We start from the raw sequence: 44,158 nt of genomic DNA on the forward strand, positions 1-44,158 counted from the left end.
AACTCCGGAACCTCCTGTTTCTTCCCCTGCATTAATGGAAACATCACAATTTACTAAATAAAGTTTCAATAAACCTTAGTCCTGCTATAGAATTACCAGTTAAATCTAAAGCAGGACTATAAATAGCGATCGCACCGTGATCAGGTATTATTGCCAAAAGTGCCCCACTAATACCTGACTTCATAGGTAAACCAATTTTTTGAGCATAGTAGGGGGAGGACTCATAAAGTCCACAACCTAACATGACGTGATTGACCAATAGACGATGCTCAGGAGCGATTAAACCACTTTCCCGAGCCAATAATTTTCCCAACTTCCCCACATCTACTACCGTTCCGGAAATACAGCATATTTCCTCATAGATATCCAGAGCAGATTCAATATTGTCAATATATCCATTTTCATACAGAATCCGTGCGATCGCCAAATTGAGAGGAGAACGGGTAGATCGGACAGAAGTCAACATAGCCACGTCCAAGTATAGTTGGGTATCTGCCAATTTATTTAACCATTCAACAAAAGGTTGAGACAGAAAACTTCCTGTATAATTACTACTATTAATTACCTGACTTATATTATTTAATTTATGAGCCACAGTAATGGCACCACTATTAATCATAGGGTTGCGGGGGTATCCCTTATCTGAAATTAGCTGTTCTAAGGAATTAAAAGCCATTGATGAAGGGGATGTACCCACAGATTGAAGAACCTGGTCCTCACCCACATGTTCAAGGAGATATAAAAAACTAAAAGGTTTAATAACACTCATGAAAGGGAAAGGAGTAGTATAATCTCCCAGACTATAATGAATATTAGGTTTAGAATAAATATAAACAGCAAACAATAGAGGATTAATATTAGCCAACAGAGGTATACGCTGAAGAACTTGACCTTGGGATATAGAAGTTTGGGATTGTGCCATCCAGAGAGACAAGTCATCAACCGACAAATTATCAAAATTGATATGTTTATTGATATGTTTCAAGGGACTAAATAATAACAGAACACCAAAATTATACAAGGAGTGGAGATAAGAGTTAAAAGAAAAGTTCAAAATTAACAACACTTCCTGAAATAATTTGTTATTTATCATATTTATTCTGTAGATTTAAGTGGGGAGGCACAATGATTTGTAGGATGGGTTGACGATGGCGTAACCGGTGGGGGTGTTGGGTTTCATACTTCAACCCAACCTAGGTTCATCTTATATTTAATTCCAGTCACCAGGGGATATGAAAAAAATCTGGAGTTTTATCAACTTGGCAATAGAGTGAGGTAAAACTGTAGATAGGAACTGATAATTGACAACACAACCACACAAATAAAGAACCTATGCAAAAAGTTCCCGTATCATTATGGACACTATTGGTAGGAATGATAATTTCTCCTATTAGTATATGGATAGGACAACATCATCATTTGTTACCCATACAAGCTTCAGCCCAAGCGCCCTTGGTAGACAATTTTTTTAATGTCATGTTTACCATTGCAGTAGCTCTATTTTTAATAGTTGAAGGAACCATAGTAATTTTCTTATTTGTGTATCGTCGTCGTGCAGGAGATGCTAGTGATGGTATACCCATAGAAGGCAATTTAGCCCTAGAGATTTTTTGGACTGCCATACCCACAGTAATTGTAATTGCTTTAGGTATTTACAGCGTCAATATCTATAATCAAATGGGAGGTTTAGAACCAGGTAGTCATCCCCATCATATTGCCCATGTTTCAGGTACAGCAATAGCAGCTACCATGGATAATGAAAGTAAATCTTCCAGTAATTCCCTTCACACACCTGCTGCTAATATTGGGATTGGCGCAAGTCCTGAAACTCAAAACAAACCAGCAGATTTGGTAGTTAATGTTCAAGGAATGCAATTTGCATGGTTATTTAACTATCCCGAAACCGACATAAATGCAGGAGAATTACATATTCCTGTAGGTGCAGACGTACAGTTAAACCTGTCCGCGACAGATGTAATTCACTCATTTTGGGTTCCCCAATTTCGTCTCAAGCAAGATGCGATTCCTGGTGTACCAACAGAACTGAGATTTGTAGCAACAAAACCAGGAACCTATCCCATAGTTTGCACAGAATTATGTGGTGGTTATCATGGTTCCATGCGCAGCCAAGTAATTGTTCACAGTCAGGAGGAATTTAATCATTGGTTAACAGAAAATCAGGTAGCACAACAAAATTCTCCCCAAATATTAGCTGTTAACCCTGGTGATGTATCTCCCACGGAATTTCTAGCGCCCTATGTTCAGAATATGGGAATAAATTCCCAAATCATTCCCTCATTTAAGAGCATCACCAAATAACCAAAACTCACAACTTATAATTCTCATGACTTCCAGCGAATTTTTTCCTGAAATACCAACAAATCCACCAGATCAAAGTCAACAAAAAACTCTTCTGGTATCCCACACTTCACATCAAGAACCTTGGAAATTTAAAGACTATTTTACTTTTAATACCGATCATAAAGTCATCGGTATTCAATATTTAGTCACCGCCTTTTTCTTCTATTTAATAGGTGGGTTAATGGCCGTTGCCATCCGCACAGAATTAGCCACACCCGACGCTGATTTCATTGACCCCAATCTGTATAACGCCTTCATGACTAATCACGGAACAATCATGATATTTCTTTGGATTGTTCCCAGCGCTATTGGGGGATTTGGTAATTATTTAGTACCCTTAATGGTGGGTGCTAGAGATATGGCATTTCCTAAATTAAACGCCATTGCTTTTTGGTTAAATCCCCCCGCAGGTTTGCTATTATTAGCCAGTTTCTTTTTTGGTGGTTCTCAATCCGGTTGGACCGCCTATCCACCCCTAAGTTTAATTACCGCCCCCATCGCTCAAAGTCTCTGGATTTTAGCAATTGTTTTAGTAGGAACTTCCTCAATTTTGGGTTCAATTAACTTTGTCATCACAATTTTGATGATGAAAGTTCCTAGCATGAAATGGGATCAAGTTCCCCTATTTTGTTGGGCAATTTTAGCAACTTCTATTCTGGCACTTTTATCCACTCCCGTGTTAGCAGCAGGCTTAGTTTTGCTACTATTTGACATTAATTTCGGTACCTCCTTCTTCAAACCTGATGCTGGTGGTAACGTGATTATTTACCAACATCTATTTTGGTTTTATTCCCATCCAGCAGTTTATTTAATGATTCTGCCAATTTTTGGCATTATGTCAGAAGTGATTCCTACCCATGCGCGCAAACCAATTTTTGGATATAAGGCGATCGCCTATTCTAGTGTTGCCATTTGTGTGGTAGGTTTATTTGTGTGGGTTCACCACATGTTTACCAGTGGTACTCCTGGTTGGATGCGCATGTTTTTCACTATTTCCACACTAATAGTTGCTGTTCCTACAGGGGTAAAGATATTTGGTTGGGTGGCAACTCTTTGGGGTGGTAAAATCCGATTTACCAGTGCAATGTTGTTTGCAATTGGTTTATTATCAATGTTTGTTATGGGTGGTTTAAGTGGCGTAACTATGGGAACTGCTCCCTTTGACGTTCACGTTCATGATACCTATTATGTGGTTGCCCATTTTCACTATGTTTTATTTGGTGGTTCTGTTTTTGGCATTTACTCTGGTATCTATCATTGGTTTCCCAAAATCACCGGTAAAATCATGAATGAAACTTGGGGTAAAATCCACTTTATTCTGACTTTTATTGGTACTAACCTAACATTTTTACCAATGCACGAACTGGGATTACAAGGGATGCCAAGACGAGTGGCTATGTATGACCCACAATTTATTAGTTTGAACCAGATTTGTACGGTGGGAGCATTCATTTTAGCTATTTCTGTTATTCCCTTTGCTTATAATGCGATTAATAGTTGGTTCAATGGTGAGTCAGCAGGTGATAATCCCTGGAAGAGTTTAACCCTAGAATGGACTACTAGTTCTCCCCCGATTATTGAAAATTGGGAAGTTTTACCTGTGGTTACCCATGGACCTTATGACTATGGACATCAACAAGATGAGGTCTAGCAAAAATTAACCCCTCAAAAAGAAAAACACCATGACAGCAATTACGACTGACAAATATCTCTCAGGTGACCATCACGAACATCCGGATTTGCGGGTTTGGGGATTATTAACTTTCTTGGTTTCTGAATCCTTAATGTTTGGTGGATTTTTTGCTACCTATTTATTTTTTAAAGGTACTACCCCAGTTTGGCCTCCAGAGGGGACAGATGTGGAATTGCTTATCCCTACCATTAACACCATAATTCTAGTATCTAGCAGTTTTGTTATTCATCTAGGTGATGCAGCAATTAAAAGAAATCGTGTGGGGTGGATGCGATTTTGGTATTTTATTACGGCCATCATGGGTGCTGTATTTTTAGTGGGACAGATTTATGAATACATGAATCTGGGGTATGGGTTAACTAGCAATGTTTTCGCCAATTGTTTTTATTTAATGACTGGTTTTCACGGATTGCATGTTTTTGTGGGATTGCTATTAATTTTGGGTGTTTTATGGCGTTCTCTCAAACGTAATCATTATTCTGCTATTAAACATACGGGAATCGAAATGGCAGAAATTTATTGGCACTTTGTCGATATCATTTGGATTATTTTGTTTACCTTGGTTTATCTCATGAATGCTTTTTGAGCTGCTAATTGATAAAAGGGAATAGGTAATTAGGTAACTAAGTGAGTGGGTGGAATTAAATATAAGATGCACAAATAATTGTGCATCTCTACCTACCTATTTCCTTTGAGTTTCAAGTCCAGTAGATTAAGTAATTAGATATGAATATCAATTGTGACCAGTTTTCCTGGTTTGACGCTTCTGCTGAAGTTAAAGAACTATTAGTCTTAGCTACTAAAACATGGGAAAATCCAGAAGAGTCTCTTAAATATATGGAGCAAGCTCTAGCTGAAACTAAGGAGAATAACCATATGGACGTTTTGGTAGCAGCTTATCGTTATTTTTATTATCAAAATAATTATGCTCTAGCGGAAAAAACAGCGAACACCATAATTGCTAGAATCAGAAAAACTCACCAATTACCTGATAACTGGGAAAAACTTCGATCAGTTTTACTTGCAAGAAAGGATGAATCTCAAATTAGAATTTTTTTAAATGCTTATACTGCTCTGGGAATGATTTCAGCCAAGTTGGGAAAATTAGACCAGGCTAAAGCAATAATCAAAGAGATACAGAACATAAATGATAAAGAAGATTTTGGTGCTAATATTCTTTGGCAGATTTTAAACCCTTCATTGGAGGAGGATGGGTAAGTAGGTGGAATTAAATATAAGATGAACAAATAATTGTGCATCCCTACTTAATTTTTGATGGACGTATTATGGAAGTATTAGGTTATGCAAGGAAAAGATTGGTTCATCCCTGAGAGTGGAAAGCATGAACTATGTAAAGCTGCAAGAGAATGGGACTTATTAAGAGAAAATTATCGTTTTTATCGGTTTCTCACGGAAGTAGAAGATGTTCTCAATGATGTAGAAGAAGAGTCTGATTTTCTTCCTCACCTGAGAATGCTGGTCAGAAGACTAATAGTTAATTCCTATTGGGTAAAAAGTCGAGTTTTAAAACCACATTCTCCAACCGGAACATCAGTTTTGTTACTATATGATGAGTTGGGATTTCCTTTAACAGTACAGACTGTCACTTTTGCACCAGGAATCACCTCCAATATCCATAATCATGGAACCTGGGGAATAGTCGCTATTTTACAAGGTCAGGAAAAAAACACATTTTGGCAACCTGATCCAGCAAATCCTGATCGTATTCAACAGGTAGGATCTTTAGATTTATTTCCCGGTGATTTAATTAGTTTTACTTCCCAAACCATACATCAGGTCTATTCTGTGGGACCAGAACCAACTGTTACTTTTAACATTTATGGAGAAACCAATTCTCAAAACAGACGAGAATTTGACATAGTTAACCATACCAGCAAGAATTTTTAAAAATATAGTTCTGCACAAGGTTAATGGGTGATGAGCAGTGGATATCTGGCTACTATTATCTTTGGTAAATACTGTAGCAGAATTATGAATCAGAGATTATCATATTAAATAAGTAGTGGATAATGAGTAAGTAAAACCACAGGTAAAGTCAATAGTGGGAATATTCTCAACTATTAGAAAATATAGCTCGTGTGATTCTTTGTGATTTTTAGATAGGTGAATGCGTAGATCCGAGTAATAGTTATCAAGTAAACTCAGAATCAAGAGGAGAAAGTTGTTATGGCTAGAGTGATTTTCTATGAAAAACCTGGATGTAAAAATAATATCAGACAAAAGGTTTTACTAACAGCAGCAGGTCATCAGGTAATAGCATATAGCTTATTAACAGAACCATGGACGAAGGAAAGATTAAAATCCTTTTTCGGCGATCGCCCGGTAGTGGAATGGTTTAATAAAACAGCTCCCAGTGTAAGATCAGGAGAGGTAAATCCAGAAAACATTGATGGGGAAACTGCTTTATTAATGATGCTGAAAGATCCTCTATTAATTCGCCGTCCTTTATTAGAAGTAGGTAATCAAAGAGAGGTAGGTTTTGATGTGGAAAAAATCCACGCCTGGATTGGTTTAAACTCCACGGACGAGTCCTTACAGGTAATGACTGAAAGTCTCATGCAACAGGATTTGCAAGGGTGTGCTCACGATAAAAACCACGAACATCATCATTAGTCCTGTACTCGTAATTTAGCAGCTTGAATTAGTAAAGATTCAGCAAAAGCGATCGCCTGATTAGCAGATTTACCACCAGCTAATTGGGCCAATTCATCCCTGCGAGTATTTAAGTTATCCAAAGAGGTAACTCTGACTACGGTGCGCTCCTCCGTATTACCGTTTTTTTCAATCACCTCTTTATAAACCCGGAAATGTCGATCAGCCATAGCTGCGACTAAGGGTTGATGAGTTACACATAATACTTGTTGAGCTTCGCTTAATTGACGTAATTTTTCGGCAATAACTTGAGCAACTCTCCCGGAAACACCCACATCAATTTCATCAAAAATCATAGTTTCTACACTATCATGCTGATTAAAACAAGCTTTGAGAGCCAATAAAAATCGACTCATTTCCCCACCAGAAGCAATTTCTGTCAGTGGTTGAATGGGTTCCCCCGCATTGGGACTGAACATAAAGGTGATTTTATCTGCACCGGTGGAGGTGGGTGGAATGGGGGTAATTTCTACTTGAAATTTTACTTTTTCCATGGCCAGTGGTTTTAGTTGAGCCAACAGATGAGATTCTAAATTAATCGCACTCTGTAAGCGTAATTGGGTCAACTGTTGACAGACCTGATTAAGATGTTGTAGACAAACCTGCTCCTGTTGTTCCAAACTTTCTAAGGAATCTTCCGTACTATTCAATTCCTCTAATTCATTTTGAATACGTTGATAATATTCTATTGCTTCTGAGAGACTAGGTCCATATTTACGACAGATTTGTTTTAGCTCTCTTACTCTTTCTTCTACTTCTTCTAGTCTTTGAGGATCAGCTTCTAATCCATCTCCATACATACTAATTTGTCTTCCTACTTCCATAACTGTTGCCAACGCATCCCTAACTAACTCCAAAATGGGTTGCAGTTGAGGGTCAAACTCCACAATGTGGTTTAATATGGTCTCACTAGCTCCTAATAAATCCACAGCAGTGGGAGTTTCAGCATCATTTTGATATAAGGACTGATGAATTTTATAACTCATTTGTTGCAAATCAACCAGATGATTTAGTCTTTCTCTTTCCTGGTTCAATAGTTCCATTTCTTGTGGATCATGGAGATTTGCTGTGGTCAATTCTTGAATTTGATAAGTTAGGAGGTCTAACTGTTGCAAACGTTCCTTTTCTGACCTACGTCGTTTTTCTAAATTTTTATGTGCCTCTTGATATGCAGCGTAAGCACTACTCACCTTTTGTTTGTGTTGAATTATATCCTCACCACCATAGAGATCCAACCAATCTCTGACTTGAGCAGACTGTCCCACTTGTAAAGTTTGTCCTTGTGCAGTAATTTCCACCAGGCGATCGCGCAGACTAGTCATAATTTGGCGATTAACTAACACACCATTTACCCGTGAACGACTGCGGATATTAATTCCAGATGCAGTAATTTCCCGACTGATCACCAGAGAATTATCATCAATCAAATCAATTTCCTGTTCAGTTAACCAAGTAGCCAAAAACGTAGCAATACTGAAAGTTCCTTCTACCACAGCACGATTAGTTCCAGTGCGAATTACCCGACTAGAAACCCTTCCACCCAAAACTGCATCAATCGCATCCAGAATAATCGACTTTCCTGCACCAGTTTCCCCAGTTAAAACATTCAATCCTGGACCAAAATCTAACTCCAGTTGGTCGATTAGGGCAAAATTCTCAATTCTGAGGGACAGTAACATTAATCCATAATCTCCGTGAGAGTGTATGCCAAATATCTCTTAATTTTACCTTCATTTATGGCTTACTGAAAAGAGTTTGATAATAAACAATTAACCGTTAATTTTTTCCTTCTGGTTTGCTCTTGTATTTAAACTGTTCAAATTTTTTTCTGTACGTGAAAATATAATCAATAACTGTATATGTAAAGTTAATAATGTATTGAGCATCTGTTGCACCAAAAGTTATATTCTTATGCACAAAATCATTTTCTGTTACTCTTAACCTAGCAGCCCAATCATAAAGATTCTGATCAATAATTTCTTGTTCTTTCATTTTCTTGAGTTTATTCTCAAGCGATCCTGCCTCAATTTTATAATCTTTACATACATAGTCTAATGTCTTAACACACATAATCACGGATGCAATAAATGCTTTATTATTATAGCACCGTATAGCCTCTTCCAATACCGTCCTTATGTATGTAGGTACTTCAGAACTAATAGTTTTCTCAGATGTGGGATATAAGGTTTTGGGTTGACCATAGGTGGGATCATTGTAATGTTCGGGATTATCAGAATATTCCGTGCGAGTGATAAAAGGCTGAGAACACTTAGTGCATTGTAAAAATGTAAACTTATATTTAGTGCCAATTTTATCCGGAGAATTAGCCATGGAATCTTTGGTCTGAATTGGTGTAAAGTAGCTATCTATTTCTTTGGCATTTACTAAGCCTTTACAAGTCACACAATTTAATACATGCACAACGTCACGCATTTTGCTGAGCAGCATTTTTACTTTTTGTTTATGTAAAGCTTCCCCATCCGGGGAAGTGCTTTGTGATCTGGGTAAAAATTGCCTTTCTGTTTTCCGCTCATTTCTGAGTTGTACAAATATCCTATTATACTCCTTTCGCAGGGAAGGTTTATTCTCCAACCATTCATCTAGTAAAGCGGCAATTTCCTTTTCACTGGGATATCCAGATTTCTCAATTTGTTCAGCCAAGGATGAGAAATCCCCCGTATCTTTATTGAGAAAAATATCCAGTGCAGTTAAAATTATATCTTCTGGACTAAGACTTGTGATCATGGTTCTCCTCTAAATTCCAACACAGGTAAAGGCGGCCCAGTAGTATGGTTCTTGAAAAGGGCGTTGAGACTCTGGCATTGTATCAAAATCAGCGAGTAATGTCAGCCTTGTCCCGGAAAATGGTAACTTTGCCGCCCAGGTTAACAACTTTCCCGCTGGAGCATCTCGTAACCATTGCTGGGCATGGTACAGTGCTAAGCGAGGACGACCATAGGTCAGAAGATTTTCTGTGTCCGTATAGAATTGGTAGAAACGAATCATTAACAAAGCACTAGTATAATCACTCACAGCCCATAAACTACTAATTATGGTAGAAGCTCCTGCTAAGAGAAAACCCGTGGGCAAACTGATATAGTCATCATTTTTGGTATCAACCATATCACCGATCCCCATTTCATAAGCGGAAAGAGAAACAAGATGGCATCGACGCATATCCAATCCACAAATATCACCAAGGGTCAAACATTGGGAGAGATCCACTGCTGCACCATTTGGTAAGGGGAGGTATTCCCCACCCTTGGGGGGAGCTGGTAGAATACAATTGGCCAAAAGTATGGCAGAATGTAGAGGTTTTTGAAAATTAGAGTACCCAGTGCAGGAAAAATGCAGGTAATTTTTCTCTGGAATGGATCGACTAAAAATAGTTTCACGGGTGGCTTCTTTCTCAGTTATCACCTCCGTGCCAATCAACAGTCGGGTAATAATTGTTTCTACTTCAAAACTGGCATATTGCAGGTTTTGGGTAGGATTTTGAATGGCCAGGGATTGTACTACCTCTTCCCGCTCCGTAACTCCTACGGAACTGAGGAGCTGACAACTGGGGAAATAACTAAATCCCAGGGGAAATCGCTCCCAGGGAAATAGAGCGTGTAGAGGGAAGATATGTAAGCAACCATAAGGTATGAGTACCAGTTCTTCACATGGGGGGGATAACTTCCACAATTGAGTTAATAAAGTCTCAACTTGCAAAATCTCCTTCAGTTCGCCCAGTAGTTCCGGTAAGGCCTGTTTCCAGTTACCTAAATTGTGGCGATCGCGGTAGATATCTAAGTATTTTTGGCTGAATTGGCGGATCACACTGGGCGATATAACCACTTTGTGAGGAAAAATGGGTACATCTGGATTAGCAGTGATGATAAAGGTATAGAGAACATCATCTGTAAAGTACCACTCCAGGATCACCCGGCGCGGATCTGCTCCCACCAGCTTGAGTATTTTAGATATGGTTATTGGTTCCACCCTCTGGGTAAGGGAGAAATGGGGATCAAGGGGTTTGACCTGGCTAGTAATAAATTGATCTAATTCTTCTATGAGCGTATTGAGTTGACCATGGCTTCTTTTTTCTCCTTGGATTTCCAGTAGTCTTACTTCATTGCGAATTGCTTGACGAAGACGATCTAATTCCCCATAAATACGAGAGGGAATATTTCCTTTTGGATATAGATGTTTATTCTCTAGTAGCTCCACTAAATTTCGTGATTTACTGCGCTCTACTAATTCAACTGCTTTTCCATATTGATGCAACTCAATACAAGCACGCACTGCTGACTGGTAAATATGGGAGTGTTGGATCTCCCCAGGAGATTTATCCCGCCAAAATTGGATTGTCTCTAGTGCTTTGATTCCCTGTTCATAACCCTCTAGAGCGATATCCCACCAACCCTGCTCAAACCCCAGATCTCCTAAATGACTGGCAAATTTTAAATAGTCTGCTGGAGAAAGCTCCGGGGTAGCAATTGCCAGAGCTTCTCGATAATGGGCGATCGCCATTTCTAAGTTAGACTGGGACTCGGTTCCCAGTTCAGCTTGAGTTTGGTAAGCTTTTCCTAGATTGTGAAGGGTTTGAGCCAGATCTGGTTCTAATCCTGGTTGACGGAGAATAGTTAAAGCTTTAGTAAAGACAATAATTGCTCTTTGTAGATTAGCATCTGGATCCTTACCCCGTTCTACTTCGTTTAGGTAGGCAATTCCCAGTTGATTGAGAGTTTCGGCCAAGTCTCTTTCCAGTCCCAATTGGCGGAACATGGTAATAGCTTCTCTAAAAGGAGTAATTGCTCTTTCTAGTTTACCCTGGCTAATATAAACACTACCCACACTGGTTAAGGTTTTAGCCAAGTCCCTTTCTAAACCTAGTTCCCGTAGAATGGAGATCGCTTCTGTATAGGGTGGAATTGCCTTTTGTAGATTCGCTTGCGAGTCCTTACCTAATTGAGCTTGGGTTTGGTAGGCGCTCCCTAAATTGTAAAGAGTTTGAGCTAAATCCCTTTCTAAATCCAATTCCCGTAAAATTGAAATGGCTTCTGCATAAGCAGTCACTGCTCTTTCCAGATTAGCTTCCTTACTCATTTGAGCTTGGATTTGATAAGCCGCACCTAAATTATTCAGAACTTGAGCCAATTCCCTTTCTAACCCGGGTTGACGACGGATGGTAATAGCCTCATTATAAGCTGCGATCGCTTTTTCTAGGTTAGAGTGGGAGTCCGTACCCATTTGGGCCTGGGTTTGGTAAGCAGCACCTAGATGATTGAGAACTTGAGCCAATTCTTTTTCGAGTCCCAGTTGGCGTTCTATGGCGGCGCAAAATTCGTATCCACAGATGGCTATAGCGAGGTTAATTAGCGGATCCCCTCCGGGAAAATGATAAAAAATCCGAGCCAGGAGGTATAGTGATGCTCCCAGTTGAGCATTTTGCTCGGGAGTTGCTTGTTTATTTACCTGATGACCGCCCCAGGATTGTAGTTGGTCAATAAAGGTTGCATCTAAAAGATGGAGATTGTTTTCCAACAGGGGGTAAATTACTTGGCTATCCCCCTTGCTCTCAAAAATGGTTCCTATCAGCAACTCAATTAAGTCAATATAATCGTAAGTGCGCCCTTGATTCATAAAATTAACTCTACCCTACACCCTAGTTACTGAAGTTTAGACTAAAATGAAGAGCGATAGGTAAATAGTGTAACTGAAAAATGGAGAGATGGCGAAAAATCGAGAGATACCTGTAAAAACAGACACCCCCGTAGCGGAAAATGAAAAAAGCACAACTACAGTTATCAATTAGGAGGTAAAGTTGTTGGACTCCCTAACAGTTAAGAATCTCTCACCTAAAAGCCAAAGGGTGATGGATTCCCCTGGTTTGTGGACACTAGCATTTTTGGGTTCTATTTCTCTACATGTCTTACTCTTTTGGTGGTTAAGCTCTTCCAAACTATTCGGTTTTTGGGTTCCTCCCTCCCAGTCTGGTCAAGACAATGTGGTGGTGGAACTGGTGGATATTCCCGCTTCAGTAGAGCCGCAAAAACAAGTTCCTAAGTCTGAACCTGCTCTAGCCAAACCAAATTCTTCTCCATCTACCCCAAAGCAAGCTAATTATAACACTACTAAGAAAGTGGCTGAACAGGTTGTTGTTGCTAAACCTATTAACTCCAATTTAAATAGATCCCCAGTTATCCCCCCCAGGCAAAATCAGCCCAATACTCCATTAATACCTAAACCTACACCTGGAAAATTTCTACTTCCACCTAAATCAAGTCCTCCACCAAATGATCTTCCTTGGAACTCTCCTCGAGAGGAAGTTAAAGTGGAATCGGAGAAATCAAACCCCTTACCGGAAATTGCACCCGATAAGTTGCCCAAACCCATCTCTTCCCCATCACTGAGTGAAAATCCTACCCCGGAAACCACTCCAGTGGGGGAAAATTCCCAACCTCAATTATTTCCTCAATTATTTACTCTCACTATTGAACCCCTCAACAGAGATGAGATACAGGAGCTAAGAAAACAAAATTTGATAGCAGGGGATATTCCCCCCGATGTGTTACCCAAGTACCAAGGTAGTAGTACGAAGGAGCTAACAATTACTTTTTCTTCTGCTCAAACACAACCATCAAAACGGATAACGATACTGGTTAGCCTAATAGTTAATCAGCACGGCAAGTTAGAGCAAGTTTTTATTATTGACCCCAACATATCTGAAAAAGATCAAAGTGTTTATGAGCCACCACTCCGGGAGCTTTTTCAGCAGGAGAAATTTGTAGGTGGTTATGACAAGAATGGTTCCCAACCAGAAAAGAGTAACTTATATCTGAGAGTAACCATCGTTCCCAGGGATTCTCCAACAAGTTCTCCAAAAAATTCTCCCTAGGGACTTGCAATTTCCCACAGACTCTGTTACTATTGCCAAAGTTGGAGAAAACAAACTCCAAACCAACCTGCGGGCGTAGTTTAGTGGTAAAACTATAGCCTTCCAAGCTATTAATGCGGGTTCGATTCCCGCCGCCCGCTTTCTCCACCGTCTATTGGTGGTATTTCTTCTATCGGTATAAGTACGTCTAAGACAGACTTGACTATAGGGGCAGCAACAGTGCCACCATAGGCATTCCCTCCCTTTGGTTCATCAACAACCGCCAAGATGACATAACGGGGAGCCTCAACAGGGAAAATACCCACAAAGCTGGTAATTCGGGCACCGGGAATATATCCGCCATTGGGACTAGCTTTTTGGGCTGTACCAGTTTTACCAGCTACAGCATAGCCTTGAATGCGTGACGCCTTTCCACTACCCTGAGTAACCACGGTTTCCATCATGTTTACAACTGTTTGGGTAGTACTAGGGGAAAAAATCTGTCGAGGGACTGGTATTTCGGGAGAAAAATGTACTTTTCCCTCACTATCTATTAATCCCTGAACCACATGAGGTGTGACCAGTTTACCACCATTAGCCAAGGCACCGTGCATCTGTACTAATTGTAAGGGTGTGAGGGAGAAACCCTGTCCAAAAGAAGCGGTTGCCATTTCTAGGGGAGATGATAAGAATCGATCTTGATTTTTCAGACTACCACGGGTGCTAAATGGTAAATCTGTATGCATTTTTTGACCAATACCTAGTTTTTGTAACCAACTGTAGTAGATTTTTGGTTCGAGACGTTGGACAATTTGTACCATACCCACATTGCTGGATGTCTGTAAAATTTCAGCAATGTTAATTTGTCTAAAACTATTGATAACTGCATTCTTGATGACATGGTCGCTAACCCTGATAGTACCTGGATCATTAAATCTATCATCGGGAGTGATGACACCACTTTCTAAAGCAGCGGCTACAATTAAGGGTTTAAAAGTAGATCCGGGCTCGTAAAGATCAGTCACGGTCCAATTTTTAAAAGACGCAATATTAGCTTTAGAATACTCATTAGGATTATAACTGGGTTGGGACACTAAAGACAATAGGGAACCGTCTTTAGCATCCATAACAATTACAGCACCGCGTTTAGCCTGAAACTTTTCCACCTGTTGTTTCAGGGCGCTACGAACAGCTCTTTGCAAGCGACTATCTATGGTTAACTGCAATTTAAAATCATCGGAATATAAAAACTCATCTGGCGCATAATCTGGCATAATATCTCCTGCACCAGTTCGCGTCAGACGCACGGTTTCTCTGGAACGCTCCAACAGTTTGTCCTGACTATATTCTACCCCAGCTTGACCATGTCTTTCTAAATTTACATAACCCACCACATCTGCTACTAAATCCTCTTCGGGGTAGAAACGAGAGTATTTTTCAATAAATTCTAAACCATCTAGTCTAAATGATATTAATCGGTCAGCAATATTTTCAGATACCTTATCAGCTAAAAGAATACCACTTTTCCTAGTTTTAAATAGCTTCACTAGGTTTGTAACATCTTTATTCAAAAAAGGTGCTATTTTTTCCGCTATTGCCTGATTAGATTTACTGAATAATTTAGGGTGAACATAGAGTGTATAAACAGGACGGTCAATAGCCAACAAAGTTTTATTGCGATCCACTAATGGACGGCGGGGCATAAAAGGAAGTAATACTGTTGCTTGTTGGTTTCTAGCCCTTTTGGTGAGTTTTGGTCCATCCACAACTTGCAGACGATACAAATTTACAACTAGACCCATCCCAGATAGAAATAGAACTCCCCAAACCACCAACAGTCGGGAGTGAAAATTGACCAGTCTAGTTGGAGTACCGGGGGAATTTTTATCTGGGAATGGTGGGGAAAATCTGTTTCTCCCTGTTAATTGTAAATACCGTCGGAGATTTTCTCGTAGATTGGGTAAGTTTCTGAATCTGCTCCTAGTGGGTTTGCTTTTGCTGGGTAACTTCTGCATGGCAATGGTCAATAAGCTTAATATCCTAACGGTGGAATTGAGGTGCGTTTACCTGGAGATGGGGGGATCTTAGCTCTCGATGGTGGTTGAGAATTATTTGATACTGCGGGCAGAAAGACCATCTTACCTGGAGCAGATAGTCCCAGTCCCATTGCTTCTGCTTCCTGAGCCATTTTACTAATAATGATAGCATTAGCTGCAGTTAGCTGTCGTTCCTGGCGTTGTAAACTTTCCAGTTTGCGATAGGAATGACTCCAAATTTGTTGACAATACACCGTTCCACCATAGATTGCCAACATCACCACCACAAACAAAAATGCCGTCATGGAGGAATAGTGGTGAATGTTGTTAAGGCGGATAATCCACGAGTTTTCACTATTAGAAGAGATTGGTAACTGTTTACTAGTTTGACCAGTCAATATGGCTTTTTGCACTGGAGCATTAGGAAACATAGACTTAGAGTTAGGTTCGTCTTTCCTGAGTGCTGGTTTGGTGGAAGACACAGGAGAACGTTCCCCATACGGAATAGGAGAGGAATCCGGTCTAAACCATGAGCTTTTCGTGGAAACAGCTGATTTGGGTAATGCTGACATAATGGTGATGAATGCTAAATTTAGTCCTGAACAGGTAGCATGCTAAAAAAATTATGGTTCAATTATGCTTGCTGGATTACCTATTGGCAATGTCCTATCTCCCTTGAGCTACGACCATAACAAAAAAAACTGGAAAGAAATTTATTCTGTACAAATTGTTTCACAAAAAGCAACAAATGAGATATCTTATTCAACAGGAGCAATCCCTTGTATTGCACTTATTGGTGAAAGAGGAGTTATGAAAACAAAAATCTTTGGTTTGGCTATCGTTTTAAGTCTGGCTACTATGCTGGGCGCTTGTGAAGGTGGTACTGAACCCTCTGGTGATGCTACAACCACACCTGCTGCTACTACTACACCCGCTGAGCCCACTGATAGTGGTACTGCTACCCCTGCTACTACTACAGAACCCACAGCAACCCCAACTACTACTCCCTAGAACTTTTTAGGAACGCCTAATTTTGTTCAATAAAGCTGTGACTACCCCATGGGTGTCCCCCAGTAGCTAGTTCGATAAACAAACCCACGCTCTACCCCTTTGGGTAGGCGCTGGGACTTTACACAAACCAACAAGACGGAAAATGAAAGGTCTACCCGTAAAATTCCAGTTTGTAGTTTTGGGAGTGATTGTAGCTGTAATGGTGGGAATAATTAACCATGGAGTAACCATAGCAGTCCCACCACTAACAGAAGATATTCCGGAAGAAATACTACGTACAGAAATCATCACCATCGGGCGATCGCCTATTGATGGTAAGATATTAACCGCGTCAGAATATGCTGAACTAGAGGAGCAGCTGAGAACAATTCCGCCCAGAAAGCTAAGTCCCAGGTTGAGACACACAGTATTTTTGCTCAGGATGCGCAGAATTTTACTGCAAATTTTCCCGTTTTTAGATATTTAATCTCCTCTTTGCTGCCAGAATTCATGTTTATTTCGTACTTACAATATAAGATACATCCTGATCTACGGGAACCATGAGGACAAAAATGCAAATAAATGTAAAGAATATATATAGTTATAAAAAACTGAATTTAGTTAGTCACCTTATTGAATGTAGGTAGCTCCATGACCACCAGCACCATTGCTCCTGAGCAGGTTAACCGCATAGTTTCCAATCAACACCATGATCCGTTCGAGGTACTAGGTTCACATCTTGTAGAACAAGAGGGTAAAAACATTTGGGCTGTACGTGCTTACCTACCCAACGCCAGCGCAGTTTATGTAGTAGTTCCCCAAGAGCGTAAAGAATACGCCATGGAAAGGGTACATCATCCCCATTTTTTTGAATGCACCATTGAGATCGAAGAACTTAATAACTACCAGTTAAGAATTCAAGAAGGGGAACACGAGCGGGTAATTTATGATCCCTATGCTTTTCGTTCTCCCCGATTAACAAATTTTGATTTACATTTGTTTGGTGAGGGTAACCACCACCGAATTTATGAGAAATTGGGAGCGCACTTAACCGAAGTAGATGGGATTAAGGGGGTCTATTTTGCCGTGTGGGCACCCGGTGCTCGCAATGTTTCTCTCCTGGGGGATTTTAACCACTGGGATGGACGTAAACACCAAATGCGCAAGGGACACACGGGAGTATGGGAACTATTTATTCCTGAATTGGGTCCTGGGGAACATTATAAATATGAAATCAAGAATTTTGACGGTCATATTTACGAAAAATCTGACCCCTACGGTTTTCAACAGGAACCACGGCCGAAAACTGCATCTATTGTCACTAATTTGAATGCTTATCCCTGGGGTGATGAACAATGGATGGAGACAAGAAGAAACAGCGATCCCCTTGGGCAACCCATTTCCGTTTACGAAGTGCATTTAGGTTCTTGGTTACATGATGACAGTGCGAAACCAGCTAAGTTACCAGATGGAACAGAAGAACCAGTAGTTATTGCTTCCGAACTGAATCCAGGAGCGCGATTCCTTACCTACCGGGAGTTAGCAGCTAAACTGATTCCCTATGTGAAGGACTTGGGTTACACCCACATAGAGTTATTACCTATTGCTGAACATCCATTTGATGGTTCCTGGGGTTATCAGGTTACTGGTTACTATGCTCCCACTTCCCGATTTGGCACTCCCGGGGACTTTATGTATTTTGTTGACCAATGTCACTTAAATAGCATTGGTGTGCTTGTGGATTGGGTACCAGGTCATTTCCCCAAGGATGGTCATGGTTTAGCCTTCTTTGATGGTACTCATCTTTATGAACATGCTGATCCCCGTAAAGGTGAACATAAGGAATGGGGAACCTTGGTATTCAACTATTCCCGCAACGAGGTGAGAAATTTCCTGGTTGCTAATGCCTTGTTTTGGTTTGATAAGTACCACATTGATGGTATTAGGGTAGATGCTGTTGCTTCCATGCTTTATCTTGACTACTGTCGTAAAGATGGAGAATGGGTAGCTAACGAATATGGTGGTCGGGAAAACCTGGAAGCTGCTGATTTTCTCCGCCAAGTAAATCACAACATTTTTAGTTACTTCCCAGGGGTTCTATCCATTGCGGAGGAATCCACCTCTTGGCCCATGGTATCTTGGCCCACATACACTGGAGGGTTAGGTTTTAACCTGAAGTGGAATATGGGTTGGATGCACGACATGTTGGATTACTTTAGCATGGATCCCTGGTTCCGTCAATTCCACCAAAACAATGTCACTTTTAGCATGTGGTACAACCACAGTGAAAACTTCATGTTAGCACTGTCCCATGATGAAGTTGTCCATGGTAAGAGCAATATTATCGGTAAAATGCCCGGTGATAGATGGCAAAAGCTGGCCAATGTGCGGGCTTTATTTACTTATATGTTTGCACACCCTGGCAAGAAAACCATGTTTATGAGCATGGAGTTTGGTCAATGGAGTGAGTGGAATGTGTGGGCCGATTTGGAGTGGGGTTTATTACAGCATGAACCTCATGAGCAGTTAAGAAGGTTCTTTAGGGAAATTAACAGTGTTTACCGTTCTGAACCTGCTTTATATAGTCAGGACTTTGGACGAGAGGGCTTTGAGTGGATTGACTGTAGTGATAATCGTCACAGTGTAGTTTCTTTTGTCCGTCGAGCTAAGGACTCCGATGAATTTGTAGTAGTAGTTTGCAACTTTACCCCCCAACCCCATTCCCATTATCGTATTGGTGTGCCACAGAAGGGATTCTATACAGAGCTATTTAATAGTGACGCACGTGAGTATGGTGGTAGTAATATGGGCAATTTAGGGGGTAAATGGACTGATGACTGGTCTTTACATAATCGTCCTTATTCTTTGGATTTGTGTTTACCACCTTTAGGGGTTTTAATTCTCAAGTTAGATAGGATCAAGACTGGTCAGTCCCTGGGTTAGAAGCGGTGGATGCTATGGGGGAAGCTTTCCCCCACTTCCTCAAATTTTTAATTCAGCTAAACCCAAATAACGAACTCCTTGAGGAGAAACATCAAATCTACACGGCAAAACTTCTAAACCTACTTTTATTGCTTGTCTTAGTAACTGACCATAAAGTGGATCCGCACTATCTCCAGGAGCAAATTCCACACAGTCCCCTCGATTGATAAAGTACAACATCACCGCACGATTTTTGGGTAATACCTCCATTAATTCTCTTAGATGCTTTTGTCCCCTAGTGGTTTCTGTGTCAGGAAATAATGCTAAACTACCCTGACTCCAAGTAGTGTTTTTTATTTCTAAGTAAATTGGCATCTCATTTCCTGTTAGGTAAAAGTCCACTCGGCTTCTTTTCTCTTTTCCATAAACCACCTCCCCTTTAGCTTGCTTATACTCTCCTAGTTGTGGAAAGAGCTGTTTTTCTAAAGCTAGTTTAATTATGTTATTGGGTAAGTTGGTGTTTACACCAACCCATGTTGGTTCTGAAGTATCCACATTATCTACTTGAATCAATTCCAATGTATAGGCTAATTTGCGCTGGGGATTATCAGTTTTGGACAACTGCACAGCACTGCCAATTTGAGAAACTCCAGTCATGGGTCCGGTATTGGCACAGTGCGCTGTGACCATTTCTCCAGATTCTAGTTCCACATCAACAAAAAATCGCTTGTACCTTTTTAGTAGTTTTCCAGAATATAATTGGTTGTATTGGTAAAGATAATTTTTCATTGCAATATGTAGTTTATGATTTGTGAGGTTTTTGCCATATTAGGGAGAAATCTCCCAAATATTAATCTTATTATCTTCTGTTCCACCCACTAAAGTTTTACCATCAGCACTTAAAACTAAGGATGTAACAATTTTGGTGTTTCCTGGTAGAGCGTAAATTTCTTCCTTTGTGCTTACATCCCATAATTTAATCACAGAGGAAATTTTCTCAGAACAATCTGGGCAACTTTTGGCTTTGCTAATCAGGGTTTTACCATCGGGACTGAAAATGACAGATGTAACATTTTGTTTTTTACTGGCAAAAATTATCTCCTTATTCTTAATATCCCAAAACTTAATTTGGCGATCGCGACTGGTACTGACAAGTGTACTAGTGTCCGGACTAAAAGCTAAAGATGTGACTGTTTGGGAAGTAGTATCTAATAGTGTAGTTGGTTTTTGCCCACTGGTTTGATTAATATTCCATATTTTAATAGTTTTATCAAAACTTCCACTTGCTAGAGTGAACCCATCGGGACTAAGAGCTAAAGATCTAACCCAATAATTATGGCCTAGGAGAGTTTTTAAAAACTTTCCTGTTAATAGACTCCAAACTTTAATTGTTTTATCATCTCCCGCACTAACTAGGATTTTGCTATCTTGACTAATAGCTAGTGCTTGAATTGAGTCTTGATGACCAACTAGATTAAAAGTAAGTTTTTTTGTTTGTAAATTCCAAACTTTAATCGTTTTATCATCTCCCGCACTCACTAGGTTATTTCCATCTGGACTAATGGCAAGAGCGTTGATATTTTGTGTATGTCCTGGTAGGGATATAATTTGTTTGCCCGTTTTGCTATTCCATAATTTAATTTCTTTGTGACCCGCACTGACAATAGTATTACCATCTGGAGTAATAGCCACCACTGCTAGGGATTTATCTACTTGTGTTATGGTTTTGAGTAAACTAACTTTGTTAGTTCTAATAGAGGAAGTTCTCCCAGATATTTGCCCATACTCGGGACTGGTAGAAGATTTATTACTTGGTATTAATAAAGGATTAAATTGAGAGAAAATTGCCGTTTGTATTTGACCTAAGTTCCTATATCCCAATCCCCCCACAACCGAAATTGTTACCAAAATCAAAAATATATTTCGCAAAATAGTATGTTTATGTTTTTCATGTTTACCCTTTTTAAGGTATATGCCAGATTTTTTTGAACCATAAACATTCTTTTTACTAAGGTCTTTTATAACTTCATCAGCAGATTGATAGCGATTTTTCAGATCTAGTTGTAATAGCTTATCTAAAATAATAATTAGCTCAGCACTCCTAGAATTGTTAAGGCAATCCTGCCAATTCTTGACCCAACTATAACCATGTTCTATCCACAATTGAAAGGGAGATAGACCAGTTAAGAGATGAAAACAAGTAGCACCCAAGCTAAATAAATCACTAGCTGGATAGGCTTTGCCATCTCTAATTTGCTCTATAGCAGAATAACCATGGGATCCAATAGAAGTACCATATTTTTTTTGAACTGCAACTGTTAATTGTTTGGCAGAACCAAAGTCAATTAAGATTAATCTTCCATCCCTTTTACGTCGGATAATATTCTCTGGTTTGATATCTCGATGAATTATTCCCCGACTATGAAGAAATTTAAGAATAGGCAATAAATCCAGTAGTAAAGATTGAATATCACTGTCTTTATAGTGCTTTCTTAATTGTAACTCCTGTAATAGGTTATTGCCATCTATAAATTGCTGTACTAAATATAAACATTTATCTTGCTCAAAATAAGCCAATAAGGTGGGAATTTGTGGATGCTCTCCTAATTCTTGCAGTCTCTTTGCTTCTTGACTGAATAACTCCATTGCTTTTTTTTGTGCCCAAGTACCCTCAAACTTAGGTGCTAATTGTTTGACCACACAATTATCATTTAATTTATCTGTATCTTCTGCTAGATATGTTCTGCCAAATCCTCCTTCATCTGAAAGCACACGAATAATACGAAAACGATTTCTTAACAGTGGTACTAAAGGAGTGTCACAACTTTGACAAAACTTGCTACCATGGGGATTTTGAGGATTTTGACAATCGGGATTTAAACAACATATCATGACGTTGAAATTAAATTTCACAGCATAAAAATCAACAGAATCTATCTTACAAACAATTGTGCCCCCTACTTACTTCTTTCTAGTTATACAATATCATAAACCAAAAATCAGGTCTATCTGTTAACAAGTTGTTAAAGCTCTATAATGTTCCTGTAAATAGTTTTTAAATCTATCCTCCCTACTTAAACCACTTATTAATCACTGTACTGATCACCGTATTTACAGTTTGTTTGATTTGGTGCTGACGATTCCATTTTTGAAAAGCAGCTTCATATTCTTCACCTTGATTACGAAAGGTCTTCCAAACCTCAACTAGGATAACTAATCCCGAAAACATCAAAATATATAGAGACCAGGTTAGACCAGCACTGCCAATTAAATTTGTCAGCACGAAAAAAGTGTTAATAATTATATAGTTTCCTATACGTTTCTTCAATTTATTTTGACGATAAGTATTAAAAGCCTTTCGCTGCTGTGTTTCGCTTTGTAGAGCCAACCATTCAGTTTTGGCGTGTAAAACAGCTTCCGGTTCAATTTGTAGCTCCTTAGCAATCTCTAAAATCTGCTGATAGGAAAACTCTTGACTAAGATCTTTACTCTGACGTGCGATCGCCAGGTTTAAAATTTCCTGTACCTCTTCCTGGGTGTAAAAACGCAGTTTGTTGGATTCTGATGTCATGTTTTCTTTCCTGAGCATCATTATTTTAAAAGGTAGCAACGGTGGAATCCAATCTCCACTAATTCCACATTAGCATTTTCCTACAGAAATCTGGGACGGTTATGTTGATTGAAAAGGAGTTTCTCCCCCAAAACCTCCCAGTTTTCCTCTTCGATCAATTTGATAAATGAATCCAGGTGGTCACGATATTGATGTAATGAATTAACGAGTGCTTGACTATTATATTGTGCCATCATTACTCCCAGTTCGGGATTGCCACCACCTACCCGACTGGTATCCCGAAAACCAGAACTGGCAAGGTTTTGAGCTAGTTCTAAAATTTCTAAATCCGTTTCATTTAAACAAGCATCAATTAGAGCAGCACTAACCATCACCGGTAAATGAGATATCCAGCTCACAGCTCGATCATGTTGCTCCGGTGAACAGTAGTAAACATTAGATCCAAGCGATCGCACAATTTCTTCTAGAAGTGTTAAATTGTTTTTGATTGTTTTAGCAACTGGAGTAATTACGTAAGGACAATTTACAAACAAGTTAAACTGAGCAGCTTCTATTCCCGCACTAGTATTTCCGGCCATGGGGTGACCACCAATAAAATTCTCCCATAGGGGGGAAATAGAATGGACAATGGGTCCTTTCACAGAACCAACATCAGTAATAATAGTATTCTTATGTAGGTAGGGTATTAACTCTTTTATCTGAGGTACAATTAATCCTATAGGAGTACAGACAAAAATTAGTTCTGAACTTACCAATAAACTCAAATCAACACTAGCTTGGTCTACACTGCCAATTTCCATAGCTTTTTGACAGGTTAGTTCTCGACGACTAACCCCCAAAACATAATGTCCTTGGGAGCGTAAGTCAAAACCCAAAGAACCACCAATCAATCCTAAACCCAGAATACCAATTTTCATTTTCATCTTGAGAGATTAATTTGGGCCTAGTCATCAGTTTGAATGGCCACATTAATCGTAGAATTAAACCTTATATTTATCCTTAATAACATCAATTATGAAAAAGCTGATTAATCAACCAGAAAACTTTGTCAAAGAAAGTCTCATGGGCATGGCTAGGGCACACAGTGGTTTAATAAAAGTAAACTTTGACCCTACTTTTGTTTATCGTGCAGAAACTCCTGACAAAAGTAAAGTAGCAATTATTTCTGGTGGTGGTAGTGGACATGAACCAATGCACACGGGTTTTGTAGGCAAAGGAATGTTAGACGCTGCTTGTCCGGGAGAAATTTTTACCTCGCCAACCCCCGATCAAATGTTAGCAGCAGCAGAAAAGGTTGATAGCGGTTTAGGGACCCTGTATATTGTAAAAAATTATAGCGGCGATATAATGAATTTTGAAATGGCCACCGAACTAGCTAGAAGTCAAGGAATTCGTACCTTAAATATGATAATCGATGATGACGTGGCCGTGAAAAATAGTTCCTACACCCAAGGAAGAAGAGGAGTGGGAACAACCGTACTAGCAGAAAAAATTTGTGGAGCAGCAGCAGAGCAAGGTTACGATTTACCTCAGGTTGCCAATTTGTGCAAAAAGGTAAATCTTCTAGGAAGAAGCATAGGAGTGGCCTTAAGTTCTTGTACAGTACCAGCTAGGGGAACACCAACCTTTGACCTGGGAGATGACCAAATAGAGTTGGGTATTGGCATTCATGGAGAACCAGGAAGAGAGAGAGTTCCCCTAATGCGTGGTGATGAGGTTACCGAAATTCTAGCGCGATCGCTCTTTGATGATACGGATTATTGTCGAACAATGCGGGAATGGGATGAAAAGCAGGAGGAGTGGAAAGAAGTAGAACTGTTAAATAAACCCTGGGAAAAAGGCGATCGCCTACTAGCATTTGTTAATAGTATGGGTGGTACTCCTATTTCGGAACTTTATCTCGTCTACCGTAAACTAGTAGAACTTTGCGAGCAAGAGGGGTTAGAAATTGTGAGAAATCTGATTGGACCTTACATGACATCCCTAGAGATGCAAGGTTGTTCTATTACGTTACTCAAACTAGATGAGGAAATGTTAGACCTATGGGATGCACCAGTTAAAACTGCGAGTTTACGCTGGGGAGTTTAAAATGGTTACTCAGGTGCAAATTGTTGAATGGTTGCAAGTGTTTAGTTCCGTCATTGAACATCACAAGCAAGAATTAACTGAACTAGATGCTGCCATTGGTGATGCAGACCATGGAATTAACATGGACAGGGGTTTCAAAAGAGTCAGTAGCATTCTACCAAGCATTGAGGGAAAAGATATTGGCAGCATTTTGAAAACAGTGAGCATGACCCTCATATCCAGTGTGGGAGGTGCTAGTGGTCCGTTATACGGAACCTGGTTTTTAAGAGGTAGTGACATCACCATGGGGAAGACCCAGCTAAGTACAAAGGACATATTAGCTTTTTTGAAAGCTGGTTTAGATGGAGTAATAGAAAGAGGTAAGGCTCAGCTAGGGGATAAAACAATGGTAGACGTAATATATCCTGCTGTGTTAGCCTTTGAAAAAGCTGTAGCAGAGGACAAGGAGACAATCTTAGCCTTGAAAATAGCCGTGGATGCAGCAGAGCAGGGACTAAAAGATACCATACCCATGATAGCAAAAAAAGGCAGAGCCAGTTATTTAGGAGAGCGTAGTATTGGACATCAAGATCCTGGAGGTACTTCTGCTTATTTAATGCTCAGGAGTTTATTAGAAGTGGTAGAGGGAGCCAGGAGGCGGATTTATCCGCAGTCAAGTATTGACATCTACTGATCAAGGTGGTAAGGTACAAAAAGGTATGGACAATATCTAGACTTGTTCTAGATGGAGTCAGTAGGGCGTTTTTGACTGCGCCAATTGGATCGCTCTTGTAAAACGTTTGGCATAACAGACCTCTATGCAAAAACGGTCCTAATGAATCTACGTCTCTTTAGAGCTGGAAAAGTCAAATCAAACATGTATGATATGGTTAGATCGGAGTTAAGGACGTATAGCTCAGTTGGTTAGAGCGCTACGTTGACATCGTAGAGGTCACTGGTTCGAATCCAGTTACGTCCACTCCTAGCATCTCATACTTTGCGCATACCATGACTCAGTGGGTCAAACCCCCTAGGCAGTCTGGTGCTCATGTCATACATAGCACCATTCAGGTTAGCACCATAGAACTTGGTGTAGTGTAGTTTAGCTCCTCTAAGATTGGCATGAGAAAGATTCACCCCACACAAGTTAGCTCTGGTTAAATTCGCATTGGCCAAATTAGCTTGGCTCAAGTTTGCCCCCCAAAGTTTGGCCCTAGCCAAATTAGCTTGGCTCAAGTTTGCCCCCCACAAATTGATTCCCGGCAAATAGGCATCAATAAGTCTAGCCCCAATCAGATCAGCAGATACAAAGTACCTCTCGCCTGTACCATAAAGCCGTTTTAAGTCTTCTGCTTCCATTTATCCACGCTTACCCAAAAAAGAGATTAACAAATAGGTTAACTTTTGCAGTAGTATAAGTATATAGCTTTAGCCATAAGCAGTCAAAAAAAAGCACCTGAGTTTCTTTAAGGTACTCAGGCACTCCCCCGTATAAGTTTCACCAACTTACTCCAGACTTGGTATGGAGAACTTCAAACATTTCCATTACACGGAGCAGAGCGAAGTCAATAACAAACCTGAGTAAAGAGGTATCACTCCTTGCATGTAATTAGAATATTCCTTAGAAGGGGAGTAACCAACCTGGATGGTGACAGTTTATTAACTGACACGTAAAAAGTTTGGGAATTTTTTGTATGGACTGCATCTCACAATGAACTTACTCAAAAAACTGTATGGAAATGAATGAATATCAATGTATAAGAGACTTAAACATTTATGATTCTCCCGAATGTGTCCGATTAGCAACCCAAGCTGCTAGGGGAAGGAATTTAAGAATGCCGTGGGAGGGACAAATTCAAGATACTTGTGTTGAAGTTTGTTTGTGTGAAGATCAGTACCGAGGATGGATTGCTCCTAATAATTTGCACCTATTAAAACTTGCCACAAAACCCTACCAACCAGCTAATTTTACCGCTATAGAAATTGAAAAACTTGTACCAGACGTAATTGAATTTACTCAAAAAGCCATGAGAAAAACCAATTATTATCTATGGGGTGGAACCGTAGGGCCCAATTATGATTGTTCCGGTTTAATGCAGGCTGCCTTCCTATCCGTTGGTGTATGGATACCAAGGGATGCTTATCAACAAGAAGCGTTTACTCAAACTATAGATATTAATGAGATACAGATAGGAGATTTAGTATTTTTTGGTACTCCCCAAAAAGCCACCCATGTGGGTTTATATTTAGGAAATGGATATTATATTCACAGCTCAGGAAAAGACCAGGGACGGAACGGAATCGGAATTGATCAATTGTCACCAGATGGCGATCGCATTAGTCAGTTATACTATAAACAACTGCGTGGATCTGGTAGGGTTGTGAGAAGTTACATCCCCATTTCCCAAGAATGGTAAATATTAACTACATTAACCACTACTAATTCTAACCCTACTTATTTCTACATTTAGTAATACTTATGACTAATTATCCACTGCCAGCCACTAACGAAAAATTATCTAGTAGTCAATATAAAGCACTTGACATTTCAGTAGTTTTACCGATTAAAGATGAACTAGAAAGTTTGCCATTATTGCTAGAGGGAATTTGTCATGCTTTACAAGTAAATAGATTAAATTATGAAATTGTTTGCGTAGATGATGGATCTAAGGATGGTTCAGCAGAGTTTCTCAAGACCCAGGCTCAAATGCGCAATGATCTAAAAGTAATAATTTTGCGACGGAATTATGGACAAACAGCTGCTATGTCCGCTGGTTTTAATTATGCCACAGGTGAAACCATTGTTACCTTAGATGCGGATTTACAAAATGACCCCATGGATATTCCCGCACTATTAGCTAAACTAGATGAGGGTTATGACCTAGTGACTGGTTGGCGGCAAAATCGCCAGGATGGAGCAATAAATCGCCTCATACCCTCCAAAATTGCTAACTGGTTAATTCGTCGTGCTACTGGTGTTTATGTTCATGACTATGGTTGTTCTCTCAAGGCCTACCGTGCAGAATTAGTAGCAGATATGAATCTATATGGAGAGCTACATAGGTTTCTACCTGCATTAGCATATATTGAAGGAGCAAGAATTGCAGAAATTCCCGTACGTCATCACGCAAGACGTTTTGGTAAAAGTAAATATGGTATATATCGGACATTTCGTGTATTAATGGATTTAATAACTATTCTTTTTATGAAAAAGTTTCTTACTAGTCCAATGCACGTTTTTGGGTTATTAGGTTTAGGTTCAATCATTATTGGTGGGGGACTAAGTATTTATCTCACCATTCTCAAGTTGTTTTTTTATCTCAACATTGGTAGTCGTCCCCTACTAATTTTAGCGGTATTATTGCTGGTTACCGGAGTACAGTTATTTTGTTTTGGACTATTAGCGGAAATGCTAATGCGTACCTATCATGAGTCTCAGGGGAGGCCAATATATCGGGTTAGGGAAGTTGTAGGTAAAATTCCCAACTAGGTTATAATGGTTAGTCTCCATAAAAGTCCTCATCCAGAATTTCCTCTATTTGAAAAGGACAAATTATGGGATACTCACTCTCTTCTGGTAGACGGACTCCCAATTTAGCAAATTTGCTCTCCTTAATTGCCAATTTTCGTCCATCAGGATAGGCTTTTTCCACTGCTTCCACGAGAAAACCTTTTAGAGATGGAGTATCTGCTAAATTATCCAGTACCCGTTGACGATGTTCTACAACTGAACCGTACCAACTTGTTTTCATCATATCAGGTGCATCATGCTGAATTTTTAGTTTGAGTAAGTGAGCTAATAATATCTTAATATTACTTTTAAGTGTATTCTTCTGGGACTTACCCAAATCTACTAACTCCTGAATTAAATGCTCAACATCCAAAGATACAAACTCACGATTTTGCAATTGTTGAATTGTTTGTTCGATCCATAATTCTAAATCGCTATCATACAGTTTATTATACATATTATCCAAGTCCTAATCACTAGACATTAAGGCGATCGCTCTTTGGTCTAAACTATTAACACTAATACTAGTTGGGTTAAAGAGGGTAACTGTAAACTTTTCATATGATTCAACATTAGTATCTGCTGACACATTTAACGTGATAATTTTACTTAAATATTTATATTGGGTTATGATTGGGACTTACCACACCTTGGCTTGAAAATCCTCCTTCATGTCAATAGCTACCGAGTCTCCTGCTGGACGAATTAAAAATAAACCTTGTTCTAAGGCGTATTGATCTGCCTTCTCATCTACTTTAATACCCGCTACTGCTCCATAAAGCCTATAGTTTTTATATTTAGGAAATATATCCTTGAACCGATCCAGCACTTTTATAAATCGTTTAATATCTCGTACCTTCAAGTGAGACTTAACTTCAATAGCTACAATTTCACCATCATTTTCTGCCCAAATATCAATTTCTATGGAACCTTTATAATCATGAGCTTTTACCTGAAGAGAGGTATAGTGTACGTTAATACCCTGCTCCTTAAATAATCGCACAGCAGCAGGTCTAACTAGGTTTTCTACAAACTCACCCCATCTGCTAGTGATGGATCCCATATGTTTATTAGTTTCAGCCACCATCTTCCTAGTTTCTTCCATAGATATACGGAATTGGTTCATCTCTTCTTCATGTTTTCGCTGGCGTTCCTCGTATTCCCGTTGACGCTGTTCATTTTCCCGTTGACGTTGTTCATATTCCTGTTGACGTTCTTGAGATAGACGTTTTTGTTCAGCTTGTTCAGCTTCTCTTTGCCTTTCGCTTTCTTTGAATAAGGCAAAAATATCTGCGAGCGTAATTGTTTCGTTGCTCATAAGTCTATAACCTTCAGTAAAAATTTCTTCTATTCTAACCTATCCTACGTTACAAACTAGTAGTATAGATAGTAAATGCGATCGCATATCTATTTATAGACTTACCACACCTTGGCTTGAAAATCCTCCTTCATGTCAATAGCTACCGAGTCTCCTGCTGGACGAATTAAAAATAAACCTTATGTTTTCGCTGACGGGCCTCATTTTCCCGTTGACGTTCTTCACGTTCCCGTTCAATTTCTTGAGATAGACGCTTTTGTTCCGCTTCTCTTTGTCTTTCACTCTCTTTGAATAAAGCAAAAATATCTGCGATTGTAATAGTTTCATTGCTAATAATTCTATAATATTAGGTAAAAATTTCTTCTATTATAACTTATCCTGTTTACCAAATAGACATGCGATCGCCTGTCCATTTAGTGTCTAGTTTGGGATACCAGAGGTAAGTGAGACTTAACTTCAATGGCTACAATTTCACCATCATTTTCTGCCCAAATATCAATTTCTATGGAACCTTTATAATCATGAGCTTTTACCTGAAGAGAGGTATAGTGTACATTAATACCCTGCTCCTTAAATAATCGCGCCGCAGCAGATCTAACTAAGTTTTCTACAAACTCACCCCATCTGCTAGTGATGGATCCCATATTTTTATTAGTTTCAGCCACCATCTTCCTGGTTTCTTCCATAAATATACGGAATTGGTCCATCTCTTCTTCATGTTTTCTTTGGCGTTGTTCATATTCCTGTTGATGTTCTTGAGATAGACGTTTTTGTTCAGCTTGCAGGGAAAATTGCGATCGCCCTCACACCTAAATCTTCCAAACTGGGTCAGTAAATCTAACTACTCAATTTTTTGTCAGTTGTCAACTCCCGATTAGTTGATACTGGTGGAAAATTATCTCTCACTAACTTAGTGTAAATTTCTTGAGGTATATAGTGGAGGGGATCCCTTCCTGAAAAGTAAATAAATAAAATACAGGCCCAAGCATATTTGCCTGCAATAATGGCATGAATAATTTGCTGAATTTGTATATGCTGGAATGTTATATCTATCTTTTCTGACTCTTGCTTTTGTTCAAAATTCTCTGGAATCATTTATCACCTCTATCAGTCATTAAATAGTTATTTTGTCAGTTACTAAAGTTTCGTGTTAAACACCCCATAAAATTGGACATGAGACTGGTAGTGATGTTTTGGGATAGTGAGGAAATAATCCTCACAGTTGAAATTAAACCCTTTTTAAAAAAAGGGAGTATAAATATCCTGAGAATGGGGATTGAGATAAGGATGTTGTAACTGGATGTTTTGTAATGCAAACTGTTTAAAGATAGCACTTATGCGGTCCTCTGGAGTATGATCACCCGCTAGCCAGGCTTCAATTAATCCATTAGCAATAATTTGACAGCGGTGAGTACCGAAGCTCTCTTGGTCGCCAAATTTTTGCTCTGGTTCTTCCGCACAGCCTAACCCAGGTGCTAGTATTTTAGTGAACATGGGAACCTGTTGCTGAAAGTATAATTCATTTTCTGCATAGACTTTTTGCAAAACAGGCCAGACTATCTGATGTTGACTTTTATTAAAATAGAGAACAGCTGAATCGTAACGTTGATAATCACCGGGATTATATAATGCTTTAAAAGAGAATGAAATGTCAAGATCATTAAGATATTCCGTTACACTTTCCATCACTGTTGCTGCTCCTTCAGCTGCTATATTAAAGTAGATGCGGGTAATCTCCTGATTGTTTTGAGTTCCCGCATTAGCTACGGCCATATAAAAGCCGTTTTGTACCAAATTCTTCGGCATTTTAACGGATATAGTCTTTCCAGCACTGAGACCTTGAGTTGTTGGTGATAAATGTAAATTGGGGTCAATGTGCAGTGTTAAGCCGTTCTTATAGACTGCTAAGGTACCATCTGTCTCTTCCTTGACAATCTCCCAATTATGACTCCAGTAACCTTTACCTTTGTTCCCATTGTGTAGACGATCATAAAATTCTAGATCTACCCCAAACAAACTATTGTTTTCAAGCTGTTTATTCAATTTACTGCTGTCTATGTTCTCATCTGTACTTGATTTATTCTTTATGTTAACGTTATAATAGTTGTTATATATAAAGTTACGCAATTGTAATTTTAAATGTTGCTGCTGTATCTCTAAAGGTAGCCTTTCAAACTGAGAAGTTACAGAATCTGGTAGAATTGAATGCTTGTAGCGTGTATGCTTAATAGAGTAATAAGACTCAATTTGAATGTGACTAACCATATCCTGCAGAGAATCTTGCAACTGCTCAGGGAGTTGTGTCAGCTGAAATTTGCGAGAATTTAATAATTGCATAGTTTTGTCACCTATAGATAAAAACAACAAAATCCCCTTGACTGACCTTTTGACGCCTTAATTAGATCTCAAATCTAATATCCTCCCCAAAGATTGTGCTGAAAGATGTTTGGGGACGACACAAGAGAGTTTTGGCTAACTGAAGAATAGCAATACCAGAATTACCAAAGGTCTTTTCGTGTTGCAGTTTAGCTTGAATGGAGGTAATTAATGAAAAGCCAGTAAACTGTACAACTAATTGCAAAAAATTAGGTCGACGCTCTAAAATCTCTGGAAAGGTAGTTAAATAACCACCTACTAGTTCTGCTATAGAAGGTTGTATCAAGTGCAAAGGAATAGCTGCTAATCGTAGTGATTCTTCAATTGGTATAGTTCGACTGGTTACCATACTATATAGCCAAATTTGTAAATAACTGGCAATTATGGAACCTAAATCACTTGCTGGATCTCCCCAATTACCACGCTCCCAGTCAATGAGGCGAATTATTTTTTCCCCCCGGATATTACCGGATGATTGACTTATTGTAGATTCCCAATTTAAAGACAGGAGAATATTATTGAGTTTTAGGTCATTATGGGTCAAACAACAAGCATGATAGGATTGACCCAATTGGGAAATTGCTTTCCCCAAATTGTCATAACGTTGATACAGGGAAAAGAATTTTAAACCATCTGCAGTCAGTTGACCAAATAGTTCCGGTGTAATTCTAGGGATTCCCTCATGTACGTGAGAATTTTTATGTTTTCTGGTGATCTGAGAATTTTGAAAGAAATTTTCATATTCTGGACGATCTAAAGTCAACTGATGAATTGATGCTAATATTTCCCCTAGGGAGCGAGCAATTGTCATGGGAAATAAATTTTCTCGGGCATAAAACTCACCTATATCCCGATATTCTCTGAGATAGTTGAAGACAAGGATGGAATTTGCCTGATCAAAATGTATTGCTTCTGATAGGGATGAACGAAGATGATTTACTGCTGAAAATGTCTGAAAAAAATTATGAACTTGCCATTCATCTATAAACTCACCGCTGGTTTTACCCTCTCGATTAATACGTTCTTGTTTCACCAATAATTGACGGTTATCGGGTAAAGTAAGTAATAGATTAAAATTTTTAGCAGATTTGAGATCAATCTTGCTTGCTGATTGCTCTTCTTGAGTGCAAATTCTTTGAGAAATCAGGTAATAAAAAACGTTTTCAGAACTTAAAACAAATGGCATAATTTTTAGGAGATATGTTATTCTTGAAAGGAATATACTAGAAAAGAAATGGCATTAATAGCTGTGATAACAACCATAAACTCAAGAGTTTTGATGCCAAAATTTATCAGTCCATCAAAATAAGGATCTTCACCACCAAAAATAGCTTGAGAATTTTGATTATTCAGATCATTAATGAATGTTTCTGAGTTAATAGGCTCCAGATCATTGATCATAATTTTAGCCATGGATCTTAATAGGTATTAAGGGTATTCTAGAGCCTTTTTTATTGGCTCTCCTGTGGTATTAATAATTTACCTTTGATTCCAGGAGAGCCAAACTGGCTAATTATTTCAGCGTATTAGTAGTCGTAGTCGCTGTAGGACTTGGCTAAGTAGGCAATATGACCAATACCATAGGTATTGACAAATGCTTCTGCTAATTTGGTGAATATGGACATATCACTGAAATCATAAGATCCACCACCATAAACAGAGATAGAATTGACATCGCTCATTTCATTGAGAAAACTTTCAGAATCTTGAAATAGTTCAGAACCGGTGGTTTGCAATTGACCCAGTTTGATACTTGCCATAATTTCCTCCTCAAGGATTTTTTATTAACTTAGTATGAGTGAACCAGAAGTGACCAGGAAATGATCTGGTAATTTTCTTACCAATAATAATCATGATCACTATAAGACTTAGCTAAATAGGCGATATGACCAATACCGTAGGTATTTACAAATGCTTCTCCTAATTTAGTGAGAGTGTACATGTCACTAACATCAGACCCACCACCATAAACAGAGATAGAATTGACATCGCTCATTTCATTGAGAAAACTTTCGGAATCTTGAAATAGTTCAGAACCAGTGGTTTGCAATTGACCCAATTTGATACTTGCCATAATTTCCTCCTCAAAGACTGATTGCTAGTGATAAACATTCCCTAAATCAACAGTGTTTTAGTTTTATACTCCACTGCTGTAGGACTTAGCCAAATAGGCAATATGACCAATACCGTAGGTATTGACAAATGCTTCTGCTAATTTGGTGAATATGGACATGTCACTCACATTGGATCCGAATCCTCCATGAACAGAAATAGAGTTGATATCACTCATATCATTGAGAAAACTTTCAGAATCTTGAAATAGTTCAGAACCAGTGGTTTGTAACTGATCCAGTTTAATACTTGCCATAATTTCCTCCTAGAATACTTGTTCTTATTGGTGAATATGGGAGCGTTTGACGTTTGCTCAACCCATACTCCTATTTTTATGGGAGAAAATTTAAAAAATCAAGGGTTTGAACTGTGTTGATTGGACATTAGTCATGATTTAATGTCCTTCTGTTTTTAAAAACAGCTACCTGAATATATAATAAATCCCCCCTTGACCAAGGGAGGAATAATAAGAATTAGTAAAAACTTAACTCAAAGGTTAGAAGGTGACTGAATCTCTCAATTGATCTAGTGTGTCATCAATCTCCACTCTCCATCTTTCTAGGTTGTCGTTGACACGTCCTAAAATTTGGGAAATATCACCACTCTCAACCGAATTGGAATTTCTCCTTCTTCGTCTTACACCTCCTTGGATATTAACCATTTCGCCAGGAGTAACTTCTTGCAAAAGGTCGCCATCACCATTAGGGTATAGATCACTGATTTTTATGTCCATTTTTGCATCACCTCGTGAGATCTTGGGTTACGGAGAATTGACTTAGAATTTTAAATTCTTTTTCTCATGTTCTGAGATAATCTCTCAAAATTGCAACCTTTCAATATCAAGTTTATAGACATAACTTCAGGCTTATTGTCTCTAAATTACCCCACTCTATAAGCTAGAAACTCTGGGATTTACGAGTGAGGTAAGAACTTTGAAGTGGTTTCCTATCTCCTGAGAAGATTTACTTTTCAGTTGATTTTTGAGCCTGTGTCTTGAGATCCGGGAATGGTGATATCTATTGGTGTAATTTTACTTGCTAACTGGGTTAACGGTGGTTGAATGGCACTTTGATTTCCTACGACTAAAGTAACTAAATTCTCTGGTTTGAGATATTTCTGAGCCACTCTTTGCACATCTGCAGCTGTGGTTTTTGTCACCGCTTTTTGATAGCGAAACAGAAAGTCAGCAGGATAACCATAATATTCATAACGCATTAACCGTGACAGGGTTTGACCTGGATCCTGAAAATTGAATACAAAAGAATTTAGGGTGGACTCCTTAGCATACCTTAATTCTTTCGCTGTTACTGGTTGCTTTTGAATGCGCTCAATCTCTAATTGAATGGATTTTATAAACTGTACGGTAGCATCAGAACGAGTTTGTCCACCAGCAATAAACACACCCGGATAATCAAAACGGGGATTCCATAAACCATATACAGAGTAGGCTAAACCTTGGCGCGATCGCACCTCATTAAATAGTCTTCCTCCAAACCCATTTAGCACACCATTCATCACATCTAATGCTGCATAATCTGGACTATTGAATTTTCCCCCCAAATGTCCCATCAAAATGCTGCTCTGTGTCAGTTGTGGTTGATTGACAAAGAATAACCCACTTAAATTAGCTTGCTGCACTGGTGGTAATTGAGTTTTAGCAATGTTGAGATTAGGTTGCCAATCACCCAGTTTAGTCTGAATCAGAGAGCGCATTTTTTTCGGGTTAAAATCCCCCACAATTCCCAGGATTATGTTATTGGGATGGAAATATTTCCGATAGAAGTTAATCACATCTTCTCGCTGGATTTTATCCAGAGTTGCATATTCTATAGTGCGTGCATAGGGACTATTTTGACCATAGATTAATTTGCGAAACTCCCGACTGGCAATATTGTCAGAATCATCATTGCGACGGGCAATACTTCCCTTAATTTGAGTTTTAATCAATTCCAACTTTTCTGGAGCAAAAGCTGGTTCTCGTAAGACTTCTGCAAACAACCCGAACACAGTTTCTAAATCTTCAGTTAAACTTTCAAAACTCGCAGTTCCAGTGCTTTCATTAATGTCAGTTTCTACGGATGCTGCTCTTTGCTCCAAAATTTCATTTAGTTCATCCGGGGAGTGTTTGTTAGTTCCTCCAATGCGCATTAGTGAACCTACAACGTCACCCAAACCAACTTTATCTCCTGCTTCCCAACGACTACCAGTCTTAATTAGAGTTGTTCCACTAACTAAGGGTAATTCATGATCCTCCATTAAATAGACGACTAAACCGTTGTTTAATTGGAATCGCTCATACTTTGGCAGTTTAATTCCCGGTAAAGAATTGAATTGTAAGTCCGTATAATGCTTCGCTGCTGCTGTTGCTACCCTTGAGAAATTCAAGGTCAATACTAAGGCAATTACTACCGCGAAAAATAATTGCCAAGTTCTACCCAACTTGGGGAAAATATTACGTGAAAATTTCAATTTTTTACTCCTGACCATGGTTCTGCTTTCTTCCTCTCTACCTATGATTTTTGGGAAAGTAATTTACCAATTGTGCGATTTTCCGCTGTGAAGGTTGATTGTGCTACTCTTTGAATATCCGCAGGGGTAACCTTTGTAATGTCATCCAATTGCTTGAATAAATTCCGCCAAGAACCTGTTTTCACTTCATATTCCAATAGTTGCTGTGCCATACCCATATTGGAATCTAAACTCCTTAGTAAACCTGCTCTAGCTTGTGTTTTGACTCGCTCTAATTCTTTCTCAGATACGAGCTGGGTTTGCAATTTGGTAATTTCCTGACCTAGGGCGATCGCCAATTTATCTACTGTATGACCTGGTGCTGTCAGAGCATAAAATAACATTAAATTAGGATACTTGTCTCCTGGAAAACCACTAATCCCTTCCGCCACCAAAGCCACTCTTTGGGTTTCAATCAAAGATTTATACAGTCGTGAAGTCCTACCATTACTTAGTAAACTGCTGATAATATCGTAAACAGCGTTATCGGGGTCAGTGATACTAGGACGATGATAGCCCTCCAAGTACCAAGGTTGTGAGGGTAGTTCTACGGTAATTTCTCTGGTGCTGGTTTGTTTAGGTTCGGGGTTAATTTTAGCTTGTGCTTTCGGTTTAGCTGGATATCTACCAAAATAAATTTTGGCCAATCTTTTAACCTGATTAGGGTTAACATCACCAACCACCGCAATGGTTAAATTACTGGGAACATAATACTTGTTAAAAAACTCCCTCACATTAGCTGGAGAAAGGTTACGAATATCTTCATCATAACCAATAACAGGTCTCCGGTAAGGGTGAACTTTAAAAGCAACATCGGTGAATTTTTCAACCATTAACCCTACGGGAGAATTTTCTACCCGCATTCGTCTTTCTTCTAAAATCACATCCCTTTCTTTATAAAATTCTCGGAATACCGGTTCTAAAAATCTTTCTGATTCCAGAGACATCCACAGCTCCAATTTATTGGCGGGAAAACTATAAAAGTAACGGGTTGCTTCACTAGAAGTATTAGCATTTAAACCCACACCTCCAGCTTGTTCAACTATTTGACCCATTTCATTTTGTTTCACCAATTTCCCAGCTTGAGCTTCTACGGTTTTGAACTCTTTTTTTAGCTTTTCTAGCTCTTCCGTTCTATTTTCACTCTTGGCAGCTCTAATTTGACTATCTAATTGCTCTAATTTATCTAATAAGGGCTTCTCCTCTTTGTAGTTTGTTGTACCAATACGCTTAGTTCCCTTAAAAGCTAAGTGTTCCAAAAAATGAGCTACTCCTGTTTGTCCATCTGGTTCATCTATCCCCCCAACATTTGCATAAGTCAGAAAAGAAACCACGGGTGCTTGATGTCTTTCCAAGACAATAAACTTTAAACCATTATCTAAAGTGAACTCTGTTAGTTGCTTAACAACTCGGTCTAAATAGGGCTTAATCGAACTTTGATTACCTTGTAGGGCGATCGCTGTTTGAATGGGAAAATTACCACAAAATAAGAAAAATGCTAGGGTTATTACCAGAAAACGCCTCATACAAGTAAAAATCCAATGGGTCATAGCAAAAATCCAACTAAATTTACAATTCTTTAAAATTCCGGTCAGATAGCAAACAAAGCATTAATCTTCTATTAAGCTTTCCGTACTTCCTAACTTTCATGTTAGACAATGCAGATAAAATTCGTGTTCCCTAACACACACCGAATAACTACTATGCCAGTTTTTCATTATTCCTCCCCTTCAGAAGCTCAAACCCGTAGCCGCATTGTTATAGCAGCATTGCGTTTATTTGCTTCCAGGGGATTTGATAGCACTACTACCCGTGATTTAGCCCACGCTGCAGGAGTTGCTGAGGGTACACTCTTTCGTCATTTTGCCAATAAAAAGGCAATTCTGGTAGAGGTAGCAACCAATGGTTGGGTAGAAATTCTCACGGACCTACTGACAGAATTGAGTGAAATGGGTAGTTATAAAGCCATAGCTCAGGTTATGCGTCGCAGAATGTGGAACATGCAAAAGAATGTTGATTTGATGCGAGTTTGTTTCATGGAGGTGCAGTTTCATCCAGATTTGCAGAATCGCATCCAAACTGAGGTGATTGATAAAATGACCAGTGTTGCAGAAGCATTTTTCCAAACCGCCATGGATAGGGGTATCTATCGCCAAATGGATGCTAAATTGGTTGCTAAAGTATTTTTAGGAATGTTCGCGATCGCAGGTTTTTCTGATCACACTCTAATTGAACCAAATGCATCTCCCCAGGAAATGCAACAAATGGCCGAAGGTTTAGCAGATATATTCTTAAATGGAGTTTTGGTGAAGGAATCCACAATTCAATAATAATTCTCAAGGATTCTTGTGTAGGAGTTTTGCAACTCTTTGACAGTTGCCCCCTTCAAATCTTAACAAAAACTTAACCCGAACTCAACCTCCAGAATATAGAATAGGAGTGATTCTTTTCCAGAGAAACATGATTTCATTGTTACCACGAAAGTATTACAAACCTGTGATCTGCTTTGTATCTGGTCTAATCGCCTTCATATTAATGTCTTTAAGTGGGTTCAACCAAAAACCGGATACGCCCTATCAGCTCACTAACGATAACATAACACCCATTGTTTCAGAATTTACCGCTACGCACTTAGAACCCAATTTTTATCAGTAAATACTCAACTCACTAGTTTTAAGAGATACCAGGATGCCATCATTATCAAACAGGTGCAGAAGACTTATATCCTTCAGTCTTTCCCTAATTTTCTCGGTCTTTATAGTGGCTTTTAGTTATCCTCAAACTGTCTTAGCCACTGGTAATGGCATTAACGTCATTCTCATGATTGGTGATGGCATGGGTTGGAATATGACCCGTGCTGCTGCAGTAGCTAGAGGTGGGGCTTTTTATACTGCAGGCAAAGGATCTGGTTTAAGTATGCAAACTTTAACCGGATATGGACTAGTAACCACTTTTGGTACTACCATTCAGAGGGGTAATGGAACTAAATCTACTGGAAACTCTGCCCTGGACGGTAGTAATCCAGTCACAGGAGCTAGTCAGGTAATTGAGGGCTTTTCATTTAATTCCTCCCCACTTAATCCTGGTAATCGCTCCGATGGCAACAGTACAAACCCTGGCAATGTTGTTGGATACGACATATCTCAAGGGGGACCTACTCCCTGGATCCCTCTGACTCCTGCTCGTCCTGGTAGTTACAATAAGGAGTACATTAAATATAGCTATCCTGATTCCGCTAACACGGCTACAACCTTATATACAGGCGTAAAGAGTTATAATAACGCCATGGGTGTGGATATTTATGAGAAGAAACTAACCACCATTCTGGAAATTGCTAAACAGCAAGGTAAGTCCACAGGTTTAGTAACCTCAGTACCTGTGAGCCATGCGACTCCTGGAGCAGCAGCTTCCTTTGTTAATCGTCGCAACAAATATGACAGTACTTATGACCCCAAAAAGACCAACCAGGATAGCATATTGCAACAAACACTGTTAGATTTTCAACCCAATGTTTTGTTGGGTGGTGGACACCCTCTGGATTTATCCAATTCTACAGCTACTGGATCCGTCTGTAAATATACTTATATTACTGGGGATACTTATAAGAATTTAAGTGGTAAAACAGAAATCTCCGACACAGTTGCTTGTGCGGTTAATCACCTTACCAAACCCAACCTCAACAATCGCTATGGTTATACTTTTTTGGAACGAGGTCCCAATGCCAGTGAAATCCTAGCACAGACCGCTGCAAATACTAATCCAAACAATGGTGATAAACTGTTTGGTCTGTATGGGGCCCGTGGTCAAGATGGTAATATACCTGTCAGTTCTTCTAAGGGAGATTATAGTCTCACAGGGTTAGGACAGTTTGGTTTGTATAGCTCGGTGGTGAAAACTGGAACTACTTCTAGTTGCGCTTCCGGGAAAATAATTACTGCTTCTACCAATGAATGTATACCAGTAATTGATAAATCGGGGAACCCTACCACTGCTAACTCAGCTAATACAGATACTGTTCGTCCTTTGGCTCCTGGTGAAACCAATGCTTCCTTTATTGCTAGAGAAATCAACGAAAATCCCACCTTAGAGGAAATGACCAAAGCAGCTCTAACTGTCCTTGGTAAAGATAGGGATGGTTTCTGGCTAATGGTAGAGGGTGGTGATATTGACTGGGCAGCTCATGACAATAATATGGATAATTTAATTGGTACAGTCAATGACTTTGACAAAGCCGTTCAAAGTGTGGTTGATTGGATTAACACTAATGGTGGATGGAAGAAAAATTTGCTGATTGTGACTGCTGACCATGACCACTATCTGACACTAAACGATGATTTTCCCCAGAAATTAACTCCCCAAGATGGAAAAATGGCTAGGGGATTGAAATATAATGCCAAGGATATTACCTTTATCAAGCACAACCCCAGAGATGCTGGTCATTTTTGGGGGTCAGATCCCACCCAAAAGTATCTGTGGGGCAATCATACTAGAAGACCTGTACCTGTTTATTATCAGGGAGCTTATTCTGGTAATTTAACCATATATGCAGGACAGAACGTAAAATTTACAGACAGTACTGGGTCTACCTATACTATACCAGGTGGACGTGGTTTAGTGGATCAAACCCACATATTTCAAACCATGAAAAGAGCCATAACGAGTTCTAATCCTTAAAAACTAGTTTCTTCAGCAATGATTTCCTATGTACTCTAACCTATCACTGGGCGATCGCTTGTTAAAATAGTAAAGTCAGCATTTGATAGGAGTCATAGTCATGATAATTGCAACTGCTAAAAAATGACGGAATTTCCTAATTATGATGACGGGACAGATAATTTCTATGAACAGATATACAAACTATGACAACTTTGTATGAACAAGATTTTGCTCTCTGGTCAGAAAAGATGGCTGATCTAATTGCTAACGGGCATTTTGATAAGCTAGATATCATAAACTTAGTGGAAGAAATTAGAGACTTGTCGAAACGAGAACGAGATCAGTTATTAAGTAGTATGCGACTAATATTGCATCACAAGAAAATCGCCGAAAGGCACGGAAGCCACTTGGCTTTAGACAGTGGAGGAAGTGCCAACGGCGAATTTATTCGCCTTGATATTTAACCGTGATGCGGATCTTCAATATTCCAGTGTTGTCTTCATGTTGTTTCGTGGCTGCTATTGACAAGTAAATCATATGGATGCGATCGCTGAAACAGGTATGGAGATACCAGTTAATTGTTGTTACACTCTCAAGGATGTTACTGACAGGAACCTGAATATGTTATAATGCACTATCTCATTCTTTTGCTCAAGATTGTTTTTGACATTATACTGCTATTTAACCAAGGATGTGCGATCGCACCATTGTCTAAAAATTCATAATCGAAAAAACTGATGGAAAGGTTAATTTCCCATTTATACTTTCGGACTTACAGAAGAATCGAGGAAGATTTAAAAAATTTAGGTTACGCAGAGGAAAAAAGGGAGTGCTTCGCAATCGCTCTTGTCTTTAGTATAAACTCCAGTTTTTAAAAACCCCCAAGGGTATTCTATTGCAGGTAATAGTTTATTCGAGTGCAGTAATATCAATACCCTTGATTAAGCTGTCGTGCGTATCCAAAAACTAACCAACTATCAATATTAGCCTCGACTCAAGATTTCCACGTGGTCAGCATAGCTAAAAAGACGGTTTCGTTTTTGGGAAGTAAGCTCGCGAACTATACCAAGTTTCTGCAGTTGGGCCAATGCTTTATTAACTGTAGCCGGACTCAGCCCAGTCCGCTCGACTAGCCAAGGGGATGTTGCAATGGGGCGCTCTGTCAAGGCTCGATGGATCTGTAGCATAGAAGCTGTCCTACGGCCAAGTGCCTTGATCTTATCACGATCTTGGTTCCCCAGCTCAAGAAGCTGCTGGGCAGTCTCTACCGCTTGAGTAGCAGTGATGATGACCGACTCAGCAAAGAAATCGAGCCATGCCTCCCAATCTCCGGTTAGCCGAACTTGATTGAGCAGCTCATAGTAGTATTGACGGTGAGTCTTGAAGTGAAGGCTAAGATACAGCATCGGTTCTTGTAGAACTTGATGTTCGCACAACAGCAGCGTGATTAATAGGCGACCCAAACGCCCGTTACCATCAAGGAAAGGGTGGATGGTCTCGAATTGAACATGGGCCAAGGCTGCCTTGAGGAGAATTGGGGTTGGTTCTGGTTCGTCGTGGAGAAACAGTTCCAGCTTGCTCATACATTCCAAAACCTCGTTGGCCGGCGGTGGGACAAAGGCTGCGTTACCCGGTCTAGTGCCACCGATCCAGTTCTGGGTGCGCCGAAACTCCCCCGGTGTCTGACTACTGCCACGTCCCTTGTTGAGAAGGACACCGTGGATCTCTTTGAAGAGTCGCAATGAAATGGGAAGGCCCCCCCTCAAAAGACGCAGCCCATGTTCAAGCGCAGCAAGGTAGTTACTAACCTCCCGCACATCATCCAGCGGGACTCCTGGTTGCTCTTCTAATTCAAATATCAACAAGTCAGATAGCGATGACTGAGTGCCTTCAATCATTGAAGAAAGCACCGCTTCTTTGCGGATATACATATAAATTAAGAAAGACGTGTCTGGAAGGAGTGTTGAAATGCTACTGAGACGACCAAGGCTAACAAGTGCTTGATCAAATTTGCTAGATAGTGTCTGTGTCCACTCAATGGCGGGATGAGGAGGTAAAGGTTTGGGAATAAAAGCATGCGCCCTCTCACCTGCTGTGGAAATGGTCACATAATGTCCCTGAATCCCTCGTTTCATTTGCTCCACCTTGAAACTAAAATAAGATTTAATCTTATTTTAGTTTCTGCCATTATACTAAAATAAGAATAAGAATTTCACAAAAAAATCTCTGGAAGTGCCGTAGCCTTTTATAGTTCTCATACTTTTTCTACCCATTATACCACAGCTTTGTAAACCCACTATATATCAAGACGCGATTACAAAGCACTCCCTATGGGAGATCGGGAAGCACTAGCACTCGCCAGATCGCACTTCTTATTACAATTCTTATAATAAAGTATAGATAAAGGCTAACTCAATTAAATTTAAATTACATAGCAATTAACACAAAATAATCATTAAAAGCTAAATTGAGCGTCAAAATTAGCTTACCGGGTGACAAAGT

43 protein-coding genes and 2 tRNA genes are annotated in these 44,158 nt (G+C 39.4%); 20 read left to right on the forward strand and 25 right to left on the reverse strand.

The features are described from left to right. Positions 1-43 precede the first annotated feature (43 nt). Entirely contained in the window at positions 44-1,093 is a 1,050-nt protein-coding gene (locus ASL19_RS12335) for a glutaminase (protein WP_082604693.1), read from the reverse strand. Between the two features lie 239 nt (positions 1,094-1,332). Here ASL19_RS12335 and ASL19_RS12340 point away from each other — a divergent pair, with 239 nt between their 5' ends. From ASL19_RS12340 to ASL19_RS12365, 6 genes are all read left to right on the forward strand, one after another. Further along, positions 1,333-2,319: a cytochrome c oxidase subunit II gene (locus tag ASL19_RS12340; RefSeq protein ID WP_006278750.1), complete on the forward strand. Its 987-nt coding sequence runs from the start codon at positions 1,333-1,335 to the stop codon at positions 2,317-2,319. Positions 2,320-2,344: 25 nt separating this feature from the next. Continuing rightward, on the forward strand, positions 2,345-4,012 hold the full coding sequence (ctaD, locus tag ASL19_RS12345) for a cytochrome c oxidase subunit I (protein ID WP_181407021.1): 1,668 nt from the start codon (positions 2,345-2,347) through the stop codon (positions 4,010-4,012). 31 nt (positions 4,013-4,043) lie between these two features. After that, positions 4,044-4,640, forward strand: a complete 597-nt coding sequence (locus ASL19_RS12350) for a heme-copper oxidase subunit III (protein ID WP_057178571.1) — start codon at positions 4,044-4,046, stop codon at positions 4,638-4,640. 140 nt (positions 4,641-4,780) lie between these two features. Then, a complete protein-coding gene (locus ASL19_RS12355; protein ID WP_057178572.1) occupies positions 4,781-5,272 on the forward strand; it encodes a hypothetical protein in 492 nt (163 codons plus the stop codon). 84 nt (positions 5,273-5,356) lie between these two features. Beyond that, complete coding sequence (locus tag ASL19_RS12360; RefSeq protein WP_057178573.1) at positions 5,357-5,962, forward strand: hypothetical protein; 606 nt, start codon at positions 5,357-5,359, stop codon at positions 5,960-5,962. Between the two features lie 279 nt (positions 5,963-6,241). After that, the gene (locus ASL19_RS12365) at positions 6,242-6,688 is read left to right on the forward strand and encodes an ArsC/Spx/MgsR family protein (protein ID WP_057178574.1); all 447 of its coding nucleotides are present in this window, start codon (positions 6,242-6,244) and stop codon (positions 6,686-6,688) included. Here the strand turns inward: ASL19_RS12365 and recN are convergent. The 3 genes from recN to ASL19_RS12380 form a co-directional block, all read right to left on the reverse strand. Further along, entirely contained in the window at positions 6,685-8,406 is a 1,722-nt protein-coding gene (recN, locus tag ASL19_RS12370; protein ID WP_057178575.1) for a DNA repair protein RecN, read from the reverse strand. The two genes, ASL19_RS12365 and recN, sit on opposite strands and share 4 nt — an antisense overlap. A gap of 97 nt (positions 8,407-8,503) precedes the next feature. After that, the gene (locus tag ASL19_RS17180; RefSeq protein ID WP_057178576.1) at positions 8,504-9,472 is read right to left on the reverse strand and encodes a DUF4145 domain-containing protein; all 969 of its coding nucleotides are present in this window, start codon (positions 9,470-9,472) and stop codon (positions 8,504-8,506) included. A 9-nt stretch (positions 9,473-9,481) separates the two neighbouring features. Continuing rightward, entirely contained in the window at positions 9,482-12,355 is a 2,874-nt protein-coding gene (locus ASL19_RS12380; RefSeq protein ID WP_057178577.1) for a CHAT domain-containing protein, read from the reverse strand. Positions 12,356-12,536: 181 nt separating this feature from the next. Between ASL19_RS12380 and ASL19_RS12385 the strand changes: the two genes are divergently transcribed. Beyond that, positions 12,537-13,610, forward strand: coding sequence for a hypothetical protein (locus ASL19_RS12385; RefSeq protein WP_082604694.1), 1,074 nt, complete (start codon positions 12,537-12,539; stop codon positions 13,608-13,610). A 69-nt stretch (positions 13,611-13,679) separates the two neighbouring features. Beyond that, a tRNA-Gly gene (locus ASL19_RS12390) sits at positions 13,680-13,750 on the forward strand. On the opposite strand, the gene ASL19_RS16870 is transcribed toward ASL19_RS12390, so the two are convergent. Together ASL19_RS16870 and ASL19_RS12395 are read right to left on the reverse strand one after the other, a co-directional pair. Next, entirely contained in the window at positions 13,721-15,604 is a 1,884-nt protein-coding gene (locus ASL19_RS16870) for a penicillin-binding protein 2 (protein ID WP_235528999.1), read from the reverse strand. The genes ASL19_RS12390 and ASL19_RS16870 overlap by 30 nt on opposite strands. Positions 15,605-15,621: 17 nt before the next feature. Continuing rightward, positions 15,622-15,930 carry a hypothetical protein gene (locus ASL19_RS12395; RefSeq protein WP_006278739.1) on the reverse strand — a complete coding sequence of 103 codons (309 nt, stop codon included), beginning with the start codon at positions 15,928-15,930 and terminating at the stop codon, positions 15,622-15,624. Between the two features lie 94 nt (positions 15,931-16,024). Here ASL19_RS12395 and ASL19_RS12400 point away from each other — a divergent pair, with 94 nt between their 5' ends. The 4 genes from ASL19_RS12400 (at position 16,025) to glgB (ending at position 19,558) form a co-directional block, all read left to right on the forward strand. Continuing rightward, positions 16,025-16,243, forward strand: coding sequence for a hypothetical protein (locus tag ASL19_RS12400; protein ID WP_057178578.1), 219 nt, complete (start codon positions 16,025-16,027; stop codon positions 16,241-16,243). 18 nt (positions 16,244-16,261) lie between these two features. Next, positions 16,262-16,636 carry a hypothetical protein gene (locus ASL19_RS18940; RefSeq protein ID WP_324140163.1) on the forward strand — a complete coding sequence of 125 codons (375 nt, stop codon included), beginning with the start codon at positions 16,262-16,264 and terminating at the stop codon, positions 16,634-16,636. Positions 16,637-16,778: 142 nt separating this feature from the next. Then, a complete protein-coding gene (locus ASL19_RS12410; protein ID WP_057178579.1) occupies positions 16,779-17,102 on the forward strand; it encodes a hypothetical protein in 324 nt (107 codons plus the stop codon). 164 nt (positions 17,103-17,266) lie between these two features. Continuing rightward, positions 17,267-19,558, forward strand: a complete 2,292-nt coding sequence (glgB, locus tag ASL19_RS12415) for a 1,4-alpha-glucan branching enzyme (RefSeq protein WP_057178580.1) — start codon at positions 17,267-17,269, stop codon at positions 19,556-19,558. A 39-nt stretch (positions 19,559-19,597) separates the two neighbouring features. Here the strand turns inward: glgB and sfsA are convergent, their stop codons facing one another. The 4 genes from sfsA to ASL19_RS12435 all read right to left on the reverse strand — a co-directional run bounded on the left by sfsA (position 19,598) and on the right by ASL19_RS12435 (position 24,025). Continuing rightward, the gene (gene sfsA / locus ASL19_RS12420) at positions 19,598-20,326 is read right to left on the reverse strand and encodes a DNA/RNA nuclease SfsA (protein ID WP_057178581.1); all 729 of its coding nucleotides are present in this window, start codon (positions 20,324-20,326) and stop codon (positions 19,598-19,600) included. 39 nt (positions 20,327-20,365) lie between these two features. Continuing rightward, entirely contained in the window at positions 20,366-22,429 is a 2,064-nt protein-coding gene (locus ASL19_RS12425; RefSeq protein ID WP_057178582.1) for a serine/threonine-protein kinase, read from the reverse strand. A 178-nt stretch (positions 22,430-22,607) separates the two neighbouring features. After that, positions 22,608-23,108, reverse strand: a complete 501-nt coding sequence (locus ASL19_RS12430) for a 2TM domain-containing protein (RefSeq protein ID WP_057178583.1) — start codon at positions 23,106-23,108, stop codon at positions 22,608-22,610. Between the two features lie 80 nt (positions 23,109-23,188). Further along, positions 23,189-24,025, reverse strand: a complete 837-nt coding sequence (locus ASL19_RS12435; RefSeq protein ID WP_040010097.1) for a prephenate/arogenate dehydrogenase — start codon at positions 24,023-24,025, stop codon at positions 23,189-23,191. 97 nt (positions 24,026-24,122) lie between these two features. On the opposite strand from ASL19_RS12435, the gene dhaK reads away from it, so the two are divergent. The 3 genes from dhaK to ASL19_RS12450 all read left to right on the forward strand — a co-directional run bounded on the left by dhaK (position 24,123) and on the right by ASL19_RS12450 (position 26,154). Next, a complete protein-coding gene (gene dhaK / locus ASL19_RS12440; RefSeq protein ID WP_057178584.1) occupies positions 24,123-25,196 on the forward strand; it encodes a dihydroxyacetone kinase subunit DhaK in 1,074 nt (357 codons plus the stop codon). Between the two features lies 1 nt (position 25,197). Further along, entirely contained in the window at positions 25,198-25,869 is a 672-nt protein-coding gene (gene dhaL, locus ASL19_RS12445) for a dihydroxyacetone kinase subunit DhaL (RefSeq protein WP_057178585.1), read from the forward strand. A gap of 211 nt (positions 25,870-26,080) precedes the next feature. Next, positions 26,081-26,154: transfer RNA gene (locus ASL19_RS12450), tRNA-Val, on the forward strand. 11 nt (positions 26,155-26,165) lie between these two features. Here the strand turns inward: ASL19_RS12450 and ASL19_RS12455 are convergent. Continuing rightward, positions 26,166-26,534: a pentapeptide repeat-containing protein gene (locus tag ASL19_RS12455; protein ID WP_057178586.1), complete on the reverse strand. Its 369-nt coding sequence runs from the start codon at positions 26,532-26,534 to the stop codon at positions 26,166-26,168. Positions 26,535-26,908: 374 nt separating this feature from the next. Here ASL19_RS12455 and ASL19_RS12460 point away from each other — a divergent pair, with 374 nt between their 5' ends. Both ASL19_RS12460 and ASL19_RS12465 read left to right on the forward strand, forming a co-directional pair. Then, complete coding sequence (locus tag ASL19_RS12460; protein WP_057178587.1) at positions 26,909-27,592, forward strand: C40 family peptidase; 684 nt, start codon at positions 26,909-26,911, stop codon at positions 27,590-27,592. Positions 27,593-27,654: 62 nt separating this feature from the next. Then, positions 27,655-28,665 carry a glycosyltransferase family 2 protein gene (locus ASL19_RS12465; RefSeq protein ID WP_057178588.1) on the forward strand — a complete coding sequence of 337 codons (1,011 nt, stop codon included), beginning with the start codon at positions 27,655-27,657 and terminating at the stop codon, positions 28,663-28,665. A 10-nt stretch (positions 28,666-28,675) separates the two neighbouring features. Here ASL19_RS12465 and ASL19_RS12470 read toward each other — a convergent pair whose 3' ends face one another. The 13 genes from ASL19_RS12470 to ASL19_RS12530 all read right to left on the reverse strand — a co-directional run bounded on the left by ASL19_RS12470 (position 28,676) and on the right by ASL19_RS12530 (position 38,550). Continuing rightward, positions 28,676-29,143, reverse strand: a complete 468-nt coding sequence (locus ASL19_RS12470) for a DUF29 domain-containing protein (protein ID WP_057178589.1) — start codon at positions 29,141-29,143, stop codon at positions 28,676-28,678. Positions 29,144-29,326: 183 nt separating this feature from the next. Continuing rightward, positions 29,327-30,004 (reverse strand): hypothetical protein, encoded by a 678-nt coding sequence (locus tag ASL19_RS12475; protein WP_072149136.1) that lies wholly within the window; start codon positions 30,002-30,004, stop codon positions 29,327-29,329. A gap of 413 nt (positions 30,005-30,417) precedes the next feature. Next, complete coding sequence (locus ASL19_RS12480) at positions 30,418-30,711, reverse strand: DUF3782 domain-containing protein (protein ID WP_235529000.1); 294 nt, start codon at positions 30,709-30,711, stop codon at positions 30,418-30,420. Positions 30,712-30,841: 130 nt separating this feature from the next. Beyond that, complete coding sequence (locus tag ASL19_RS12485) at positions 30,842-31,099, reverse strand: HetP family heterocyst commitment protein (RefSeq protein ID WP_006278666.1); 258 nt, start codon at positions 31,097-31,099, stop codon at positions 30,842-30,844. A gap of 144 nt (positions 31,100-31,243) precedes the next feature. Beyond that, positions 31,244-32,341, reverse strand: coding sequence for a T3SS effector HopA1 family protein (locus ASL19_RS12490; protein ID WP_057178590.1), 1,098 nt, complete (start codon positions 32,339-32,341; stop codon positions 31,244-31,246). Positions 32,342-32,402: 61 nt separating this feature from the next. Continuing rightward, a complete protein-coding gene (locus tag ASL19_RS12495) occupies positions 32,403-33,566 on the reverse strand; it encodes an aminoglycoside phosphotransferase family protein (protein ID WP_057178591.1) in 1,164 nt (387 codons plus the stop codon). A gap of 17 nt (positions 33,567-33,583) precedes the next feature. Then, positions 33,584-33,793: a hypothetical protein gene (locus ASL19_RS12500; RefSeq protein WP_006278662.1), complete on the reverse strand. Its 210-nt coding sequence runs from the start codon at positions 33,791-33,793 to the stop codon at positions 33,584-33,586. Positions 33,794-33,906: 113 nt separating this feature from the next. Beyond that, entirely contained in the window at positions 33,907-34,140 is a 234-nt protein-coding gene (locus ASL19_RS12505; protein WP_006278661.1) for a hypothetical protein, read from the reverse strand. A 77-nt stretch (positions 34,141-34,217) separates the two neighbouring features. After that, the gene (locus ASL19_RS12510) at positions 34,218-34,454 is read right to left on the reverse strand and encodes a hypothetical protein (protein ID WP_057178592.1); all 237 of its coding nucleotides are present in this window, start codon (positions 34,452-34,454) and stop codon (positions 34,218-34,220) included. A gap of 63 nt (positions 34,455-34,517) precedes the next feature. After that, the gene (locus ASL19_RS12515; protein ID WP_057178593.1) at positions 34,518-34,748 is read right to left on the reverse strand and encodes a hypothetical protein; all 231 of its coding nucleotides are present in this window, start codon (positions 34,746-34,748) and stop codon (positions 34,518-34,520) included. Positions 34,749-34,988: 240 nt separating this feature from the next. Continuing rightward, positions 34,989-35,225 carry a hypothetical protein gene (locus tag ASL19_RS12520; protein WP_006278658.1) on the reverse strand — a complete coding sequence of 79 codons (237 nt, stop codon included), beginning with the start codon at positions 35,223-35,225 and terminating at the stop codon, positions 34,989-34,991. Positions 35,226-35,461: 236 nt separating this feature from the next. After that, positions 35,462-36,979: a pitrilysin family protein gene (locus tag ASL19_RS12525; RefSeq protein WP_006278657.1), complete on the reverse strand. Its 1,518-nt coding sequence runs from the start codon at positions 36,977-36,979 to the stop codon at positions 35,462-35,464. Between the two features lie 23 nt (positions 36,980-37,002). Then, positions 37,003-38,550: a pitrilysin family protein gene (locus ASL19_RS12530; RefSeq protein WP_057178594.1), complete on the reverse strand. Its 1,548-nt coding sequence runs from the start codon at positions 38,548-38,550 to the stop codon at positions 37,003-37,005. Between the two features lie 153 nt (positions 38,551-38,703). Between ASL19_RS12530 and ASL19_RS12535 the strand changes: the two genes are divergently transcribed. The 3 genes from ASL19_RS12535 (at position 38,704) to ASL19_RS17185 (ending at position 42,120) form a co-directional block, all read left to right on the forward strand. Then, a complete protein-coding gene (locus ASL19_RS12535; RefSeq protein WP_006278655.1) occupies positions 38,704-39,330 on the forward strand; it encodes a TetR/AcrR family transcriptional regulator in 627 nt (208 codons plus the stop codon). A 430-nt stretch (positions 39,331-39,760) separates the two neighbouring features. Next, positions 39,761-41,674 carry an alkaline phosphatase gene (locus ASL19_RS12540; protein WP_082604695.1) on the forward strand — a complete coding sequence of 638 codons (1,914 nt, stop codon included), beginning with the start codon at positions 39,761-39,763 and terminating at the stop codon, positions 41,672-41,674. Between the two features lie 185 nt (positions 41,675-41,859). Beyond that, positions 41,860-42,120, forward strand: a complete 261-nt coding sequence (locus ASL19_RS17185; protein ID WP_057178596.1) for a DUF29 family protein — start codon at positions 41,860-41,862, stop codon at positions 42,118-42,120. A 519-nt stretch (positions 42,121-42,639) separates the two neighbouring features. Here the strand turns inward: ASL19_RS17185 and ASL19_RS12550 are convergent. Then, complete coding sequence (locus tag ASL19_RS12550; RefSeq protein ID WP_057178597.1) at positions 42,640-43,791, reverse strand: Fic family protein; 1,152 nt, start codon at positions 43,789-43,791, stop codon at positions 42,640-42,642. Between the last annotated feature and the right edge of the window lie 367 nt (positions 43,792-44,158).

Source organism: Cylindrospermopsis sp. CR12 (genome assembly GCF_001432185.1).
In the GTDB taxonomy this organism is placed as follows: Bacteria; Cyanobacteriota; Cyanobacteriia; order Cyanobacteriales; family Nostocaceae; genus Raphidiopsis; species Raphidiopsis raciborskii.

Excerpts from the sequence above, each read along its gene's own strand:
- ASL19_RS12400 (WP_057178578.1), top strand. The coding sequence starts at position 16,025 with ATGGCTTTTTGCACTGGAGCATTAGGAAACATAGACTTAGAGTTAGGT.
- ASL19_RS12490 (WP_057178590.1), bottom strand. The coding sequence starts at position 32,341 with ATGCAATTATTAAATTCTCGCAAATTTCAGCTGACACAACTCCCTGAG.
- ASL19_RS12525 (WP_006278657.1), bottom strand. The coding sequence starts at position 36,979 with ATGGTCAGGAGTAAAAAATTGAAATTTTCACGTAATATTTTCCCCAAG.
- ASL19_RS12520 (WP_006278658.1), bottom strand. The coding sequence starts at position 35,225 with ATGGACATAAAAATCAGTGATCTATACCCTAATGGTGATGGCGACCTT.
- ASL19_RS12360 (WP_057178573.1), top strand. The coding sequence starts at position 5,357 with ATGCAAGGAAAAGATTGGTTCATCCCTGAGAGTGGAAAGCATGAACTA.
- ASL19_RS12550 (WP_057178597.1), bottom strand. The coding sequence starts at position 43,791 with ATGAAACGAGGGATTCAGGGACATTATGTGACCATTTCCACAGCAGGT.
- ASL19_RS17185 (WP_057178596.1), top strand. The coding sequence starts at position 41,860 with ATGACAACTTTGTATGAACAAGATTTTGCTCTCTGGTCAGAAAAGATG.
- ASL19_RS12455 (WP_057178586.1), bottom strand. The coding sequence starts at position 26,534 with ATGGAAGCAGAAGACTTAAAACGGCTTTATGGTACAGGCGAGAGGTAC.
- ASL19_RS12500 (WP_006278662.1), bottom strand. The coding sequence starts at position 33,793 with ATGGCTAAAATTATGATCAATGATCTGGAGCCTATTAACTCAGAAACA.
- ASL19_RS12380 (WP_057178577.1), bottom strand. The coding sequence starts at position 12,355 with ATGAATCAAGGGCGCACTTACGATTATATTGACTTAATTGAGTTGCTG.
- ASL19_RS16870 (WP_235528999.1), bottom strand. The coding sequence starts at position 15,604 with ATGCAGAAGTTACCCAGCAAAAGCAAACCCACTAGGAGCAGATTCAGA.
- ASL19_RS12485 (WP_006278666.1), bottom strand. The coding sequence starts at position 31,099 with ATGATTCCAGAGAATTTTGAACAAAAGCAAGAGTCAGAAAAGATAGAT.
- dhaK (WP_057178584.1), top strand. The coding sequence starts at position 24,123 with ATGAAAAAGCTGATTAATCAACCAGAAAACTTTGTCAAAGAAAGTCTC.
- ASL19_RS12410 (WP_057178579.1), top strand. The coding sequence starts at position 16,779 with ATGAAAGGTCTACCCGTAAAATTCCAGTTTGTAGTTTTGGGAGTGATT.
- recN (WP_057178575.1), bottom strand. The coding sequence starts at position 8,406 with ATGTTACTGTCCCTCAGAATTGAGAATTTTGCCCTAATCGACCAACTG.
- ASL19_RS12535 (WP_006278655.1), top strand. The coding sequence starts at position 38,704 with ATGCCAGTTTTTCATTATTCCTCCCCTTCAGAAGCTCAAACCCGTAGC.
- ASL19_RS12435 (WP_040010097.1), bottom strand. The coding sequence starts at position 24,025 with ATGAAAATTGGTATTCTGGGTTTAGGATTGATTGGTGGTTCTTTGGGT.
- ASL19_RS12355 (WP_057178572.1), top strand. The coding sequence starts at position 4,781 with ATGAATATCAATTGTGACCAGTTTTCCTGGTTTGACGCTTCTGCTGAA.
- ASL19_RS12425 (WP_057178582.1), bottom strand. The coding sequence starts at position 22,429 with ATGATATGTTGTTTAAATCCCGATTGTCAAAATCCTCAAAATCCCCAT.
- ASL19_RS12335 (WP_082604693.1), bottom strand. The coding sequence starts at position 1,093 with ATGATAAATAACAAATTATTTCAGGAAGTGTTGTTAATTTTGAACTTT.
- ASL19_RS12395 (WP_006278739.1), bottom strand. The coding sequence starts at position 15,930 with ATGACGGCATTTTTGTTTGTGGTGGTGATGTTGGCAATCTATGGTGGA.
- ASL19_RS12475 (WP_072149136.1), bottom strand. The coding sequence starts at position 30,004 with ATGAGCAACGAAACAATTACGCTCGCAGATATTTTTGCCTTATTCAAA.
- ASL19_RS18940 (WP_324140163.1), top strand. The coding sequence starts at position 16,262 with ATGCTTGCTGGATTACCTATTGGCAATGTCCTATCTCCCTTGAGCTAC.
- ASL19_RS17180 (WP_057178576.1), bottom strand. The coding sequence starts at position 9,472 with ATGATCACAAGTCTTAGTCCAGAAGATATAATTTTAACTGCACTGGAT.
- ASL19_RS12430 (WP_057178583.1), bottom strand. The coding sequence starts at position 23,108 with ATGACATCAGAATCCAACAAACTGCGTTTTTACACCCAGGAAGAGGTA.
- dhaL (WP_057178585.1), top strand. The coding sequence starts at position 25,198 with ATGGTTACTCAGGTGCAAATTGTTGAATGGTTGCAAGTGTTTAGTTCC.
- ASL19_RS12340 (WP_006278750.1), top strand. The coding sequence starts at position 1,333 with ATGCAAAAAGTTCCCGTATCATTATGGACACTATTGGTAGGAATGATA.
- sfsA (WP_057178581.1), bottom strand. The coding sequence starts at position 20,326 with ATGAAAAATTATCTTTACCAATACAACCAATTATATTCTGGAAAACTA.
- ASL19_RS12365 (WP_057178574.1), top strand. The coding sequence starts at position 6,242 with ATGGCTAGAGTGATTTTCTATGAAAAACCTGGATGTAAAAATAATATC.
- ASL19_RS12480 (WP_235529000.1), bottom strand. The coding sequence starts at position 30,711 with ATGGACCAATTCCGTATATTTATGGAAGAAACCAGGAAGATGGTGGCT.
- ASL19_RS12515 (WP_057178593.1), bottom strand. The coding sequence starts at position 34,748 with ATGGCAAGTATTAAACTGGATCAGTTACAAACCACTGGTTCTGAACTA.
- ASL19_RS12350 (WP_057178571.1), top strand. The coding sequence starts at position 4,044 with ATGACAGCAATTACGACTGACAAATATCTCTCAGGTGACCATCACGAA.
- ASL19_RS12470 (WP_057178589.1), bottom strand. The coding sequence starts at position 29,143 with ATGTATAATAAACTGTATGATAGCGATTTAGAATTATGGATCGAACAA.
- ctaD (WP_181407021.1), top strand. The coding sequence starts at position 2,345 with ATGACTTCCAGCGAATTTTTTCCTGAAATACCAACAAATCCACCAGAT.
- ASL19_RS12510 (WP_057178592.1), bottom strand. The coding sequence starts at position 34,454 with ATGGCAAGTATCAAATTGGGTCAATTGCAAACCACTGGTTCTGAACTA.
- glgB (WP_057178580.1), top strand. The coding sequence starts at position 17,267 with ATGACCACCAGCACCATTGCTCCTGAGCAGGTTAACCGCATAGTTTCC.
- ASL19_RS12495 (WP_057178591.1), bottom strand. The coding sequence starts at position 33,566 with ATGCCATTTGTTTTAAGTTCTGAAAACGTTTTTTATTACCTGATTTCT.
- ASL19_RS12530 (WP_057178594.1), bottom strand. The coding sequence starts at position 38,550 with ATGACCCATTGGATTTTTACTTGTATGAGGCGTTTTCTGGTAATAACC.
- ASL19_RS12460 (WP_057178587.1), top strand. The coding sequence starts at position 26,909 with ATGGAAATGAATGAATATCAATGTATAAGAGACTTAAACATTTATGAT.
- ASL19_RS12505 (WP_006278661.1), bottom strand. The coding sequence starts at position 34,140 with ATGGCAAGTATCAAACTGGGTCAATTGCAAACCACCGGTTCTGAACTA.
- ASL19_RS12465 (WP_057178588.1), top strand. The coding sequence starts at position 27,655 with ATGACTAATTATCCACTGCCAGCCACTAACGAAAAATTATCTAGTAGT.